This is a genomic window from Sulfuriferula sp. (assembly GCF_054605375.1).
Genome location: NZ_JBTSEG010000016.1, coordinates 1 through 57,671 on the forward strand (window position 1 = coordinate 1; position 57,671 = coordinate 57,671).

The 57,671-nt window shown below is 54.1% G+C and carries 52 protein-coding genes and 1 tRNA gene (1 of these 53 running past the window's edge); 37 read left to right on the top strand and 16 right to left on the bottom strand.

The window, feature by feature from the left end:
* Positions 1–272 precede the first annotated feature (272 nt).
* Positions 273–1,256: an integron integrase gene (locus tag ACYCZJ_RS10120; RefSeq protein ID WP_461554098.1), complete on the top strand. Its 984-nt coding sequence runs from the start codon at positions 273–275 to the stop codon at positions 1,254–1,256.
* Positions 1,257–1,282: 26 nt separating this feature from the next.
* A complete protein-coding gene (miaA, locus tag ACYCZJ_RS10125) occupies positions 1,283–2,191 on the top strand; it encodes a tRNA (adenosine(37)-N6)-dimethylallyltransferase MiaA (protein ID WP_461554157.1) in 909 nt (302 codons plus the stop codon).
* A gap of 12 nt (positions 2,192–2,203) precedes the next feature.
* On the opposite strand, the gene ACYCZJ_RS10130 is transcribed toward miaA, so the two are convergent.
* Entirely contained in the window at positions 2,204–6,088 is a 3,885-nt protein-coding gene (locus ACYCZJ_RS10130; RefSeq protein WP_461554099.1) for a DUF1631 family protein, read from the bottom strand.
* A gap of 99 nt (positions 6,089–6,187) precedes the next feature.
* Complete coding sequence (xseA, locus tag ACYCZJ_RS10135) at positions 6,188–7,531, bottom strand: exodeoxyribonuclease VII large subunit (protein WP_461554100.1); 1,344 nt, start codon at positions 7,529–7,531, stop codon at positions 6,188–6,190.
* Positions 7,532–7,925: 394 nt separating this feature from the next.
* Between xseA and ACYCZJ_RS10140 the strand changes: the two genes are divergently transcribed.
* The 11 genes from ACYCZJ_RS10140 (at position 7,926) to ACYCZJ_RS10190 (ending at position 16,869) form a co-directional block, all read left to right on the top strand.
* The gene (locus ACYCZJ_RS10140) at positions 7,926–8,531 is read left to right on the top strand and encodes a MotA/TolQ/ExbB proton channel family protein (RefSeq protein ID WP_461554101.1); all 606 of its coding nucleotides are present in this window, start codon (positions 7,926–7,928) and stop codon (positions 8,529–8,531) included.
* Positions 8,528–8,950, top strand: coding sequence for an ExbD/TolR family protein (locus ACYCZJ_RS10145; protein WP_461554102.1), 423 nt, complete (start codon positions 8,528–8,530; stop codon positions 8,948–8,950). Before ACYCZJ_RS10140 ends, ACYCZJ_RS10145 begins: the two co-directional genes overlap by 4 nt.
* Positions 8,951–8,995: 45 nt before the next feature.
* Positions 8,996–10,114: a hypothetical protein gene (locus tag ACYCZJ_RS10150; RefSeq protein WP_461554103.1), complete on the top strand. Its 1,119-nt coding sequence runs from the start codon at positions 8,996–8,998 to the stop codon at positions 10,112–10,114.
* Positions 10,108–11,112, top strand: coding sequence for a tetraacyldisaccharide 4'-kinase (gene lpxK / locus ACYCZJ_RS10155; RefSeq protein WP_461554104.1), 1,005 nt, complete (start codon positions 10,108–10,110; stop codon positions 11,110–11,112). The genes ACYCZJ_RS10150 and lpxK overlap by 7 nt, the downstream gene beginning before the upstream one ends.
* Positions 11,105–11,284 carry a Trm112 family protein gene (locus ACYCZJ_RS10160; protein WP_124706301.1) on the top strand — a complete coding sequence of 60 codons (180 nt, stop codon included), beginning with the start codon at positions 11,105–11,107 and terminating at the stop codon, positions 11,282–11,284. The genes lpxK and ACYCZJ_RS10160 overlap by 8 nt, the downstream gene beginning before the upstream one ends.
* Entirely contained in the window at positions 11,284–12,039 is a 756-nt protein-coding gene (kdsB, locus tag ACYCZJ_RS10165; protein ID WP_461554105.1) for a 3-deoxy-manno-octulosonate cytidylyltransferase, read from the top strand. Before ACYCZJ_RS10160 ends, kdsB begins: the two co-directional genes overlap by 1 nt.
* Positions 12,040–12,139: 100 nt before the next feature.
* Complete coding sequence (adk, locus tag ACYCZJ_RS10170) at positions 12,140–12,793, top strand: adenylate kinase (protein ID WP_461554106.1); 654 nt, start codon at positions 12,140–12,142, stop codon at positions 12,791–12,793.
* A gap of 6 nt (positions 12,794–12,799) precedes the next feature.
* Positions 12,800–13,174: a hypothetical protein gene (locus ACYCZJ_RS10175; RefSeq protein ID WP_461554107.1), complete on the top strand. Its 375-nt coding sequence runs from the start codon at positions 12,800–12,802 to the stop codon at positions 13,172–13,174.
* A 59-nt stretch (positions 13,175–13,233) separates the two neighbouring features.
* Positions 13,234–14,487, top strand: coding sequence for a 6-phosphofructokinase (locus tag ACYCZJ_RS10180; RefSeq protein ID WP_461554108.1), 1,254 nt, complete (start codon positions 13,234–13,236; stop codon positions 14,485–14,487).
* A gap of 34 nt (positions 14,488–14,521) precedes the next feature.
* Positions 14,522–14,740, top strand: coding sequence for a hypothetical protein (locus tag ACYCZJ_RS10185; RefSeq protein ID WP_461554109.1), 219 nt, complete (start codon positions 14,522–14,524; stop codon positions 14,738–14,740).
* An 80-nt stretch (positions 14,741–14,820) separates the two neighbouring features.
* The gene (locus ACYCZJ_RS10190) at positions 14,821–16,869 is read left to right on the top strand and encodes a sodium-translocating pyrophosphatase (protein ID WP_461554110.1); all 2,049 of its coding nucleotides are present in this window, start codon (positions 14,821–14,823) and stop codon (positions 16,867–16,869) included.
* Between the two features lie 208 nt (positions 16,870–17,077).
* On the opposite strand, the gene ACYCZJ_RS10195 is transcribed toward ACYCZJ_RS10190, so the two are convergent.
* Together ACYCZJ_RS10195 and ACYCZJ_RS10200 are read right to left on the bottom strand one after the other, a co-directional pair.
* Positions 17,078–17,908 carry a ferritin-like domain-containing protein gene (locus ACYCZJ_RS10195; RefSeq protein ID WP_461554111.1) on the bottom strand — a complete coding sequence of 277 codons (831 nt, stop codon included), beginning with the start codon at positions 17,906–17,908 and terminating at the stop codon, positions 17,078–17,080.
* 320 nt (positions 17,909–18,228) lie between these two features.
* Positions 18,229–18,304: transfer RNA gene (locus tag ACYCZJ_RS10200), tRNA-Thr, on the bottom strand.
* 134 nt (positions 18,305–18,438) lie between these two features.
* On the opposite strand from ACYCZJ_RS10200, the gene ACYCZJ_RS10205 reads away from it, so the two are divergent.
* A complete protein-coding gene (locus ACYCZJ_RS10205) occupies positions 18,439–21,732 on the top strand; it encodes a DEAD/DEAH box helicase (RefSeq protein WP_461554112.1) in 3,294 nt (1,097 codons plus the stop codon).
* Positions 21,733–21,744: 12 nt separating this feature from the next.
* Here ACYCZJ_RS10205 and ACYCZJ_RS10210 read toward each other — a convergent pair whose 3' ends face one another.
* Entirely contained in the window at positions 21,745–22,167 is a 423-nt protein-coding gene (locus ACYCZJ_RS10210) for a Fur family transcriptional regulator (RefSeq protein WP_461554158.1), read from the bottom strand.
* 190 nt (positions 22,168–22,357) lie between these two features.
* Between ACYCZJ_RS10210 and hisD the strand changes: the two genes are divergently transcribed.
* The 13 genes from hisD to ACYCZJ_RS10275 all read left to right on the top strand — a co-directional run bounded on the left by hisD (position 22,358) and on the right by ACYCZJ_RS10275 (position 31,571).
* Positions 22,358–23,659, top strand: a complete 1,302-nt coding sequence (gene hisD / locus ACYCZJ_RS10215) for a histidinol dehydrogenase (RefSeq protein ID WP_461554159.1) — start codon at positions 22,358–22,360, stop codon at positions 23,657–23,659.
* 4 nt (positions 23,660–23,663) lie between these two features.
* Positions 23,664–24,734: a histidinol-phosphate transaminase gene (gene hisC, locus ACYCZJ_RS10220; protein ID WP_461554113.1), complete on the top strand. Its 1,071-nt coding sequence runs from the start codon at positions 23,664–23,666 to the stop codon at positions 24,732–24,734.
* Positions 24,735–24,755: 21 nt separating this feature from the next.
* The gene (gene hisB, locus ACYCZJ_RS10225; RefSeq protein ID WP_461554114.1) at positions 24,756–25,343 is read left to right on the top strand and encodes an imidazoleglycerol-phosphate dehydratase HisB; all 588 of its coding nucleotides are present in this window, start codon (positions 24,756–24,758) and stop codon (positions 25,341–25,343) included.
* Between the two features lies 1 nt (position 25,344).
* Positions 25,345–26,034 (top strand): imidazole glycerol phosphate synthase subunit HisH, encoded by a 690-nt coding sequence (hisH, locus tag ACYCZJ_RS10230; RefSeq protein ID WP_461554115.1) that lies wholly within the window; start codon positions 25,345–25,347, stop codon positions 26,032–26,034.
* Positions 26,035–26,054: 20 nt separating this feature from the next.
* Positions 26,055–26,798, top strand: coding sequence for a 1-(5-phosphoribosyl)-5-[(5-phosphoribosylamino)methylideneamino]imidazole-4-carboxamide isomerase (gene hisA / locus ACYCZJ_RS10235; RefSeq protein ID WP_461554116.1), 744 nt, complete (start codon positions 26,055–26,057; stop codon positions 26,796–26,798).
* Positions 26,798–27,559 carry an imidazole glycerol phosphate synthase subunit HisF gene (gene hisF / locus ACYCZJ_RS10240; RefSeq protein ID WP_461554117.1) on the top strand — a complete coding sequence of 254 codons (762 nt, stop codon included), beginning with the start codon at positions 26,798–26,800 and terminating at the stop codon, positions 27,557–27,559. Before hisA ends, hisF begins: the two co-directional genes overlap by 1 nt.
* A 2-nt stretch (positions 27,560–27,561) precedes the next feature.
* A complete protein-coding gene (hisI, locus tag ACYCZJ_RS10245; protein ID WP_461554160.1) occupies positions 27,562–27,951 on the top strand; it encodes a phosphoribosyl-AMP cyclohydrolase in 390 nt (129 codons plus the stop codon).
* Positions 27,948–28,268, top strand: a complete 321-nt coding sequence (locus ACYCZJ_RS10250) for a phosphoribosyl-ATP diphosphatase (RefSeq protein WP_461554118.1) — start codon at positions 27,948–27,950, stop codon at positions 28,266–28,268. The genes hisI and ACYCZJ_RS10250 overlap by 4 nt, the downstream gene beginning before the upstream one ends.
* On the top strand, positions 28,265–28,603 hold the full coding sequence (locus ACYCZJ_RS10255) for a histidine triad nucleotide-binding protein (protein ID WP_461554119.1): 339 nt from the start codon (positions 28,265–28,267) through the stop codon (positions 28,601–28,603). Before ACYCZJ_RS10250 ends, ACYCZJ_RS10255 begins: the two co-directional genes overlap by 4 nt.
* A gap of 15 nt (positions 28,604–28,618) precedes the next feature.
* Positions 28,619–28,834: a Sec-independent protein translocase subunit TatA gene (gene tatA / locus ACYCZJ_RS10260; RefSeq protein WP_461554120.1), complete on the top strand. Its 216-nt coding sequence runs from the start codon at positions 28,619–28,621 to the stop codon at positions 28,832–28,834.
* 24 nt (positions 28,835–28,858) lie between these two features.
* Positions 28,859–29,290 carry a Sec-independent protein translocase protein TatB gene (gene tatB / locus ACYCZJ_RS10265; RefSeq protein WP_461554121.1) on the top strand — a complete coding sequence of 144 codons (432 nt, stop codon included), beginning with the start codon at positions 28,859–28,861 and terminating at the stop codon, positions 29,288–29,290.
* Complete coding sequence (gene tatC / locus ACYCZJ_RS10270; protein WP_461554122.1) at positions 29,287–30,111, top strand: twin-arginine translocase subunit TatC; 825 nt, start codon at positions 29,287–29,289, stop codon at positions 30,109–30,111. Before tatB ends, tatC begins: the two co-directional genes overlap by 4 nt.
* A gap of 257 nt (positions 30,112–30,368) precedes the next feature.
* Positions 30,369–31,571 carry an ammonium transporter gene (locus tag ACYCZJ_RS10275; RefSeq protein ID WP_461554123.1) on the top strand — a complete coding sequence of 401 codons (1,203 nt, stop codon included), beginning with the start codon at positions 30,369–30,371 and terminating at the stop codon, positions 31,569–31,571.
* A 65-nt stretch (positions 31,572–31,636) separates the two neighbouring features.
* On the opposite strand, the gene ACYCZJ_RS10280 is transcribed toward ACYCZJ_RS10275, so the two are convergent.
* A complete protein-coding gene (locus tag ACYCZJ_RS10280) occupies positions 31,637–32,458 on the bottom strand; it encodes a sulfurtransferase (RefSeq protein ID WP_461554124.1) in 822 nt (273 codons plus the stop codon).
* Between the two features lie 68 nt (positions 32,459–32,526).
* Between ACYCZJ_RS10280 and dnaE the strand changes: the two genes are divergently transcribed.
* Positions 32,527–35,973, top strand: a complete 3,447-nt coding sequence (gene dnaE / locus ACYCZJ_RS10285) for a DNA polymerase III subunit alpha (RefSeq protein WP_461554125.1) — start codon at positions 32,527–32,529, stop codon at positions 35,971–35,973.
* A 343-nt stretch (positions 35,974–36,316) separates the two neighbouring features.
* Here the strand turns inward: dnaE and ACYCZJ_RS10290 are convergent, their stop codons facing one another.
* The 4 genes from ACYCZJ_RS10290 to ACYCZJ_RS10305 form a co-directional block, all read right to left on the bottom strand.
* Positions 36,317–36,565 carry a hypothetical protein gene (locus ACYCZJ_RS10290; RefSeq protein ID WP_461554126.1) on the bottom strand — a complete coding sequence of 83 codons (249 nt, stop codon included), beginning with the start codon at positions 36,563–36,565 and terminating at the stop codon, positions 36,317–36,319.
* Positions 36,565–37,008: an HPP family protein gene (locus ACYCZJ_RS10295; RefSeq protein ID WP_461554127.1), complete on the bottom strand. Its 444-nt coding sequence runs from the start codon at positions 37,006–37,008 to the stop codon at positions 36,565–36,567. The genes ACYCZJ_RS10290 and ACYCZJ_RS10295 overlap by 1 nt, the downstream gene beginning before the upstream one ends.
* A gap of 86 nt (positions 37,009–37,094) precedes the next feature.
* Positions 37,095–37,742, bottom strand: a complete 648-nt coding sequence (gene maiA / locus ACYCZJ_RS10300; protein ID WP_461554128.1) for a maleylacetoacetate isomerase — start codon at positions 37,740–37,742, stop codon at positions 37,095–37,097.
* 102 nt (positions 37,743–37,844) lie between these two features.
* A complete protein-coding gene (locus tag ACYCZJ_RS10305) occupies positions 37,845–39,665 on the bottom strand; it encodes a chloride channel protein (protein ID WP_461554129.1) in 1,821 nt (606 codons plus the stop codon).
* A 184-nt stretch (positions 39,666–39,849) separates the two neighbouring features.
* On the opposite strand from ACYCZJ_RS10305, the gene ACYCZJ_RS10310 reads away from it, so the two are divergent.
* Positions 39,850–40,725, top strand: a complete 876-nt coding sequence (locus tag ACYCZJ_RS10310) for a LysR family transcriptional regulator (RefSeq protein ID WP_461554130.1) — start codon at positions 39,850–39,852, stop codon at positions 40,723–40,725.
* Positions 40,726–40,738: 13 nt separating this feature from the next.
* Here ACYCZJ_RS10310 and metG read toward each other — a convergent pair whose 3' ends face one another.
* From metG to acnA, 3 genes are read right to left on the bottom strand one after another with little or no spacing between them, the layout of a single operon-like run.
* On the bottom strand, positions 40,739–42,784 hold the full coding sequence (metG, locus tag ACYCZJ_RS10315; protein ID WP_461554131.1) for a methionine--tRNA ligase: 2,046 nt from the start codon (positions 42,782–42,784) through the stop codon (positions 40,739–40,741).
* Positions 42,785–42,843: 59 nt separating this feature from the next.
* Positions 42,844–43,215 (bottom strand): YidH family protein, encoded by a 372-nt coding sequence (locus ACYCZJ_RS10320; protein ID WP_461554132.1) that lies wholly within the window; start codon positions 43,213–43,215, stop codon positions 42,844–42,846.
* Positions 43,216–43,222: 7 nt separating this feature from the next.
* Positions 43,223–46,066, bottom strand: coding sequence for an aconitate hydratase AcnA (gene acnA / locus ACYCZJ_RS10325; protein WP_461554133.1), 2,844 nt, complete (start codon positions 46,064–46,066; stop codon positions 43,223–43,225).
* Between the two features lie 126 nt (positions 46,067–46,192).
* Here acnA and ACYCZJ_RS10330 point away from each other — a divergent pair, with 126 nt between their 5' ends.
* A complete protein-coding gene (locus ACYCZJ_RS10330) occupies positions 46,193–47,215 on the top strand; it encodes a crotonase/enoyl-CoA hydratase family protein (RefSeq protein ID WP_461554134.1) in 1,023 nt (340 codons plus the stop codon).
* A gap of 4 nt (positions 47,216–47,219) precedes the next feature.
* Here ACYCZJ_RS10330 and ACYCZJ_RS10335 read toward each other — a convergent pair whose 3' ends face one another.
* From ACYCZJ_RS10335 to ACYCZJ_RS10345, 3 genes are all read right to left on the bottom strand, one after another.
* Positions 47,220–49,367, bottom strand: a complete 2,148-nt coding sequence (locus ACYCZJ_RS10335; protein ID WP_461554135.1) for an ATP-binding protein — start codon at positions 49,365–49,367, stop codon at positions 47,220–47,222.
* Between the two features lie 12 nt (positions 49,368–49,379).
* Positions 49,380–49,811: a response regulator gene (locus tag ACYCZJ_RS10340; RefSeq protein WP_461554136.1), complete on the bottom strand. Its 432-nt coding sequence runs from the start codon at positions 49,809–49,811 to the stop codon at positions 49,380–49,382.
* An 89-nt stretch (positions 49,812–49,900) separates the two neighbouring features.
* Positions 49,901–50,995 carry an HD domain-containing phosphohydrolase gene (locus ACYCZJ_RS10345; protein WP_461554137.1) on the bottom strand — a complete coding sequence of 365 codons (1,095 nt, stop codon included), beginning with the start codon at positions 50,993–50,995 and terminating at the stop codon, positions 49,901–49,903.
* Between the two features lie 243 nt (positions 50,996–51,238).
* Here ACYCZJ_RS10345 and ACYCZJ_RS10350 point away from each other — a divergent pair, with 243 nt between their 5' ends.
* The 7 genes in view from ACYCZJ_RS10350 to ACYCZJ_RS10380 are tightly spaced (at most 4 nt apart) and all read left to right on the top strand, a layout consistent with a single transcriptional unit that may run on beyond the window.
* The gene (locus tag ACYCZJ_RS10350) at positions 51,239–52,438 is read left to right on the top strand and encodes a malic enzyme-like NAD(P)-binding protein (protein WP_461554138.1); all 1,200 of its coding nucleotides are present in this window, start codon (positions 51,239–51,241) and stop codon (positions 52,436–52,438) included.
* Between the two features lie 4 nt (positions 52,439–52,442).
* A complete protein-coding gene (gene sdhC / locus ACYCZJ_RS10355; protein WP_461554139.1) occupies positions 52,443–52,820 on the top strand; it encodes a succinate dehydrogenase, cytochrome b556 subunit in 378 nt (125 codons plus the stop codon).
* Positions 52,808–53,143: a succinate dehydrogenase, hydrophobic membrane anchor protein gene (gene sdhD, locus ACYCZJ_RS10360; RefSeq protein ID WP_461554140.1), complete on the top strand. Its 336-nt coding sequence runs from the start codon at positions 52,808–52,810 to the stop codon at positions 53,141–53,143. Before sdhC ends, sdhD begins: the two co-directional genes overlap by 13 nt.
* Complete coding sequence (sdhA, locus tag ACYCZJ_RS10365) at positions 53,143–54,903, top strand: succinate dehydrogenase flavoprotein subunit (RefSeq protein ID WP_461554161.1); 1,761 nt, start codon at positions 53,143–53,145, stop codon at positions 54,901–54,903. The genes sdhD and sdhA overlap by 1 nt, the downstream gene beginning before the upstream one ends.
* The gene (locus tag ACYCZJ_RS10370) at positions 54,903–55,601 is read left to right on the top strand and encodes a succinate dehydrogenase iron-sulfur subunit (protein WP_461554141.1); all 699 of its coding nucleotides are present in this window, start codon (positions 54,903–54,905) and stop codon (positions 55,599–55,601) included. Before sdhA ends, ACYCZJ_RS10370 begins: the two co-directional genes overlap by 1 nt.
* Positions 55,598–57,133, top strand: coding sequence for a citrate synthase (gene gltA / locus ACYCZJ_RS10375; protein ID WP_461554142.1), 1,536 nt, complete (start codon positions 55,598–55,600; stop codon positions 57,131–57,133). Before ACYCZJ_RS10370 ends, gltA begins: the two co-directional genes overlap by 4 nt.
* A gap of 4 nt (positions 57,134–57,137) precedes the next feature.
* A protein-coding gene (locus ACYCZJ_RS10380; RefSeq protein ID WP_461554143.1) for a 2-oxoglutarate dehydrogenase E1 component crosses the window boundary here: on the top strand, positions 57,138–57,671 show its 5' end (the start). It continues 2,211 nt past the right edge of the window; the window shows 534 of its 2,745 coding nt (coding positions 1–534); it begins with the start codon at positions 57,138–57,140; its stop codon lies beyond the right edge, outside the window.

The following is a 57,671-nucleotide window of genomic DNA, read 5'->3' on the forward strand; positions in this document are numbered from 1 at the left end:
TCGTCTCCTTGAGTGTGTCGGGGACATCCCCCGCGATCAAGGATCGGAGATTTTTACGTCAGGTGCAGCAGGTGTGCGGAGAGGGTCGGTGGGTTCGGGAGCCACCGCGATAGCGGTTTAGTTCAACGTAATATAGAAAACATATTCATGATATAGGAATGTCGCCTATATTCCACCGCCTTGTCAAGATCGGACATTGTTTTATTGCAATACATATTGTTGTATAACAATAGGACTGGATTTTACTTTTAGGGCGACCTAAAATTTCGCAGATGAAAGTTAATGTCGTTTCTCAAGAGTCCCCGAAACTGCTCGACCGGATGCGGGCCGAGATTCGGGTGCGCCATTACAGTATCCGCACCGAAGAGACTTATGTCGATTGGGCGCGGCGTTTTATTTTATTTAACAACAAGCGCCACCCGAAGGAATTGGGTGCAGCAGAGGTGCGGGATTTTTTAAGTCATCTCGCCGTGGATCGGAATGTGGCCGCTTCGACGCAAAATCAGGCCAAGTCGGCGTTGCTGTTTCTGTACCGCGACGTATTGCATATCCAGTTGCCCTGGCTGGATGAGGTGATTGCCGCCAAGATGTCCAAGCGCCTGCCGGTGGTTTTGACGCAAACGGAGACCCGTCACCTGCTGCATGCGATGTCCGGCACGATGGGTGTGGTGGCCAGCCTGCTGTATGGCACGGGGATGCGCCTGCTGGAGGGCTTGCGGCTGCGGGTGAAGGATGTGGAATTTACCCGTCGCGAAATCATTGTGCGCGAGGGCAAGGGTAACAAGGACCGGGTGACCGTATTGCCGGAAAACCTGATCTTGCCGTTGAAAGCGCACCTGGAAAAAGTAAAGGCTTTGCACGAGCGCGATCTGGAAGCGGGCTTTGGCGAAGTTTATCTGCCGAATGCGCTGGCACTGAAATACCCGAAGGCGGCCAAGGCCTGGGGCTGGCAGTTTGTGTTTCCCTCCACGGTACGCTCGACCGACCCGCGCTCGGGTATTGAGCGCCGCCACCATATGTATGAGGCAAGCGTGCAGCGGGCGGTGCGCGAAGCGGCAAAATTGGCGGGCATTCACAAGCCGGTGACCCCGCATGTGCTGCGCCATTCGTTCGCCACGCATCTGCTCCAGGCGGGCTATGACATCCGCACCGTGCAGGAACTGCTCGGCCACAAGGATGTACAGACCACGATGATCTACACGCATGTGCTGAACAAGGGCGGGCGCGGTGTGGCCAGCCCGCTGGATGCGCTGTGACAGCGCTGCCACCGGCGATTTTCCTGATGGGGCCGACCGCTTCCGGCAAAACCGGGCTGGCGGTGGAACTGGCGCAGCGATTGCCGGTAGAGATCATCAGCGTGGATTCGGCGCTGGTGTACCGCGATATGGACATCGGCACGGCCAAGCCGGATGCGGCCACGCTCGCAGCTGCACCACATCATTTGATCGATTTGATCGACCCGACCGGGGTGTATTCTGCTGCGCGTTTTCGCGACGATGCGCTGGCCTTGATGGCGGACATCACGGCGCGCGGACGGGTGCCGCTGCTGGTAGGCGGCACCATGCTGTATTTCAAGGCGCTGCGCGATGGGCTGACTCATCTACCACAGGCGGATGCGGCCTTGCGCGCAGTCATCGAGGCCGAAGCGGCGCTTCACGGTTGGCCCGCTCTGCATGCTGAGCTGGCACGACTTGATCCGGAAGCCGGGGCGCGCCTGCAGCCCACCGATACGCAGCGTATCCAGCGGGCACTGGAGGTGGTGCGGTTGACCGGCAGACCGATGTCGGATTATTGGCGTGCCGGGCGCGCGGCAGCATTGCCCTACAGTTTGTTATCGATTGCCCTGGTGCCCGCAGACCGCGCACAGTTGCATGAAAGGATTGCACAGCGTTTTGATGCCATGCTGGGCGCCGGGTTGGTGGATGAAGTGCGCCATTTACGTGAAAAATACCCGCTGACTGTGACCATGCCATCCATGCGCTGCGTAGGCTACCGGCAGGTGTGGGAATATCTGGAATCCGGATATGGCTGGGATGAGATGCGCGATCGCGGCGTTTTCGCCACCCGTCAATTGGCCAAACGTCAACTGACGTGGTTGCGCGGCATGCAGGACATCATCCGCGTTGAGCCCTGTGCTGATGATGTTGGTGAGCGCGTGTTATCGATGGTGGCTGATGCGTTCGGCAACTAGTGCAGACAAGGTTTAGGCCGGAAATAGCTGGCGTAAACGCAAGGGTTTTTCAATCCCGTAACCTTGTGCGTAATCGATACCGATTTCTCTGAGTTTGGCGAGAATGGCGCCGTTTTCCACATACTCGGCAATGGTGAGCAGGCCAAGCGAATGTCCCACTTCATGCATGGATTTGACCATGGCAAAATCAGCCGGGTCTTTCAGCATGTCGCGGACAAATGCCCCGTCTATTTTCAGGTAATTTACTTTCAGGTTCTTCAGATAGGCGAAGGAAGAGTAGCCGCTGCCGAAGTCATCCAGTGAGAACCGGCAGCCGTAGGCTTTGATTTTTTCGATGAAATCCTGCGCGGCATCGAGTCGTTCAATTGCCGCGCTTTCGGTGACTTCGAAAATGATTTTGTCTGTGGGGAGGTCGTTTTTGTCAAGTGCATCGCGGATGAAATCGAGTACGTTATCATTCACCAGCGACAACCCCGACAGATTGATCGAGAAACCATTCAGGGGGCCGAGCTGCGCGGCGTTTTCCCTGATCCATTGAAAGCTGTTGCGCAATACCCAAAGATCGATATCCGGACTGCGTTTCCAGCGTTCGGCGGCACGAATGAAGTCAAATGGTTGTATTCCCAGACTCTCGTCCAGGCCGAGCAGGATTTCATAGTGGGGTAATGCGCCATTCACGGAAACAACGGGATGAATTTTCTGACAACGCAAATACAGTAAATCTTCATCGAGCGCTTTGTCTATAATGCCGGCCCACTCGAACAGCGCCTGGTCGGACTTGATTTGCGAGCTGCTGGTTTCATAGCGCTGGGCCGTGTTTGATCCCATGGATTTGGCTGCAACACAAGCGGATCCCGCATTTCTCATCAGTGTGGAGGGGGAATCGATATCGGCGGTCAGTTCCGCAATGCCGGCGCTCACTCCCAGCACAAAGCTTTTATTCTGGCATGTAATGCGATGCTCCCTGATCCTGGAAATCATGTTTTGCGCGGCCACATAGGCATTATCCCGGGTGCGCCCCTTGAACATGACTGCGAATGTATCTTCGCCCAGGCGTGAAAACAGGTCACCGGGCTGGAGCTCATTGCTTAAAGACCCAACCATGATTAGCAACGATGCCTCGGCTTCGGTCTGATCACAGCTTTGGTAAATGGCCTTGAGCTGGTCGAACATCATCAGGCACAGGATATCCTGCCGGTTCTCCACGATGCCGGCAACGATGGCTTTCTCAAGCTGGTTCATCAGGCCCTTGCGATTCAGCAGGCCGGTTTCCGGATCGTGCGTTGCCTGATGATGGATCCGTTCGTAGGCACCGAGCATCACTTTGTGCGCAGTTCGCTCCATGAATGGGGTATCAAGCGAGGGTATTTTGGACGCCGATCCGTTTTTGATCGCCAGCGCAAGATCGTGCTGTTCAAATTGACGTTTTTTGGTGGCGGAGCGATTGGTAAAAACAAATCGGGTCTGTGAAATATTGGACCAGATCAGCTGGTGAGGTACCGAAATACCTTGGTGCGTTAAATTTAACCAGTCGCCTTTGCGTAACGAGTGTGTTTCAGGATTTTCCTGATGACGCTTGCCTGATGTGTCCGTCTGGTCCGGGTAGAACTGGAATTCGATCGGCATTTTCCGCTGCAGATGCATCAACAAACTTTGCGTGATTTCATCTACGGTGGTTTCATCGAACAAGGTGTCTTTCAATTTGTCTGAAACGTAGGTAGTGAGCGACAAGATTTTTTTCGCGTCGATTTCTGTGCCGGCGGTTTCAGGCACCAGTAATTCGAGCAGGTCTTCCAGCAGCGACAGCGCGCGCTGATGTTCCGCGCAGTCCGGCCCCTCGCGCAATGAAGTCAACTGAAGATAATGGCGCCAGCCCGTATCCAGCAAAGCCAGAATGATTTTAGGTATTTTTTTACCGCCGTAGAGCGAACATATCGCCTGTTCAACCTGATCCCGAACCTGGTAAATTTTTTCACCACCTTCGCTGATCAACTGGATCCTGCGCACATTTTTCTGCCTGATGTTTTCGACAGGTTTGAGCAGGTTTGTCAATATCGCGTTGACTTCATCGAATACGGCGGGACTGGTCTCGAAATTGTCCACCACCCGGTCAGCCAGTTGATGCATGAGATTGAGTAATTTAAGGTCAAAAATCTTCCCGGAATCATCGGCGGCCACATAGTAGCGCTCGAACAGATTTACCGTATGACGGGCAGGGTGCGCATCGGATTCCAGGAATTTATTATCCAGCAACGCCAGCCGTAACAGCGGCATTTCGAGTTTCTTGAGCAGGTTGCGAATATCGGAACCTTGCGTGTCTTCTGTCAGCGGTTGGCTGAGGAGCGAATCAAAAAGCTGGATGGCCTGAAAATTTTTATCGCGGTGATTGGCGCTGTCGTCGAGCTGGGGGAACTCGGTGCTTAACCGATGCCTGATGGAAATATGGTCATCCTGCCCTGTGCCGGCGACTTGACTGAAGCGAACGTTATCCAGCACTTCAAGAATTCTTTTCAGGTTATTGCCATCCTCAACAAAATTGGTGCCAGCGGAGGGTTGTGTACCTGATTGAAGGCCGTATTCATGGATGTTTTGTGCTGCGTTAAACAGGCTGTTCATTGCAGGTATCAGGCTGTTTGACCGTGAGGCGGGTATATTCGCGTATCCCGGATGTCCGCCGACGGCAGAAGGATCGATCGGTACCTTGAATTCCGATTGGTGGTTGCCCAGGTATTGCAGCAGGCTATCCAGCTTGTAGTCCTGCTGTTCATTGCTGGAAGCATCAGGAGGTGAATATCGAGATTGCATTCCACTGCCGGGGTCGGATACCGGCGGCTGCTCATGATTGGATGGAATAGCGGGGTCCTCGACCTGCCGGGCGGACCGGCGGCCCGGTTCCGTATTGTTTTTTCGATTTCTGCTTAAAGGGATGAATGCAACGGTTTCGTTCAGGTTCTGATAAAACTCATCGAAAAACAGGGACAGTGATTCACCAAATGTTTTATATAGCGTGGCACGGGGTGCATTGCTCAGCTTGATACCCGTTATGGCTTTTCGGAAAGTCTGAAAAATAAAATAGGGTCCATACGGATTGCCGTGTTCGGTCGTTGCACCTGTTGCCAGAACTTGATAACGGATTTCGAAGTTTTCGATGGCGAACTGATGTTCAAACCTGAGTTCATTGATTATCTGCGACAGATTCAGCCAGTCTTCGAATTCGCCAATATCAACTAGGGATAGCGAGTGGCTTTCGGGCGGATCAGATGAAGCCGGATTTTGATCAAAAATCTGCTTGAGATAGGACGCACGCAAAAACGGCTGCTCGATTTCTGCCCGGCGCTCGGTCAGTAATGGATAAAGGGTGCGGATGAAGCGGCTCTCCATGTAATCCTTGGTCATGTTGGCAGTCTGAATGAGACTGCGATCCACATGGGCATAGAAATGCTGGATTACCTGGTTGATGAAAACGATAAAGTGTTCATGGCAGCGTGCTTTGGCTGTGTCAGCCTCCTGTTGGGAATGGATTGAGGCGGTATTTGTATTCTGCAGGGGAGATGTGGTGTTTGTTTGCGCTACGTGAACAAGATATCTGAAGGTGTCCGCTGAAAAATTTTCTATGGCGATACCCAGCGTGTTTTTGGTGGTGCGTACGACTTGGCCCATCAGTCGATGCATGTCCATGCCGGGAAAATCAGGGCGGAACTCTATAATGACAGGCTGATCCTGCAATTCTGCAACTGAAGCGGAATATGCCTTCGGGCCGGTCAGGGTGATCAGGATTCCCTTGTTGCAAAAATCGTTGATTTCACATTGAAATATCCCACCCGCACTGTTTTTAATAACGGCGGGTTGCAGTACCCAGAATCGCTTGTATTGGCGTCTTTCAGCAGATCGATTCATATATTCCGTACCGAGGATTAAATAGCCCGTGGCTTAAATTAACTTTTTTTTAGTACACAGTCACTGAATTTTCATTTTTTATTCGCGCGGGCGGGTATTTTATGATCCGGATTTATCAATAACTTTTACATTGGTGCTGCCACGCGCAAGCCGGACACTCAGTAATTCGCCAATGTGGATCTGGTCGTTGCCACTCACAATGCCGCCTTGAGCGTTCTGCACAATGGCATAGCCACGGCTAAGCACGGCTTCAGGATTGAGGTGAGCCAAATGACTGGCAAGACGACCGGCATGTTGACGGGTTTGGGCGAGATGCAAGTGCATGGCACGTACCAAACCGGTTGCATGGGCCGTAAGGGAAATTTGCCGGCTGGCGAAATCGGGAGCGGCCTGGTGCAGTTGCCGGACAAGATTGCGATGTTGCCAGTTGAGCCGTTCCAGGACGGCGAGGGTGGCATGATGCAAACGTTGTCCGAGATTGCCCAGGGCTGTTTGGTGTGCCTCCAGTCTTCGCGCCGGATCGATGAGCCGGCGTGAGAGGTAATCCAGCTGCTGGTGATGGGTATTCAGCCTGCGCTGCGCCATGCGCAGCAGTTGGACGTGCATTGACTGCAACTTGCGGCTCAGCTCGATACGGTCAGGGCTGGCCAATTCCGCTGCTGCCGTGGGGGTAGGGGCACGCAGGTCGGCGGCGAAATCGGCGATGGTGAAATCTGTTTCGTGGCCGATACCGCACACAATGGGGATGGGGCTGGCGATAATGGTGCGCGCTACGATTTCTTCGTTAAATGGCCACATGTCTTCAATGCTGCCGCCGCCCCGGCACAAAATCAGTACATCGCATTCGGCCCGGCGATAAGCGTTTTGCAGTGCAGTGACGATCTGTATCTTGGCCTCGACGCCCTGTACTGTTGCCGGATATAACACCACCGGCAAACCTGGCATACGCCGTTTGAGCGTTGTGAGCACATCGTGCAATGCTGCTGCCTGGAGTGAGGTGACAATGCCGATGCGTTGTGGAAACCTGGGCAGCACCCGTTTGCGCGCCGAATCAAACAGACCTTCCTGTGCCAGCCTGGTTTTAAGTTGTTCGAATGCCTCGAACAATGCGCCCATGCCGGCACGGCGCAATGTATCCACCTGCAGCTGAAACTCACCACGCGCTTCATATAGTGTCGGGGTCGCACGTACTTCAACCTGCATCCCGTTCTCGGGTTGCCAGTCAATAAATTGATTGCGTCCGCGAAACATCACGCAGCGCACCTGGGCGCTGGCATCTTTGAGTGAAAAATACCAGTGCCCCGAGACTGCTCGCGTGAGGTTGGAAATTTCACCTGCCACCCAGGTCAGCGGTAAGGTTTGTTCCAGCATTTCACGTGCCAGACGATTGAGCGCGCTGACACTAAGCGGCGGAACGAGTGGCGATAAAGGGAGGGCGATCATGTTTTTGTCAAGAAGTTCTTCCACAGTCACAGAAATTTAACATGAGGTTTGGCCTTAGGAGATTGATGCAATACGCATTTTTATTAAGTCAATGTTTTTAAATGAAAATATTTCGATTAAAAATACATCGCTGTATAAAATTTCTTTATCTGCTGGCTACTTAGGGCCGACCTGAACATGTTACCCACAAAGTTATCCACAGCTTTTGTGGGCAACTTGAAAAAATGCTTGTGGCTAGGTAAGTTAGCATTCTCATTACAGCCGTATTATGAACAATATGCGCTAAACAAGTAAAACATGAAATGCCAGGTTTGCAACATTATGCGACGACCCTTGCCGAAATGGGCTCGCCAAGCTAAAGTGACGGACGTTTTCGATATCCGGGAGTTCATGCGTGTTAGCCATTATTGAAGCAGCCGGTTGGCCGATCTGGCCGCTGATTTTAGCCTCTGTGCTGACGCTTGCCATTGTCATCGAGCGTTTCATTTCCTTGCGTCATAAAGAAGTTGCACCGCGCGGCCTGCTCGAGGGTGTAATGCAGGAGTACCGCAAACATGGTGTGACAGCGGAAATGCTGGAACGATTGTCCATGGGTTCGCATTTGGCGCAAATTTTAGGCGCGGGCCTGCGCAACGCAAAAGCTCCGCGTGAAGTCATGAAAGAATCCATTGAAGAAGCCGGTCGCGGAGCAGCCCACGATCTGGAGCGTTTTCTTACTGCCCTGGGCACCATTGCTTCGATTGCGCCGTTGCTGGGCCTGCTCGGCACCGTGATCGGCATGGTGGAAATTTTTGGTGCGCAAACGCCGTCAGGCGGCAATCCGGCCGTGCTGGCACATGGTATCTCGGTCGCGTTATATAACACGGCCTTCGGATTGATTGTTGCCATACCCAGCATGATTTTCTACCGCTTTTTTCGCACCCGTGTCGAAGCACTGGTGATCGAGATGGAGCAGCAGGCCATCAAGCTGGTGGAAATGGTGCATGGTGATCGGACATGAATTTTCAGCGCGGTCAGCATCGGGATGAACCGGAAATCAATTTGATTCCGATGATTGATGTGCTGCTGGTGATTTTGATTTTTTTGATGGTGACCACCACCTACGCAAAATTTTCGGAGCTGCAAATCAATCTGCCGCAGGCAGCGGGTGAGCCGACCAAGGAAAAGCCTGCTCAAATCAATGTGGCCGTGGATGCTGCGGGAAATTACCAGATCAACGATAGCACCGTGAATTTTTCCAACATCGCGACTTTGTCCGCTGCCCTTAAAAAAGCGGCAGGCGATGCAAATGCGCCAGTAATTGTGATCAATGCCGATGCGAAAGCCAACTATCAATCGGTGATCAACGTGATGGAAGCCGCGCGTGAAGCGGGTATGGTGCGCGTCACCTTCGCTACGCAACGAGGCCAGAACCATTAATTACTCTGGCTGGTCAAGTCAGCCAGTCGATGTTTTTCAATGCGCATGAATCATCCCTCAGCCAAATCCTGGAGAGACCCATTTGGTAGTCATCGGCTTGGCCTGTGGCTGGCCGATCGGCACGACCGCAAAAACGCGCTGATGCATCGTGTCGCCGCACGCTGGGGCTGGTTAAAACCGATGGGTGAGCGCGGCAAAGTGGTTTGGATCATGGCGGGACCGGGACGCGATAGCGTACGTCTCGCAGTAGAGCTATTGCGGGCCATTCGGGCGCGGCGTCTGGACATTCGTCTGGTGCTGACTTATGAGCATGAATATCCGGAATTCCTGGCGTTTCTGGATGATTGCGACAAGACCGGATGGGGCTATGCACCGTGTGATCATCCTGCGGCAATTGCGCGGGTATTCGAGCGTTTCGAGCCATTCGGGGTGATCTTGGTGGGTACGATGCCACGCCCGAATTTGCTGGCAAAACTGGCTGGCAGAGCCCACCTGCTGGGAATCGACCCCCCTGCTGCAATCGATCTTGCCTATGAACGCATTTACGCGAGCAATGAGGCGGCGGCAATCCAGGAAAACCTGGCGCCCATCGCCGATATGAAGGCCATTCTGGCCGAGGCTCAAGTCGATCCCAATTTTAAATCACTGGTCAATGGCAATGCCGATCGCCATTTGTGGTGGTTGCATGGCGCCAGCCCCGGCGCAGCCGATGAACTGGCACAGGCGTTGTTCCGGCAAGCCCCTCAGGATGTGTTGTTTGTCAGTGGCGAGCGCCCGCAAGCCGAGGTGATTTCCATGAGCGGCTGGAACCGCGAACCGCCCGCAGATGGCAGTGTGCTATGGGTAGATGATCACAAGTGGTTGCCGGGGATTGCAGCCGCGGTCACGGCGGCTCATCTGGCGCGATTTGATGCGACGGTATTGTGGCAGGCAATGGCAGGAGGGGCGGCATTATCGCGTGCCCCGGGAATGGAACTGCCCAAAGCCGCATTGGCACAAGCTGTCACGGAAACGACGGATGTCCCCGCGCTATGGTTGGGCTACCGGGCTGCCCCGATTGCCGCCCGTAACCAGGCTGACGCCGCGCGACGCCTGTTCTGGCAGGAACGGCGACAGGCAGAAGCTGTAAGCCGGGAGCTGGTGGAACGGGTATTCGAATGGTGAGTCGCTGGATCACGCGGCAGTGGCAGGGCACCACGCTCTGGCACGCGTTGCTGATCCCGTTGAGTTGGGTATTCGGTTTGGTGTCAGGTCTACGCAGAGCGCTTTATCGGCGTGGCTTGCTGCGTGTCAAAATACTGCCTGTACCGGTGATTGTGATCGGCAACATCAGTGCCGGCGGTACCGGAAAGACCCCGTTGGTTGCCTGGCTGGCGCAGGAGTTGATTGCGCGCGGCTGGCATCCCGGCGTGATCAGTCGCGGCTATGGCGGGAGTACCCATATTCCCCAGCAGGTAGGGATAAGCAGTGATGCAGCGCATGTAGGCGATGAACCGGTTTTTCTGGCTGGATTGCTCGGTTGCCCGGTATGGGTGGGACGCGACCGCCCAGCAGTGGGACGCGCCTTGCTGATTGCCCATCCTCAAGTGAATGTACTGATTTCCGACGATGGCTTGCAGCATTATCGACTGGCGCGCGATGTGGAAATCGCCGTGGTGGATGGGGTGCAGGGATTTGGCAATGGCCGCTTGCAACCAGCCGGTCCGCTGCGTGAACCAGTAAGCCGGTTAAGTAATGTGGATGCCATTGTGGTCAACCAGCCCGTGACGGCGCTGCTGGATTTGCCCGTAACGCTACCCGTTTATTCGATGCACATGCAGGGTGAAAATTTTGTGAACCTCGCAGATCCATCACGAACTGCGTGCGCTGCTGATCTGGCCGGACAAGCAATCCATGCCATTGCCGGCATTGGCCGTCCGCAGCGGTTTTTCGAGCAGATCGCAGCCTTGGGTATCAGCGCGCAGAATCATGCTTTCCCTGATCATTATGTCTATCGAGCCAGCGATCTGGCCTATCCGGGCCAGATACTGATGACCAGTAAAGATGCGGTAAAATGTAGCGCATTCGCAACTCAAAATATGTGGGCGCTGCCGGTGCAGGCGTCCATACAACCCGATCTGATCGGGTTTGTGCTGACCAAACTAGGAAAACGCCATGGATAGCAAACTGCTGGATATTCTTGTCTGCCCCCTGTGCAAGGGTCCGCTGGTGTATAAAAAAAACGAGCAGGAACTGATCTGCAAGCCCGATCGCCTGGCTTTCCCGATCCGTGACGATATTCCAGTGATGCTGGAAGGCGAGGCACGCAGACTGGCGGAAACCGAAGAAGTCTGATGTCGGATTTTATCGTCGTCATTCCCGCACGTTATGCCTCTACGCGCTTGCCCGCCAAGTCCCTGGCCGATATTGCGGGTAAGCCGATGGTGGTGCGGGTGGCGGAACGGGCGCAACTGAGTGGTGCGAGCGCAGTATGGGTGGCGGCAGACGATGAGCGCATCATCACAGCGGTTAAGGAACACGGCTATCAGGCCTTGCTGACCGCGACTCATCATGCGTCCGGCACGGATCGTCTGGCGGAAGTGATGGACATGCTGTCCCTGGATGATGACACCATCGTCGTCAACGTACAGGGTGATGAGCCATTGATTGATCCGGTGCTGATTCATGCCGTGGCGCGCGAGTTGCGGTTGCACCCGGAGGCGGTGATGGCCACTGCCTGCCATGCGATTCATGATTACGCGACATTGACTAATCCCAACGTGGTCAAGCTGGTCATGGACGCTGAAGGCTACGCGCTGTATTTCAGCCGTGCGCCGATTCCGTGGCCGCGCGATGCTTTTGCGGCGGGACAAAGCTTGCCGGACGGCCTGCCAGTGTTTCGCCATATCGGGCTGTATGCCTATCGGGCTGGTTTTTTGCGCCAATATGCCGGGCTTGCCCCGGCGCCCATAGAACGCTTTGAATCGCTCGAACAATTACGTGTATTGTGGCATGGTTATAAAATCAGCGTGGCGGTGAGCGAATTACCTGCGCAGCCCGGCGTAGATACCGCTGAAGACCTCGCAATGGTGCGCCAGCTATGGGTTTGAAACTGCTTTTATGTTTGAATAAAAAAAATTGACTGTTCAAAACAGCCTTGCATCCCATAACCTCTTGGGCTGTCATACCAAAAATACCATGGAGTAATCAATGAGACTGATTCTGTTAGGCGGCCCCGGCGCGGGCAAAGGCACACAAGCTAATTACATCAAGGAACGCTACGGCATCCCGCAGATATCCACAGGCGACATGCTGCGTGCGGCCATTGCTGCCGGCACCGAGATGGGTAAAGCTGCCAAAGCCGTGATGGACGCAGGCCAACTGGTCTCGGACGATATCATCATCGGCTTGGTGAAAGACCGCATCAAGCAGGATGATTGCGCCAAGGGATTCCTGTTTGACGGGTTTCCCCGCACTATTCCCCAGGCCGAAGCCATGAAGGCTGCTGGTGTACCGATTGATTACGTGGTCGAGATCGATGTGCCCGACGAAGAAATCGTCAAGCGCATGTCGGGCCGTCGTGTCCACCCGGCTTCAGGACGCACCTATCATGTGGTGTTCAATCCGCCCAAAGTCGCCGGCAAGGATGATGCAACCGGTGAAGACCTGATCCAGCGCGACGACGATACCGAAGAAACCGTGAAAAAACGTCTGGACGTTTACCATGCGCAGACCGAACCGCTGGTGGCCTACTATTCCAAATGGGCGGCAAATGGTGAAGCTGGGGCGCCGAAATACGTGAAGGTGACAGGTACCGGCAAAGTGGAAGGAATACGTGATTCCATTTTCCAGGCATTGGGTTAATCATCCATGGGAAACACGGTTGCGGATTTCAGCGATACCGAACGCAGCATCGTCGAGAGTGCGGTCAAGGAGCGTTACGGGCACGATGTAGCGGTCGATATCGCTGACACCGAGCTGCGCATGTATCCGGAAGACCGCGAACTGACTACCTGCCCCTGCCTGTTCTGGAAACAGCGTGATTGCAGTTTCGTGATCGCCAAGGTGGGCGAAGGACGCTTCCGCAGCATGTTTTTCTATCGAGTGCATCAAATGTTCGGCACCGGGCGCGAGGAATATGATGACCTCGGCGATTGTGTGCTGGTATTGCTGAGAGTGCAGGCCGACCACGAAAAAGAACAGGCCGGTGTAACTTCAGGAAAAACCGCTAAAGACATCAGTTAAAACCATACGCCAGCAGAGCAATCCGCTGGCGTTTTTATTTTTGGATGGAGAAAATATAAATGGCAAAAAAAAATGCCTTCTATGCGCAGTCGGGTGGTGTCACTGCGGTCATCAACGCATCAGCCTGTGGTGTGATCCAGACCGCACGCAAGCACAAGGACAAGATCGGCAAAGTCTATGCAGGCCGCAACGGCATTATCGGCGCGTTGACCGAAGACCTGATCGATACCAGCAAGGAAACCGATGCGGCGATTGCCGCGTTGCGTTCCACTCCATCCGGCGCGTTCGGTTCATGCCGCTTCAAGCTGAAAAGCCTGGAAGCCAACAAGCGCGAATATGCGCGCCTGATCGAAGTGTTCAAGGCGCACAACATCGGTTACTTTTTCTACAATGGCGGCGGCGATTCCGCCGACACCTGCTTCAAGGTCTCGCAGTTGTCGGAGGCCATGGGTTATCCGATCCAGGCCATCCACGTGCCCAAGACGGTAGACAATGATTTGCCCATTACCGACTGCTGCCCGGGTTTCGGCTCGGTAGCCAAGTACATTGCAGTGTCCACGCTGGAAGCTTCGTATGATGTGCGCTCCATGGCCAAGACTTCGACCAAGGTATTCGTGATCGAGGTGATGGGTCGCCACGCCGGCTGGATTGCGGCAGCGGGCGGCCTGGTGGCTGACCAGGGTATTCCTGTAGTCATCCTGTTCCCGGAAATTGAATTCGACCAGAAAAAATTCCTCGCTGCCGTGAAGAAAAAAGTCGAGGAATTCGGCTACTGTACGATCGTGGTATCAGAGGGTTGTCACTATCCGGATGGTAAATTTCTTGCAGAGCAGGGTACGCGCGATGCCTTCGGCCATGCCCAGTTGGGCGGCGCTGCACCGGTGGTGGCAAACATGATCAAGGAAGCCCACGGTTACAAATTCCACTGGGCGGTGGCGGATTACCTGCAACGCTCGGCGCGTCACATTGCTTCCAAGACCGATGTGAAGCAGGCTTACGAGCTGGGTAAAAAGGCCGTCGAACTGGCCATCAAGGGACATAATTCGGTGATGCCCACGGTGGATCGCATCTCCGATTCGCCCTACAAATACAAGATCGGCATGGCGCCCTTGTCCAAGGTCGCCAACGTCGAGAAATTCATGCCGCGCGACTTCATCAGCAAGGATGGCTACGGCATTACCGAAAAATGCCGTCGTTACCTGGCACCGCTGATTCAGGGCGAGGACTATCCAAAATACGAGAACGGCTTGCCGCAATATGTGACATTGAAGAATGTGGCAGTGGCGAAAAAATTGAAGCCGTTTTCAATTTGATACGTGTTCACCACTGAACCTTAAACAACCCGCCATGACCCTAGACCGCGCACGCCAGTTGCTTGCTGTCCAGGCCGATTTTGGCGGATTCTACAACGGTAATTCCGCCAAGCTGATCCTCTCGGAAGTGCAGCGTGAGCATGGGCAGGAAGCGGTCGATCAATTCATACAGGAGTTGAATCTCACCGAAATTTTCGGCTTCGAGCCGGGGATGCGTTTTGAGGGTGGTCTTGCCATTGGCAAGCCGTACTGAATAAAAAAAAATAGTTACAAGGCAATGAGCCGGCCGCAACAGGCTCCGATTCGCACAAGTAATCCAAGGAGGGATGAAGTATGTCGGATGGTCTAGTATTGGCGCTCGCTTGCGCTGTTTTTGCCATCATCTATGGCCTGGTTTCAATCAAATGGGTGTTGGCCAAGCCTACTGGCAATGAGCGCATGCGCGAAATTGCCGCGGCGATTCAGGAAGGCGCACAAGCCTATCTCAATCGTCAGTACCGCACCATAGGCATGGTGGGAGTCGTGCTGTTCATCCTTATATTTGTCTTCATCGGCAAGCTTACTGCGGCGGGTTTTGCGCTCGGCGCCATCCTGTCTGCTGCGGCAGGCTACATCGGCATGAATATCTCGGTACGTGCCAACGTGCGTACTGCCGAAGCTGCGCGCGAAGGGCTCAACCCGGCGCTGAAAGTAGCCTTCCGTAGCGGCGCCATTACCGGCATGCTGGTCGTCGGTCTGGGTTTGTTGGGCGTGGCGGGCTTTTATGCTTTCCTGGCAGCCACCACGCCGGTTGGTGAGGTCGTCAATATTTCTCCGCTGATCGGCCTGGGCTTCGGCGGCTCGCTGATTTCCATTTTTGCGCGGCTGGGTGGCGGTATTTTCACCAAGGGTGCAGACGTGGGTGCAGACCTGGTCGGCAAGGTTGAAGCCGGCATCCCGGAAGATGATCCGCGGAATCCGGCCGTCATCGCTGATAACGTGGGTGACAACGTGGGCGACTGTGCGGGGATGGCAGCCGACCTGTTCGAGACCTACGCGGTGACCATCATCGCCACCATGCTGCTGGGCGGCCTGGTGCTGCATACCGCGGGTACCGGTGCGATGATCTATCCGCTGGTATTGGGCGGCGTGTCCATCGTCGCCTCGGTGATCGGCACGTTTTTCGTCAATGCACGGGAAGGCGGAAAAATCATGAACGCCCTCTACCGCGGCCTGATCGTGTCGGGCGTGCTGGCGGCCGTGGCGTTCTACCCGGTCACGCAATGGCTGATGGCCGACAATGGCAGCTACAGCGTGATGAGTCTGTATCTGTGCGGTCTGGTCGGGCTCGGGTTGACGGCTGCGATGGTGCTGATTACCGAGTACTACACCGCTACTGAATATGCACCGGTACGCCATATCGCCCAGGCTTCCACCACGGGTCACGGCACCAATGTGATCGCCGGGCTGGGCGTGTCGATGCGCTCTACCGCTGCACCCGTTATGGCTGTGTGTGTGGCCATTCTCGTATCCTATCAATTGGCGGGTTTATATGGCATCGCTATTGCCGCTACCGGCATGCTGTCCATGACCGGCATCATCGTGGCGCTCGATGCCTACGGACCGGTCACCGATAACGCAGGCGGTATCGCGGAAATGGCTAATTTACCTGATAGCGTGCGCGCGATCACCGATCCGCTGGATGCCGTGGGCAACACCACCAAAGCGGTCACCAAGGGCTATGCGATCGGTTCTGCCGGCCTGGCGGCGCTGGTGCTGTTTGCCGACTACACCCATACCCTGCAACACGCCGGCAAACTGGTGGACTTTTCCCTGTCCGACCCGGCGGTGATCATCGGCTTGTTCATCGGCGGCATGGTGCCGTATCTGTTCGGTGCCATGGGGATGGAAGCGGTAGGCCGTGCTGCCGGCAGCGTGGTGGTAGAAGTGCGCCGTCAGTTCAAGGAAATCCCCGGCATCATGGCGGGTACTGCCAAACCGGATTATTCCAAAGCTGTTGACATGCTGACCCGTGCCGCGATCAAGGAAATGATGATTCCCTCGCTGTTGCCTGTTCTGGTGCCGATCGTGGTCGCCTTGGGCATGACCGCATTAATGGGTCCGGGTGCCGGCACCAAGGCGCTGGGCGGCGTGCTGATGGGCTCCATCGTCACCGGTATATTCGTGGCCATTTCGATGACCACCGGCGGCGGTGCCTGGGATAACGCCAAGAAATACATCGAAGAGGGTAATTTCGGCGGCAAGGGATCTGAAGCCCACAAGGCCGCGGTGACTGGCGATACCGTGGGTGATCCCTACAAGGACACAGCAGGGCCTGCTATCAACCCGCTGATCAAGATCATCAATATTGTGGCACTGCTGATTGTGCCACTGCTGCATTAACAGCATCACGTTCTGTTTGTGCCATGCAGTTACGGCGCATTGAAAGAAGGCCAGACGAAAGTCTGGCCTTCTTTATTTGGAGCAAAGCAGGCAGTTGGACTCCTTACACAGAAATGGCGTTTAGATTCACCGCGGCATTACCTGAATAGCGTGTAAGGCACAGGCCTGGGCCGGCTAAATGAAGTGACATTAGAAATGAATCGCAGAATCATCGTCCCAGCTCGGCCAGCTCAATCTCGCTGAAACCTGCTGCGCGCCGTGCTTCAAGGTTGAATGGCCCACGCATGACCGGTGCCTTATATTCGGTGGCGAGGCGGGTGTAAGTGGTGATTGGATCGAGGCCGCGCTGCTCGCACAGCCAGCCATACCAGCGGTTACCGATACCGACATGACCAATTTCATCTTGCAAAATGATATCGAGAATGGCGGCGGCAGCCGTGTCTCCAACCTGTACAAGTTTGGCGCGGACGGCAGGTGAAGCATCCAGCCCGCGTGCCTCCAACGTGCGTGGCACCAGAGCGATGCGCGCCAGAACATCGCCCTGCGTTTTAGCGGCCATCTCCCATAAGCTGTTATGCGCGGGGAAATCTCCGTAGCCATAGCCCTGGCTTTGCAAATGCTCGCTCAGTAGCGTGAAATGCAGCGCTTCCTCTTTTGCCACTTGTAGCCAGTCAGCATAATACGCAGGCGGCATATCGGCGAACCGCCAAATCGCATCCAGCGCCAGATTGATGGCATTGAACTCGATGTGTGCCAATGCATGGATCAATATCGCCCGGCCCTCGGTGGTCATCATTGAACGGCGCTTAACCAGGCGTGGCATTACCTGTTCCGGCTTCGCCGGCTGACCGGGTAGAGAGGATTGTGGCGACAATGCCGCATGCGCATCCAGCCTGAGGTTGCCGGTTGACCATGCCTGTGCAAGCAGCGCTACCCCCTTGAGCTTGCGGGCAACTACCGGTTCCGCCAGCCAGAACAGCGCTGCCTGGCGCAACTCTTCCGGTTGAAAATCGGATGCATCTTTGTAATGTTTATCCATAATTAAAAAGCGGTGAATAATTGTATTGATGCCGTTGCAGGCTTCCGTCATGTTTGATGTAGGTTCAATATGCCCCGGGGTGCTTACATTTATGGCAGCAAAGTAATCCAACTGAAACTTGATTCTATCAAGGTAAAACGTGTGGTGTTTTTTTGCCAAACATGCCAACGGTAGTTTTACCTGGATTGACTGACAATCCGGCAGCTGCCTTATTTGCTTTGCCGCCAGGCAGCCTGAGTGTGGATGCGAACAAGAAAGTTCTTGATTTGACGGTATAAATGAATGAAGCCCGATTACTCTGACTTCATTCATTTTTCTGATGGTGCCGATGACCGGAATCGAACTGGTGACCTTCGCATTACGAATGCGCTGCTCTACCAACTGAGCTACATCGGCACAAGGCGTGGATTATAGAGAATGGCCGGGTATACGGCAATCTTGTTGCATGGAATTTCTCGGGAATCGATTCCCTAGTTGAACTATAGGGGCAAGACGGGGGATAATCGCGCCTTTCGCCCATAGATAAATCCATGACGTTATCCGAACAAGATTTGCGCGACCATTTTTCCGAGACGTGGCTGGCTCGTGGGCGCGATCTGGTCTGGCAGGAACGTGTGCTGGATATGGAGTGCAGTGGCGATAAGCGTTACATGTCGGCACGAGTACAAGGTTCGCGCACATTGCCTTATCCGGTGACTATCCGGGTCAATCACAGTCCGAAAGGCTGGTATCCGGTTGGGCATTGCGGGTGCCCGGTAGGTTACAACTGTAAACATGTCGCGGCCGTGCTGATTGCGGCATTGGGTGACGGTACGCAATCGGTGGATGGGGTGCCTGCGGGTTTGGATATATGGTTGCAGCGGCTCGGACAGGCAGCGCAGGCCGCCGGACCGGATGGCCAATTTGCGCCGGAGGTGCAGGATCGCCTGCTGTATGTCATTGAAGCCCTGGCAGATGGGCGGCTGGTGGTGCGGTTGCTGAAGGCGCGCTTGTTACAGAAGGGCGGCTATGGTTCGGCCAAGCCGTGGACTGGATTCAAATCGCTCTACAATCCCAATCCCCCGCAATTTGTTTCACCCGTTGACTGGGATGCGGTTGAATTACTGCGAACGCTGGAACGTGGATTGGACGCCGAACCGAGTTTTTATCTGAGCGGCCATCGCGGTGCCATTGCGTTACGTCAGTTGCTATTGACCGGACGCGCGTTCTGGCAGTCAGCGGAAACGGAGCCGCTGCGTTATCAGGGAGCGCGCCCGGCAACTGCGGTCTGGGTGGATGCGACGGATGGTGACCAACGCCTGACGCTGCAACCGCAACCGCCAGCCAGGGTGCTGGCGCTGGCCCCCCCTTGGTGGCTCGACGTGGCCGCGCATGAATGCGGTGAACTGGATACCGGCCTGACGGACGCAGTCGCTGAGACAATCGCCAGTTCGCCTGCGGTACCTATGCAGGTAATGGAGGCCGTCACCCGGCGTCTGGCGCAGATCCCCGCAACCTTGCCTGTGCCCGCGCGCTTGCACACCCGCAATATTGACAGCGTCATCCCGACCACCATACTCAGGCTTACCAGCCAGCAAATGGATGGCCCCCCGCTGGTGCATTATGGGTGGCAGCGCCCGGGCCAGACAGTGCATGTGGATTTGGCGCGGCTGGAGTTCGATTATCAGGGGAGTCGCGTCAATATCCATACAGAAGGTGACAGTGTGAATCGCCGTATCGGTGATGAGTTGCTCGCCATTCAGCGTCATCATGTGACTGAACGTGCTGCGTTGCAGCAGCTCGAAGCATTGGATTTTTTTCCAGCCAAACGCCTTGATCTGCCCGGGGCCAGCAAGCTCGGCGACGCCTTTACTTTGGAAGATGAGGATGGCTGGGCAGATTTTGCCATGCAGCATTTGCCCGGGTTGGTCGAGTCCGGCTGGCGGGTGGAGACTACAGCGGAGTTTCGTTGGGATATTGCCGAGGCAGAGGATGAATGGCATGCGGAACTGGATGAAACCTCGGGCACTGACTGGTTTGGTCTTGAGTTGGGCATCACTGTAGCGGGCGAGCGCATCAGCCTGCTGCCTATCCTGGCGGGGCTGGTTCGTGATTTAAGTGACGATGCGCATGCTGCATTATTGCGCGGTGAAGCGCCGGCAACCGGGCATTATCTGGCAGCACTGCCATCGGGTAAAAAAATTGCGCTGCCGGCGGAGCGTGTGCGCGGTCTGCTGGCGGTGCTGGTAGAGTTGTTTGACGGCGACGCGCTGGACAGCTCAGGGCGCCTGGAAATGAATGCGGTACATGCAGCACGGCTAGCTGACATTGATTCAGCCGCGCGGCTGCGCTGGCTCAGTGGCGACAAACTGCTGGAGCTGGGACGCAAGCTGCGCGAGTTTTCCGGCGTAATCCCGGTGGCGCCGCCAGCGGGTTTGCAAGCCGAGTTGCGCCCGTATCAACAGGAGGGTCTGAATTGGTTGCAGTTCCTGCGTGAATACAATCTGGGCGGTGTCCTGGGCGATGACATGGGCTTGGGTAAAACGTTGCAGGCGCTGGCGCACATCCTGATCGAAAAAGAAGCAGGCCGGGCGGATCGCCCCAGTCTGGTTGTGGCGCCCACCAGCCTGATGTTCAACTGGCGTCGCGAGGCCAACCGGTTTGCGCCCGATTTGCGCGTCCTGGTTTTGCATGGACCGGATCGTGCAACGCATTTCGACAATATCAATGATTATGATTTGGTGCTGACCACCTATGCGTTATTGCCACGCGATAGTGGCGCCCTGGCCGAATGCCAGTTTCATTTGCTGATTCTGGATGAGGCGCATTTCATCAAAAATCCAAAATCCCAGGCTACCCAGGTTGTGCATAAACTGGCAGCACGCCATCGTCTGGCGCTTACCGGCACGCCGATGGAAAACAATCTGGGCGAATTGTGGTCACTGTTTCACTTTTTGGTTCCGGGATTGCTGGGCAATGAGGCTCAATTCAAACGCGTATTCCGCAACCCGATCGAAAAATATCACGATACCCTGTGCCGGGATGCCCTGGCACGTCGCATCTCGCCTTTCTTGCTGCGCAGAACAAAGGCCGAGGTGGCGCAGGATTTACCTGCCAAAACCGATATTCCACGTACTTGCGAGCTGAGTGGCGCTCAGCGTGATTTGTATGAAACCATCCGTGCGACCATGCAGGATAAGGTTCGTAACGCGATTGCCGAACAAGGCTTCAAGAAGAGCCAGATTGTGATTCTTGATGCGCTGTTGAAGTTGCGCCAGGTCTGTTGCGATCCGCGTTTGCTGGCATTGCCGGCCGCGCGCAAGGTGAAGGAGTCAGCCAAGCTGGAATTGCTCATGGCGCTATTGCCGGAGATGCTTGCCGAAGGCCGCCGTATTCTGCTGTTTTCACAATTCACCAGCATGTTGAGCTTGATTGAACAGGAACTGGATGAGCGCGAAATCGATTTCGTCAAACTAACCGGGCAAACACGTGACCGCGAGACACCCGTGAATCGCTTTCAGGCGGGGGAGGTACCGTTGTTCCTGATCAGCCTCAAGGCCGGAGGAACGGGCCTTAATCTGACGGCTGCCGATACCGTGATCCATTATGATCCGTGGTGGAATCCGGCTGTGGAAGACCAGGCCACAGGCCGTGCTCATCGTATTGGCCAGCTTAATCCGGTGTTTGTCTACAAGTTGTATACCGAGGGCACTGTAGAGGAAAAAATCCTTGCGTTGCAGGAACGTAAACGCAGTATGGTGGCAGGCGTGCTGGGAGACAACGAACACGCAGCCAACACGCTGACAGCGGAGGACTTGCGGGTGATGTTTGAACCGCTGGACTAGCAGTCTCTGTTTTTACGCGGCAGCACCAGGCCGGATGCGGACAATAATGTCCACACCCTCAGTGACGACGCCTTCGGGCAATTGCGGCAGTCCGCAAATGGTGACACCGTTTGCGTCAATATCGGTCAGTTCGCCGCTGGATACATTATAGAAATGATGATGCAACTGGGTATTGGGATCGTAAAAAACCTTGTTCGGATCCACGATGACTTCACGGATCAGTTTTTTTTCCAGAAACAGGTTGAGCGTATTGTAGACCGTGGCTTTGGAGGTTTCTGAATGGCGATCGTTGACGATCGCCATGATCTGGTCTGCAGACAGATGTTGCTGGCGTGAGAATAATGCAAAAGCAATCTCGATGCGCTGATGCGTGGGATTGATATCATGGCCGCGCAGTAAATCTGCCATATTGTCGCGACTGTATTGTTGCACCATCATGTCCATAGCTTCCGTTTGCCTTGTAATATCCGACGAGTGATGATTGCAATACTAATCCAAAGTCTGGACTCTGTCTAATTGTGGACGACCTCGTAATAAATAGCGCTGAATTCGGCGTCTTTGCCGGTATAATATTCACCATATTTGCGTAAAGCTGACTGCTGTTTATAGATTGCCCCAAACCATGCTGACTATCCAACGGCTAACAACTCGTTCGCCGCAGTTTCAATCCGAACTTGACCATTTGCTTGCCTTTGAAAGTGGCCAGGACGCAGCCATCGAACGTACGGTAGAGGATATCCTGCTGCATGTGCGTCGCGATGGTGATAGCGCCGTCCTTGAATATACCAAACGCTTCGATCGGCTGGATGTTGCCACGATGTCGCAACTGGAATTGCCGGTCGCGAGCTTGCAAGCCGCCCTCGACAAGCTGCCTAATGCGCAGCGTGAAGCGCTGGAAGCGGCTGCCGCCCGCATCCGTGCATATCATGAGCATCAAGTGATGCAGTCATGGACCTACACCGAACCTGACGGTACCGTGCTGGGTCAACAAGTCACCGCGCTGGATCGTGTTGGCTTGTATGTGCCGGGTGGAAAAGCAGCGTATCCGTCATCGGTGCTGATGAATGCCATACCCGCCAAGGTAGCGGGTGTGGAGGAACTCATCATGGTGGTGCCTACCCCGGACGGCGTTCAAAATGAACTGGTGTTGGCGGCGGCGGCAGTGGCGGGCGTCTCGCGTGTCTTCACCATCGGTGGCGCGCAAGCCGTGGCAGCATTGGCCTATGGTACGGCCAGTATCCCCCAGGTGGATAAAATTGTCGGTCCCGGTAATGCTTACGTGGCCGCTGCCAAGCGCCGTGTATTCGGTACTGTGGGTATCGACATGGTGGCCGGGCCATCGGAAATTCTGGTGATTTGTGATGGCAAGACCAATCCGGACTGGATTGCGATGGATTTGTTCTCGCAAGCCGAACACGATGAATTGGCGCAATCCATTTTGCTGTGTCCCGATCCAGCCTACATTGATGCTGTGATCGCCAGTATCGGGAAACTCCTGCCTGACATGCCGCGCCGCGCAGTCATTGAAGCGTCTCTCGGCGGCCGCGGCATATTAATCGAGGTACGCGACCTGGATGAAGCCGTTGCTATCGCCAACCACATTGCTCCCGAACATCTGGAATTGTCAGTAGACCAGCCTGAAAAATGGGCGGCCAAAATTAAACATGCCGGCGCGATCTTCATGGGGCGGACTACCTGTGAAGCACTGGGGGATTATTGTGCCGGACCCAACCACGTATTACCCACTTCGCGCACCGCGAGGTTTTCCAGCCCGCTGGGTGTCTACGATTTCCAGAAGCGCACCAGTCTGATCCAGGTATCCGAACAGGGTGCCCGGACGCTGGGTAAAATTGCCGCCACATTGGCCTATGGCGAGGGTTTGCAGGCGCATGCCCGCTCTGCCGAATATCGCATTTCCACGGATTAATTTTATGAGTCGTTTTTGGAGCCAGGTGGTGCACGGGCTGACACCTTATGTGCCGGGCGAGCAGCCCAAACTGGGCAATCTGGTCAAATTGAATACCAATGAGAATCCGTATGGCCCGGGTCTGCGGGTGCTGGAGGCGCTACGTGCGGAGGCCGCGGACAGTTTGCGTCTGTACCCGGATCCGAATAGCGAGCGCCTCAGGCAGATTATTGCCGAATATCATGACCTCGAACTTGCCAATGTATTTGTCGGGAACGGTTCGGATGAAATATTGGCACACGCGTTTCATGCATTGCTCAAGCACGATTTGCCGATTCTGTTTCCGGACATTACCTACAGTTTTTATCCGGTATATTGCGGTCTGTACGGCATCGAATACTGCGAAGTGCCACTTACTGAGAGTTTTGAAATCAGCGTGGATGATTATCTGCGGCCGAATGGCGGCATTGTTTTTCCGAACCCGAACGCGCCTACCGGATGTGCGTTGCCATTGAGAGAGATTGAACGGTTATTACTGGCTAACCCCGATTCAGTGGTTGTGGTCGATGAAGCTTATGTGGATTTCGGCGCGGAGTCTGCGATTAGTCTGGTTAAGCGTTTTCCACAACTTCTGGTTATTCATACATTGTCAAAATCGCGTTCGCTCGCCGGGTTGCGTGTGGGATACGCGGTGGGTGATGCCGGGTTGATCGAGGCGCTTGAGCGAGTCAAGGACAGCTTCAATTCCTATCCACTGGGTCGACCCGCGCAGGCGGGTGCCGCTGCCGCGATGCAGGACCGCGCCAACTTTGAATCGACTTGCCGCAAGATCATCGGCACACGCGACAAGTTGGTTGCAGGTTTGCAATTGGCCGGATTTGAAGTGCTGCCTTCTGCAGCGAATTTTGTCCTGACCCGCCACCCGCAGTATGATGGTAAGGAGTTGACGGCGAAATTACGCGAACGCGGTATTATTGTGCGTCATTTCCGCAAGCCGGAACGCATTGCATCATTCATGCGGATTACCATAGGAACCGATGTGCAATGTGCGGCGTTGATGGATGCATTGACAGACATACTGCGTCAGTCCGTTTAATTTTGAGCATTCAAAAATATCATGCGTACAGCCCAAGTTACTCGTAATACTCTGGAAACCCAGATCAGCGTGACACTCAATCTGGATGGTAGTGGTAATGGCCGTTTCCAGACCGGCGTGCCCTTCCTTGACCATATGCTCGATCAAATCGCCCGTCATGGCGTGATGGATATCGAAGTCAAAGCCGTGGGCGATTTGCACATTGATGCGCATCATACTGTTGAAGATATCGGCATTACCTTGGGACAGGCGTTCGCCAAGGCCATCGGCGACAAGAAAGGGGTGCGTCGCTACGGCCATGCCTACGTGCCGCTGGACGAAGCGTTATCGCGCGTGGTGCTGGATTTGTCCGGGCGCCCCGGGCTGGAATATCACGTGAAATATACGCGTGCCGTTATCGGCGGTTTCGATGTAGACCTGATTCACGAGTTTTTCCAGGGCTTCATCAACCATGCCGGGGTGACGCTGCACATTGACAATCTGCGCGGTGTCAATGCGCACCATCAGGCCGAAACCATTTTCAAGGCATTTGGCCGCGCCGTGCGCATGGCGGTGGAAGCCGATCTGCGCATGGGAGGGGTGATGCCTTCCACCAAAGGCAGTCTCTGACATGGGTGCCGATATCGCCGTAATCGATTACGGCATGGGTAATCTGCGCTCGGTGTCCAAGGCGCTCGAGCATGTGGCGCCTGCCGTACAGGTGGTGGTGACCAATGACCCGGAGACGATACTGTCTGCCGGACGCGTCGTATTTCCGGGTCAGGGTGCCGCGCCCGACTGCATGCGGGAAATTCTGGCGCGCGGTCTCAAGGATGTCATTGTGGAAGCGGCAAGGACCAAACCTTTTCTGGGTATATGTATGGGATTGCAGGTGCTGTTTGAGCATAGCGAGGAGGGTGATACGCCTTGCCTTGGCGTCCTTCCGGGGCGTGTGCTGCGCTTTCCGGACGAGGCCATGCATGACAGCGCAGGTAATCGGCTAAAAGTGCCCCATATGGGCTGGAATGAAGTGCATCAGGCAGTCCCGCATCCGATGTGGGGCGGCATTGCCGAGAGTGAGCGTTTTTATTTTGTACACAGCTATTATGTTGAAGCCGGGAATCCGGATATGGTTTCGGCGTTTACGCTGTATCCATTTCCGTTCACCAGTGCGGTAGCGGCCAACAATATTTTTGCAGTGCAATTTCACCCGGAAAAAAGCCAGGCAGCAGGGCTCGCTTTACTAGGTAATTTCGTGACATGGGATGGCAACATTGCTGCCAATCAATGCGATACTTTTAATACCCACTGTTCCTTATAGACATTACAAGTACCAATGCCATGTTGATTATTCCTGCAATTGACTTGAAAGACGGACACTGCGTGCGTCTTAAACAGGGCCTCATGGAAGAGGCTACCGTATTTTCGGAAGACCCTGCGGAAATGGCGCGGCATTGGCTGGCACAAGGTGCACGCCGCCTGCATCTGGTCGACTTGAATGGTGCCTTTGCAGGTAAGCCAGTCAATGAAGGCGCGATTAAAGCCATCGTGGATGCGGTAGGCGAGGATGTGCCGGTACAACTGGGCGGCGGCATCCGTGACCTGGATACCATTGCACGTTATCTGGATGACGGTATCCGCTATGTCATCATCGGCACGGCAGCAGTGAAAACACCTGGTTTTCTGCACGATGCCTGTAACGCTTTTCCAGGTCATATCATCGTTGGGCTGGATGCCAAGGAAGGTAAAGTAGCGGTGGATGGCTGGTCAAAAATGACGCATCACGATGTGATTGATCTGGCGAAAAAATTCCAGGATTACGGTGTAGAAGGCGTGATCTATACAGATATTGGCCGGGATGGCATGCTCTCCGGGGTCAATATCGAGGCAACGGTAAAACTGGCACAGGCCTTGACCATTCCCGTGATTGCCAGTGGCGGCATTACCAATCTGGACGACGTTCGCTATCTGTGCGCAGCTGAAAAAGAAGGCATCATGGGCGCAATCACCGGCCGTGCCATCTATGAGGGAACGCTGGATTTCGCTGCTGCGCAGAAACTCTCCGACGAATTGTCAGAAGCATAATGGGGCTCGCCAAGCGTATTATTCCCTGTCTCGACGTGACCGCTGGCCGGGTGGTCAAGGGCGTCAATTTCGTTGGCCTGCGCGACGCTGGTGATCCGGTGGAAATTGCCCGTCGCTATGATCGCGAAGGTGCAGATGAACTGACTTTTCTTGATATTACCGCCAGTTCCGATCAGCGTGATTTGATATTGCACATTATCGAGGCTGTGGCGGCAGAGGTATTCATCCCGTTGACGGTCGGCGGAGGCGTGCGCGAAGTTAGCGACGTGCGACGTCTGCTCAATGCGGGTGCTGACAAAGTCAGTATCAATACTACCGCCGTTATCCACCCCCAGATAGTAGCCGACGCAGCTGCTCACTTCGGGTCGCAATGCATTGTGGTAGCGATAGATGCGAAGGCTGGCAGCGATGGAAAATGGGAGGTTTACACCCATGGCGGACGCCGCGCTACGGGCCTGGATGCGGTGGAATGGGCGCAAAAAATGCAGGATTTGGGCGCCGGCGAAATCCTTTTAACCAGTATGGATCGGGATGGAACCCGGAGCGGGTTTAACTTGCCGCTGACGCGCGCAGTGTCAGATGCAGTGAAGATACCGGTCATTGCCAGTGGCGGCGTGGGCAATTTGCAACATTTGGCGGATGGCGTGATCCAAGGCCATGCTGACGCAGTGCTGGCGGCCAGTATTTTTCATTTTGGCGAATATACTGTGAATGAAGCCAAGTTGCACATGATGCAAAATGGGATTGAGGTCAGATTGTGAGCGTGTCGGACAATTGGTTGAACAAGGTGAACTGGACAGCAGATGGTTTGGTGCCCGCGATTGCACAGGATGCCGGTGATGGCGCAGTTTTAATGGTTGCGTGGATGAACCGGGAGGCTTTGAAGCGTACTGTGGAAACCAGTGAGGCGGTATATTGGTCGCGTTCACGTAAAAAGCTATGGCACAAAGGAGAAGAATCTGGTCACGTCCAGAAGGTAAAAGAAATTCGCCTGGATTGCGACCAGGATGTGATTTTGCTCAGGGTTGAACAAGTGGGCGGGATTGCCTGTCACACAGGACGGCATGACTGTTTTTTCCAGAAGTTTGAAAATGGTCAATGGGTGACCACGGAACCGGTGCTGAAGGATCCTGCGGAGATCTATCACAAGTGAGCGATATTCTCGAACGCCTTGGTGCGACGCTGGAAGCCCGAAAAGCAAGTGCTGCGGACTCATCGTATGTCGCCAGCCTGTATGCCAAGGGCCTGGATGCGATGTTGAAGAAAATCGCTGAAGAAGCAGCCGAGACCATCATGGCCGCCAAGGATGGTGACCCGAAAAAGATCGTATATGAAACAGCGGACTTGTGGTTTCATACTTTGATTTTATTGGCTAGTCAGGGTCTTGGCCCACAGGATGTTCTTGATGAATTGGCACGGCGTGAAGGTGTATCCGGGCACATCGAAAAATCGGCGCGGAGCAAACAATGACGGACTGTATTTTCTGTAAAATTGCGGCGGGTGAACTACCCAGCAAAAAAGTCTTTGAAAATGACGAGTTGCTTGTTTTTCATGATATATACCCGGCGGCGCCTGTACACTTGCTGATTATCCCAAAGTTGCATATCGCTTCATTGGTGGAATGCGAAGCGCAACATGAGGGGCTGCTTGGCCGCATGTTGTTGCTGGCCCCTGAGCTGGCTCGCAAGCATGGGCTGAATGACGGATTTCGTACTACGATCAATACAGGACGTGGTGGCGGGCAGGAGGTATTCCATCTGCACGTACACGTATTTGGCGGTGGTAAGATGCCGCACTTATCTTAAACAAGGAGACTAATCATGGGCAGCTTCAGCATTTGGCATTGGCTAATCGTTCTGGCTATTGTGCTGGTGGTATTCGGCACCAAGAAACTGCGCAATATTGGTGGCGATGTGGGTGGCGCGGTAAAGAGCTTCAAGGAGGCTATGAAGGAAGGCGAACAGAACAAAGTTGACAGCCCCGCCAGTCATGGTCAGACAATTGAGGGCGAAGTTAAAGAAAAAACCAAAGTCTGAGCGTAATTTTGCGCAGGTTGAATTATGTTTGATATTGGATTCTCCGAGCTGGCAGCGATCGGTGTGGTTGCACTGATTGTGATTGGCCCAGAGCGATTGCCCAAGGTTGCGCGCACTGCCGGGCATTTGCTTGGACGTTTGCAGCGCTATGTATCGACCATTAAATCCGACATCAGCCGTGAAATGGAGCTGGATGAATTAAAAAAAGCCGGCGAGCAATTCAAGCAGAGTCTGGAGCAAACGGAAAATAAGATCAGCACAGAAATAGCCGATGCGGAAAAAGCCATTAAAGGAATCGTCCCTACAGAAGCCGAAACTTCCAACGCTGTAGCGCATGATCCGGCCGTAGCGGAGACTCCTTTTATTGATTCACCTCAAGCTGAACTGGAATTGGAACCCGTCAGTTCACCGCAGCCTGGCCACAGCATGACCGACACCAATAAATCCAAAGTATGAGCAACACCACTTCGCAGGAAACATTCATCTCCCATCTGATCGAGTTGCGCGACCGCCTGTTGCGCTCGATTATTGCTGTGATTCTGGTATTTCTTGCCTTGTTTCACTGGGCAAACAAGCTTTATACGCTACTGGCTGAGCCGCTATTGCACGCCTTGCCCAAGGGGGGGCAGCTCATTGCCACCGAGGTAACTGCACCGTTTCTGGTGCCCGTCAAAGTAACCTTGATGGCGGCTTTCCTGATCGCTTTGCCCTACGTGCTGTACCAGATATGGGCGTTTATTGCGCCAGGTTTGTATTCGCACGAAAAGCGTCTGGGCGTGCCGCTCATTGTCGCCAGCGTGGTGCTGTTTTTCTGCGGTATGGCGTTCGCTTATTTTCTGGTCTTTCCGGTGGTGTTTGGTTTTATAACCGGCGTTGCGCCCGTTGGGGTGGCGGTGATGACGGATATCAGTAAATACCTTGATTTTGTGATGACCATGTTCCTGGCTTTTGGCATGACTTTCGAAGTGCCGGTCGTGGTCGTAATACTGGTCAAAATTGGTGTCGTGAACGTTGCCAAGTTACGCGAAATTCGGCCTTACGTGATTGTGGGCGCATTTGTCGTTGGCGCGATTCTGACACCGCCAGACGTCATTTCACAAACCATGCTTGCCGTGCCATTGTGGTTGTTGTACGAGTTGGGCATCATTGCGGCCAGTTTTATTTCCAAAACAAAACCAGTCGAGTCCGAGATTTATCATCCTCTTTCCGAAGAGGAAATGGATCGCGAACTGGATGGGATCGATTTGGATCCGGACGCCAAGCGTCGCGAAAAATAATTTCTAACGCTGGGTTGCTTACTCGGTTTCCCCGCCTATTCCCCTATTCTATTGCTGTTCGTAAAGTTCCTGGCAGGCCCAAGCTGCTTGGAAATCGGAATGCACTTAAATTGTGCAATTAATTTATTAATGCACATTATTAGTGCTCATTATTGTTATATTTTTTAATATAAATACTCATCTATTTGTTATTAAAAGAATAAATATTTTGGTTCAAAAATTGCTTTAGAAGTTCGGATTTATATTTTGGAGGCGATATGGAAAATTTAAAAAATTCCAGCGACGTACTGTTTATCCTGCTGGGAGCCATTATGGTTCTGGCAATGCATGCCGGCTTTGCTTTTCTCGAACTGGGAACAGTGCGCAAAAAAAATCAGGTAAACGCACTGGTAAAAATACTGACTGATTTTTGTATATCCACGATGGCCTATTTTTTTATTGGCTACAGCATTGCCTACGGCGTGACTTTTTTTAGTGGTGCTGAAGTGCTGGCAGCCAAAAGCGGCTACGAACTGGTTAAATTCTTTTTCCTGCTGACTTTTGCGGCGGCGATTCCGGCGATTGTTTCAGGCGGTATTGCGGAACGTGCCAAATTTATTCCGCAACTTGCGGCAACATTTGCGCTTGTTGGTTTTGTTTACCCGTTTTTCGAGGGCATCGCCTGGAATAATCATTATGGTTTTCAGAATTGGTTGAAAACCAGTTTTGGCGCCAATTTTCATGATTTTGCAGGTTCTGTGGTGGTGCATGCAGTAGGGGGCTGGATTGCCCTGGTAGCCGTGCTGCTGCTGGGTGCTCGGCATGGACGTTATCGTAAGAATGGCGAGATCGCTGCGCATCCACCTTCCAGTATTCCTTTTCTGGCGCTGGGTGCCTGGATTCTGATAGTGGGCTGGTTCGGATTTAATGTAATGTCAGCACAAACCATAGACAAGATTACCGGATTGGTTGCAGTGAATTCGCTCATGGCCATGGTCGGTGGCACGCTGGCTGCGCTGGTTTTTGGGCGTAATGACCCGGGCTTTATCCATAATGGTCCCCTGGCAGGTCTGGTAGCCATTTGTGCCGGGTCGGACGTGATGCATCCTTTGGGAGCGCTGGCAACGGGTGCCATCGCCGGTGGATTGTTTGTGTGGATGTTCACCATTACCCAGAATAAATGGAAGATAGATGATGTACTGGGGGTGTGGCCATTGCATGGTTTATGCGGCACATGGGGAGGCTTGGCTGCCGGAATATTCGGAATGAAGGCACTGGGCGGACTCGGTGGTGTTTCTTTCATGTCCCAGCTGTTGGGTACCCTGCTGGGTATCGCCGTTGCTTTGATCGGTGGTTTTATAGTTTATGGTTTGCTGAAAGTGTTTGTGGGGATACGTCTCAGCCAGGAGGATGAATTCAATGGCGCGGACCTGGCCGTGCACAAGATTTCTGCGACCGCAGAACGCGAAACAAGCTGGTGATCAATTAACTAGCGGCCTGCCGGCCGCCATTTCGCATCTGTGCTGCAAGGTGCAGAGATACTCAGTCAGGCGACAGCTTGCTTATGCGCGCAGTGAGGGCACGATACACCCATCACATAGTCTGCGGTGAGCTGCTCTTCCGGCGTCAGTATGCTGCGGCAGGCAAAGCACATATTGGTTTGCGTTGGTTTGAGTTCGCCATTGAGCGCGACGCGTTTGTCGAACACGAAACACTCGCCGTCGTAGTGTGCTGCGCCGCATTCCTCGAAATATTTGAGTATGCCGCCTTCCAGCTGATACACCTGATTGAAACCCAGGCCAGCCATGAATGGGGCCGCTTTTTCGCAGCGGATACCGCCGGTGCAAAAGGTAACGATGGGCATGTCGCGATAGTTCTTGAGTTGCTCAGTCGCCGCTGCAAAATCACCAAAACTATGTAGTTTGAGATTCACGGCATTTTTAAATGTGCCAACCTGGTATTCAAAATCGTTGCGGGTATCCACGATGATGAATTCGCGGCCTTCGTCATACCATTGTTTCAGTTCGCTGGCTGGAAGCTGCGGTGCAGGGTGACTGGTCCGGTCGAAATCGGGCTGATGGAAAGTGATGATTTCTTTTTTCAGCTTGACCAGCATGCGGTTAAACGGCATCTCGTCTGACATGCTGCGTTTGATGGCGATATCGGCAAAGCGCGCATCCGTGGTGAGCCAGTCAATAAAGGCTTCCAATTCCGCTGCAGCGCCGGCCAGGAACATATTGATGCCCTCAGGCGTGAGCAGCACGGTACCCTTGAGCCCGCGCGTTCGTTCACGAAAGGTCTCGCGCAGAGAGGGGAGGTCTTCCAGTGGCACAAAACGGTAAGCAGCGATGTTAAGAATGGCTGGCATGATTCGGAGATTCAACAGCTTATAAACAGACGGTATTATACCCTGCCGCAACCGGGTAAAATCAGCGGATGCCTGATCCCCAATTTATCCATCTCCGCCTGCATTCCGAATATTCCATCAGCGACGGCATTGTGCGCATCGACGACGCGGTACAGCGTGCTGTAGCGGATGCCATGCCAGCACTGGCCTTGACCGATCTATCCAATTTATTCGGGATGGTGAAGTTTTATCAATCCGCACGCAGCCAAGGGGTCAAACCCATTCTGGGTTGCGACGTGTGGATCAGCAATGATGCCGATCGCGACCGGCCCAGCCGATTTTTGCTGCTGGCGCAAAACCGGGACGGTTTTCGATGCTTGTCTGAATTGTTAACCCGCGCCTACCGGGAAAACATGTACCGCGGCCGTGCGGAACTGCGCCAGGCATGGTTTGGTGAAAGCGGTACCATCGGGCTGATTGCCCTGTCCGGCGCGCAACTGGGTGATGTTGGGCAGGCGCTGCTGGCCGGCAATAATGATACCGCGCAAGCAGCAGCGAGCCGCTGGGCGGCGTTGTTTCCGGATCGTTATTATCTGGAAATCCAGCGCAGCGGCCACGCAGAAGCTGAAAACTGTTTGCAGGCCACATTGCCGCTGGCACTGACGCTGGATTTGCCGGTAGTGGCCACCCATCCAGTTCAGTTCCCCACTCGCGAGGACTTCAAGGCGCACGAGGCACGCGTGTGTATTGCCGAAGGCGCATTATTGGCCGACCGTCGCCGTCCGCGCTTATTTACCGAAGAACAGTATTTTAAAACCCGGGCGGAAATGGCAATACTATTCGCCGATATTCCTGAAGCGCTGGTCAACAGCGTGGAAATCGCCAAACGCTGCTCGCTGAGTATGGAACTCGGCAAAAGCATGCTGCCGCAATTCCCTACGCCGGCTGGCATGACGCTGGACGAGCACCTGAGGGAACGTTCCCAGCAAGGCCTGGCCGAACGTATGACGGTGTTGTACCCGGATGCGGGTGAACGCAACCAGCGTTATCCTGAATATCAGGAGCGCCTGGAATTCGAACTTGGAACCATTATCCAGATGGGTTTTCCGGGTTATTTCCTGATTGTGGCGGATTTCATCAACTGGGCTAAACATAACGGCGTACCGGTGGGGCCGGGGCGTGGTTCCGGTGCGGGTTCCCTGGTTGCGTATGTGCTCAGCATTACCGATATTGACCCTATCCCGTACGACTTGCTGTTTGAGCGTTTCCTGAACCCTGAGCGTGTGTCGATGCCCGACTTCGACGTGGATTTCTGTCAGGATGGGCGCGAACGCGTCATCAACTACGTCAAGGACAAGTATGGGCGTGAGGCCGTATCGCAGATCGTGACCTTTGGTACCCTCGGTTCCAAATCAGTGATCCGCGACGTCGGGCGTGTGCTCGACATGCCGTATCTACTGTGCGACCAGCTCTCCAAACTGGTGCCCATCGAGGGGGTCAAGCCGGTTTCGTTGCAAAAAGCGCTGGAAACCGAGCCGCAGCTCAAGGACCGTTACGACAACGAAGAAGATGTGCGCGAGTTGTTCGACTTGGCGCAGAAGCTCGAAGATCTGACCCGCAACGTCGGCATGCATGCAGGCGGGGTATTGATCGCGCCGGGCAAGCTTACCGATTTTTGCCCGCTCTACATTGCCGAAGGCTCGGATTCTGCGGTATCGCAATTCGACAAGGATGACGTCGAGAAAGCGGGTCTGGTGAAATTCGACTTCCTGGGCCTGCGCACCTTGACCATTCTTGATTGGGCGATGCGTTATGTGGCTGCATTGTCGCCCGATGGCAAAGCACCATTCAGCCTGGAAACCCTGCCATTGAATGATCGGCGCAGCTACGCGCTGTTGAAGGCTTGCAATACCACAGCGGTATTCCAGCTCGAATCGCGCGGCATGAAAGACCTGATCCGGCGCCTGCAGCCGGATTGTTTCGAGGATGTAGTGGCACTGGTGGCGTTGTTTCGTCCCGGCCCGCTGGAATCGGGCATGGTGGATGACTTCATCAACCGCAAGCATGGCAAGGCACGGGTGGACTATATGCACCCGACATTGGAAGATACCCTCAAGCCCACTTATGGCGTCATTGTTTATCAAGAACAGGTGATGCAGATCGCCCAGGTCATGGGCGGCTATACGCTGGGGTCCGCCGATTTGCTGCGTCGAGCCATGGGCAAGAAAAAAGCCGAAGAGATGGCCGAGCACCGCGATATTTTCGTCAACGGTGCGGTAGCCAAAGGAATTGACGCCAAACAGGCTACTTACATTTTCGATCTGATGGAGAAGTTCGCCGGCTATGGCTTCAATAAATCCCACTCGGCTGCTTATGCACTGGTGGCTTATCACACCGCCTATTTGAAGGCGCATTATCCGGCGGCATTCATGGCGGCGACTTTGTCGGCAGATATGGACGCCACCGACAAGGTAAAGAATTTTTACGAAGATACCCTGACCAATGGTCTGGAAGTCTTGCCGCCGGATATCAATCTGTCCGGCTACCGCTTTGCTCCGGAGAACGCCAAGCAGATTCGCTACGGTCTGGGTGCCATCAAAGGCACCGGCGAGGCAGCGATCAGTGCCATTGTGGCAGATCGCGAAAAAGATGGCCCATTTAAAGACCTGTTTGATCTTGTGCGGCGCGTGGATAAACGCAGTGTCAACCGCCGCACGCTGGAATCACTGATTCGGGCGGGAGCGTTCGACAGCATAAACGATCATCGCGCGGCGTTGCTGGCTTCGGTCGGTATGGCGCTGGAACTGGCTGAGCAGGCAGCGGCTGATATCAATCAGGTTAGCCTGTTTGGCGATCTTGACAGCCATCCTGACAACCAGCCTGGCCTGGCTGATGTGCCCCGCTGGCATGAGAAAGAAAAGTTGTTGCAGGAAAAAACTGCGCTGGGATTTTATTTCAGCGGCCATCCGTTCGATGCCTATGCACCGGAACTGGCCGGGCTGGTCAAGTTGCGCCTTAAGGATGTTGTACCCGGCCCTAATCCGGTATTGCTGGTGGGGATTATCTCTGCGTTGCGCACACAGATGACACGGCGCGGAAAAATGGCTTTTGTACAGTTGGACGACGGAAGCGCAGTACTTGAAGTTCCGGTTTTCAATGAGGTATTCGAACGCCATCGGGAGTGGCTCAAAGAAGACCGTCTGTTGCTGGTGGAAGGCAAAGTGTCCAAGGATGATTACTCTGGTGGCGTACGGATCATGGTGGACAAGTTATACGACCTCACTACAGCTCGTACCCGATATGCAAAATCGCTCAAACTTGCCATGAACGGGCAATCCAGCGCCAATCGACTATTGGATATCCTGCAACCTTACCGTATCGATGAGGGTGGCTGTCCGGTAAGGATTGAATATCATAACGGGGACGCCCGATGTGAACTTGCGCTGGGGGACAAGTGGCGGGTCGCACTGCACGATGGTTTGCTGGAAGGGCTGAATGGCTGGTTAAGCAGGGAGAATGTTTTAGTCGAATTCTGAGTTGGTTTCTTCTTGTTTAAAACGGGTGGCTAGTTCACTCGTTTTTTATTTATTCAATAAATCAAATGGATAAGGTCTAATGATGCGTGTGGCTGCTGAATATTTCAAAAAATAATTGACAAGAAAGTAATTATATTAGAAAATACTTATAACGCTGATCTTCAGCTCTTTCCCAAGAGCTCAGTGTTGTCTCCTCCTCCTCCTTAATAAGAGGATTTCGCCCGGCAGCGATTACGCGCCGGGCATTTTTTTGCCTGGAATTCCTGAATAATTGATCGGTACTGCGGGGCAATATCTGGGGCCATCCTTTGCTCAGGCCCTGCTGTGCCGGCTCGGTTTACCGTCAGGCAATCTGAGTTTCGCCTGGGTGGGCATGCTTGATCGCAAGGTTGTATATATGCAATAAATCCTCTTCATTTACATCAATGTAGGATTGTATTTCGGAAAGAGCGTAAACCAGATCACTGTGGCGGATCAGATATTTTTCCGGTAGATGAAGATGGGATTCCACTTCTGCCGCATGCGCCGCCTGTTTGGCGCGAAATAAATGGTTAAAGATTACCGCCACGACGACCAGGATGGCGGCATTCATCAAGACCGGGAACAAAATACATACTCCAATCCCAAGGCATGCACAGCCGGCCCACCCGTGACAGCAAAAAATGCGGTGGCACCACCCGGTGGGTGGATGCAGTGCAAATAATACATGCAGATAATGGCAAGTCCCACGGCTAGTGGTGCGGCGGCTGCTGTATAAGGTATGAACAATGCGCAAGCAATGCCGACCACGGCGGAGATCATGTGACCACCGAGCACAGCATAAGGCGCTGAGAAGGCGCTGTGGGGCACCGCAAAAAGCAGTACTGCGCTGGCGCCCATCGAAGCGACCAAAAGAATGGCATGGTGTCCGGGTGCAAGCTGACTTATCAGCAGGGTCAAAGCAATCCCAATGGTACCCCCCAAGCCTGAAATCCATTTTTCACGGTGGCCGGGCAAGGGGAGCTGATACAGGGAGGTGCTGCTGAATTTCTTCATGATACGTTTCATTAAGGGCCGGATTTCTCTTGAAGAGGAGTTGACGCTACTCGGGGATGGCCCATTAGCGGCAAAAAATGCGCGAATCAGGCCGGTTGCGGTGCATCCGGCTGATTCTCGGGGACTGCCTGGATAAAAGCAGGCTGGCTCATGCAATGGTGATAGATCGCCTGGATGCGTGGATAAGATGAAACATCACTCCCGGCGCGCGCCGCACTCCAGACTTGTGGAATCAGGCAGCAATCGGCGAGCGTGGGTGCAGGGCCGAAACAGTAGAGTGAACTGCCGTGCGCTTCAAGCAAGCGCTCCACGACTGTAAAACCTTGCTCTACCCAGTGACGGTACCAGGTATTTTTCTGCGCTTCGGTCACGCCGAGCGTATTTTTCAGATACAGCTGCACCCGCAGGTTGTTGACGGGGTGGATATCACAAGCAATCACATGGGCCAGTTCGAGCACCCTGGCGCGTTGAAGCGGATCTGCCGGAATCAGTCTTGGCTGCGGATAGCTGTTATCGAGATAATCAAGTATGGCCAATGATTGCCCCAGATTAAATTCATCATGAATCAGAGCCGGAACGCCACCCGAAGGATTACATTCGAGAAATGACAATTGGTGTTGCTCACCGGCACGCAGATTGACCGCTTTATATTCATAAGCGACACCCTTGAGAGCAAGTGCGATCCGCACCCGGAATGCAGTTGAACTGCTGAAAAAACTGAATAATTGCATCATATTTACTCCTGTCATGTGTCTCGGAATTGGAAATACCCGATCTGCTGTCGCGATGGGTGTTGTGTTGTCCGGAAAGCTGGCAATAATTTGATATGTCGCTGCTTAATGCCCCTTGTGATATTGCTCGAGCAAACGATGACGGTAAGCTTTGAGTAAATCGCTGCGAGTAAGCATACCCACCAGTTTTCCGGATTCGTTGATTACCGGCAGTCGGCCTACATCCCATGCGGACATCAGCTCGATGGCGACGGCCAGGCTGGCTGCTGCGCGTATCGTCAAAGGTTTGCGTTGAACCAGTTGCGAGAGCGTTGAGTGCGGAAGGTGACTGCCTTGGTAAAGATCTTTGCGAGTGAGCACGCCGACCAGTTTTTTCTCTTCGTTCACGACCGGATAGCCGTGATGCAGGGTGTCCGATGTGCCTTCTGCTAGCCATGTCTGTATTTTTTTCAGTGTATCAGTGGAAAGGAGGGTGACAACGGATTGATGCATATAATCGGCGACACGCATCTGCATGAAAACATCCGCACTGTAATCAACGGGTACGTTTACGCCACGCCGTGTGATCTTTTCAGTCATGATGGTTTGCTTCATCAACATGCTGGATATCAGATAGGCGGCGCTGCAACCGATCAATAACGGTAGCAGTCCCGCCATCTGCCAGGTGGCTTCCAATGCGAATACGATGGACATGAACAGTGCACGCGAAGCACCCGCAAAAATGGCTGCCATGCCGACCAGCGCAGCTAGCCGTGGATCCAGTGCCAAGCCGGGCAGGACGGCAGCAAAGATGTGGCCCAGAGACGCGCCCAGGCATGCGCCGACGGTCATCAGCGGCGCCAAGGTGCCGCCAGAAGTACCGCTGCCCAGCGATACCATCCATGACACTAACTTGGCCGCGCCAAGCATCCATAGTGTGGGACCGACCAGATTCCCGCTCAATGCATCGCTGATGTTGTCATAGCCAACACCCAGGCTACGCGGTGCGATGTACCCTATCAGCCCCACGACCACTGCCCCCAGTGCTGGCCACCACATCCAGTGCAGCGGCAGATGCTCAAAAGCATCTTCAACCGCATATACCCCACGCGTTACGCCAACTGATACCACACCTACAATGGCCCCCAGCAGTATGCAAGCAACCAGTGTTGGCACTGTTGGCCACGCCAGAGCGGGCATCGAAAAGAAAGGTGCAAAGCCGGTGAATAGGGCGCGTACGATGGCGGCGGTTCCGCAGGCTATTACTACGGGCAGCAAGGAGCGGGTGCGGAATTCGAATAACAGCAACTCGATGGCTAACAGCACGGCCGCCAGCGGTGTGCCGAATGTAGCCGCCATACCGGCTGCCGCACCCGCGGCCAATAAGGTTTTGCGCTCGTCCGCCGTAACTCGCACCCACTGACCTACCACTGAACCCAGCGCTCCGCCCGTCGCAATAATGGGTCCTTCGGCACCGAAAGGTCCGCCGGTACCGATGGAAATAGCTGCAGACAGTGGTTTCAGGAACAAAATTCGAGCAGGTATGCGACTACGATTGGTGAGTATTTGCTCCATCGCCTCCGGGATGCCGTGCCCGCGAATGGCCTGCGAACCATAGCGTGCCATGAGTCCGACAATCAGCGCCCCCACCACCGGTACCCCCACTACCCACAGACCCAAATGGTTGTTCGCCGGGTTGGCAGGATGCCAGCTCAGTTCACCGTAAAAAACCAGGTGGGTAATGAAACCAATCAGTGATATCAATCCCCGCGCTATGACAGCCGCAATAATGCTAATGCCAAAAGCCAGCGTACAGATAAAAAACATGCGCCGATCCATACCTGTGGCATGACCGGAAACATGGGCTACATCGAGTAATGGAGCTAGCGAGGGGGTGACGGGCAAGCCTTCGGTTGTGGACGCTATCCACTTGGTATGTTTGCGCATGACTCTCTCCTTGAAGGTGTAGTGCTTTCCTTCAGACGGTGGTGGGATAGTCCGCACACATCTCGGTTACGTACATTCTGGGGAATGTGTTGGTTAAAGCAATTCGAAAACCCAGCAGTCTAGAGTGCTTTTATTTATAAGAAAAACGAAATATTATGGGGCTTTATATCGGAGTTATCGATAGATGGATATTGAGCAGGCGCGGACGTTTCTTCAAGTGGTGGCTATTGGCAATTTCCAGGGGGCAGCGGAAAAGCTCCACGTTACCCAGTCCACGGTGAGTGCACGCATCCAGAATCTGGAGAGAAAACTGGGCGCAAAATTATTCACCCGAGGCAAGCAGGGTGCAAGCCTGACTGGCGCAGGGCAACGCTTTGTGCGCCATGCCCAGACATTGGTACGCACCGCAGATATTGCCAGACAGGATGTGGGGTTGCCGGAAGGTTATTCCGGTGGGCTGACAGTGAGCGGGCGAATCGCGCTATGGGAAAATTTTTTGCCGTGTTGGGTGGCATGGATGCGGGAAGTCGCGCCTTCCATTTCGCTGCGTCTTGAAATCGGGTTTGAGCAGGGGATTATGCATGGATTGGTACAGAACACACTGGATATTGGCTTGATGTATACCCCTGAATCGCGTCCGGGTTTGGGCCAGGAGCGGCTGTTTGATGAAACGCTGATCCTGGTGACCACCGATGGAATGCGTCCCTGGCCGGACCCGGGTTATATCCATGTGGATTGGGGCACCGAGTTTTTTCATCAGTTCTCCGTCCATTTCCCGGACCACCCGGCGCCGGCGCTCAGCGCCAATATTGGCTGGATTGGGATCCAGCAACTTTTAATGGCCGGTGGCTCGGCGTATTTACCGGTGCGTATGGTGCGAACACTCCTGGCCGAAAAACGTTTGCATCGCGTATCGAATTCGCCTCATTTTTCGGTGACGGCGCACATGGTGTACCCGCTATCGCGCAATGACGGCTTTCTTCAACAGGCGCTGGAGGGATTAAGGCGTTTGGGGCGCGATGAACGACGCATATCGATCGGCAAGGATGTTGTCAACTGATAGCTCCAAGACCTTATTTCACGCGCATACCTGGCACGGCGCCTTCATCCGGGGACAGGATATACAAACCGGGGGTTTCGCCCGAAGCAGCCAGAACCATCCCCTCCGAGATGCCGAATTTCATCTTGCGTGGGGCCAGATTGGCGACCATCACGGTCATGCGCCCAATGAGTTTTTCCGGATCGTAGGCAGATTTGATGCCGGCAAAAACATTGCGTGTTTTGCCTTCGCCAATATTCAGGGTCAGACGTATCAATTTGTCCGCACCTTCCACATGTTCGGCGTTGACGATTTTCGCAACCCGCAAATCAATCTTGGCGAAATCATCCACCGTAATGGTGTCAGCTATGGGAGCAATGACATGGCTTTGAGCTTCAGCGTGACGCGCCGGAGAATGCGTATCCTTACTGACTTCCAGGCTTTGCTGGTTGGCAGTTACCAGGGCATCAATCTGTTTTTGTTCAACCCGCGTCATCAAATGCTGGTACGAGTTGATACGGTGGCCGGTGAGCAGCGTACCGGCATCCGCCCAAGTCAATGCGGCGATATTGAGGAAGGCTTCCACTTCGCTAGAGAGCTTGGGCAACACAGGCTTGAGATACAAGGTGAGCAGACGGAACAGGTTGATACTGACCGAGCAGACTTCATGCAATAGCAGTTCGCTACCTTCCTGTTTGGCCAGTTCCCAGGGTTTGTTGTCGTTGACATACTGATTGACAAGATCGGTCAGGCGCATGATTTCGCGTAGTGCTTTGCTGTAATCGCGCGTCTCATAGCATTCGCCGATGAGCGTGTCAGCGCGTTGAACTTCATTGAGCAATTCAGAAGCAGGCAAGCTACTTGCCAGCTTTCCGTCAAAACGCTTGGTGATAAAACCAGCAGTACGACTGGCGATGTTGACGTATTTACCCACCAGATCGCTGTTTACCCGGGCGATGAAGTCAGTCAGATTGAGATCCAGGTCTTCCATGCTGCCGTTGATCTTGGCGGCGTAATAATAGCGCAGCCATTCCGGGTTCATGCCGCTGGACAGGTAACTTTCAGCCGTGATGAAGGTGCCGCGCGACTTGGACATCTTGGCACCGTTGACGGTAAGAAACCCATGCGCAAATACGCCACTGGGCGTCCGGTAACCAGCGTTCTTTAACATGGCGGGCCAGAACAGCGCATGGAAATAAAGAATATCCTTGCCGATGAAGTGATACAGCTCGGTGCTGCTATCCTTTCCCCACCAGGCATCGAAGTCCAGATATTTAGCGGTGGCGAGTTTTTTGAAGCTGGCCATATAGCCGATGGGCGCGTCCAGCCAGACATAAAAATACTTGCCTGGCGCATCGGGAATCTCGAAACCGAAATAGGGTGCATCACGCGAAATGTCCCAGTTTTGGAGTCCTGCCGTAAACCACTCGTCCAGTTTGTTGGCAGCCTCTTGCTGGAGCGCGCCGGAGCGCGTCCATTCGCGCAAAAACGCTTCGCACGCACCGAGCCTGAAAAAATGATGTTCGGATTCACGCCGTACCGGCGTGCTGCCGGACACAGCAGAGACCGGGTTGACCAGATCAGTGGGGGAATAAGTCGCACCGCATACTTCGCAGCCGTCACCATACTGATCCTGCGCGCCACATTTTGGGCATTGACCCTTGATGAAACGATCCGGCAGGAACATTTCCCGCACCGGATCATAGTATTGTTCGATGGTTTTTTTCTCGATCAACCCGGCTTCGCGTAGCTTCAGATAAACCGTGCTGGACAATTCACGATTTTCCTCCGAGTTGGTCGAATGATAGCTGTCGAAACCGACGTGGAAACCGGTGAAATCGCGCAAGTGCTCATCGTGCACGCGTGCGATCAATTGCTCCGGCGTGATGCCTTCCTTCTCGGCGCGCAGCATGATGGGCGTGCCGTGGGTGTCGTCGGCGCACACGTAATAGCATTCATGCCCGTGCATTTTCTGGAAGCGCACCCAGATATCGGTCTGGATGTATTCCACCAGATGGCCGAGGTGGATGGCGCCATTGGCGTAGGGCAGGGCGGAGGTGACGAGAATTTTGCGGGTCATGGGAGTCAATTTTTATTGAGACAATAGAGAGCTTATTGTTGAACGGTTATACGCGAAATTTATTTGAGTCCCATGGTCAAATAAGCTGACAGCACAATGCCGAGTACGGCAAGCAGCAGCGTGGAAAGCGCCGCCATGTTGACCCAGTAGCCGTGCGGAATTTCCACCGGTTTGAGAGTGCGTAGCACACGCCGGTACTGGATTACGGCCAGCACAGCCATCAGGCTGCCGAGCAGGATGAAACCCAGGCCCACCCAGAACGAGACACCGCGTTGCAGTTGCTGCGAAGCATGCGGCGCAAGCATATGCAGGAATAGACCAAAGCGCTCCACCACAAACCCGAATGCCATCAGCGTAAGGCAAGTGCGATTCCACGCCAGAAGGGTGCGCTCTGCGGCGAAAAACACGCGTGGGTCGTTGAGATCGGACACGGGGTTTCTAGCCAGCCAGTAATTGCGTCAGCACGAAGGGCAGAATACCACCGCTCTGGTAGTAGTCCACTTCGATCGGCGTATCGATGCGCAGTTTTACTGTTGTCGTATCGGTGGATCCATCTGCGCGGTGGATTGCCAGTATCACATCCTGCTGAGGCAAGATGCCGTTTTCCAGTCCGAGCAGATCGAAAGTTTCGCTGCCATCCAGTTTCAGCGTATCTGCGCCCATACCCTCCTTGAACTGACATGGCAGCACGCCCATCCCCACCAGATTGGCGCGATGGATACGTTCGAAGCTCTTGGCGACCACGGCTTTCACGCCCAGCAGGCGTGTGCCTTTGGCCGCCCAATCGCGGCTGGAACCGGTGCCGTATTCTTCACCAGCAAAGATCATCAGCGGCGTGCCGGCTGTTTTATATTGCATGGCTGCATCGTAGATCGCCATTTCAGTGCCGTCTGGCTGGTGTTTGGTTACACCGCCTTCACTGCCTGGCAACATCAGATTTTTGATACGAACGTTGGCGAAAGTGCCGCGCATCATGACCTCATGGTTGCCGCGGCGGGCACCATAGCTGTTGAAGTCGGTGCGCTCAATACCATGCGCCAGCAGAAATTTACCAGCGGGGGAGCTGGGTTTGATCGAGCCTGCCGGGCTGATGTGGTCGGTGGTGACGGAGTCGCCAAACACCGCCAGCGCGCGCGCGCCCAGGATCACGCCGCTGTCGCCTGCGGCACCGTCAAAAAACGGCGGCTGCTGGATGTAAGTGGAATCATGCTCCCATTCATAAACTGCGCCGGTTGGTGCGGGCACGGCTGCCCATAACGGGTTTTCGGAGTTGAAATCCGCGTAAAGCTTGCGGTAGGTATCCGGGTTGGTCGCGGTGCCCATCACTGCGGAAATTTCGTCGAGAGACGGCCAAATGTCCTTGAGATATACTGGCGCGCCGTCGCTGCCGGTTCCGAGAGGTTCCTTGGACAGGTCCTTGTTCATGGTGCCGGCAATGGCATAGGCAACCACCAGTGGTGGGCTCATCAGAAAATTGGCCTTCACGTTCTGATGCACGCGCGCTTCGAAATTGCGATTGCCGGAGAGCACAGAAGCAGCAATCAGATCGTTATCGGTAATGGCGGTTTCGATAGCGGCGGGCAGGGGGCCGGAGTTACCGATGCAGGTGGTGCAGCCGTAGCCTACCAGCTTGAATCCCATGTCTCCCAGCGCATCCATCAGGCCGGCGGCCTGCAGATATTCGGTTACCACGCGTGAACCGGGACCAAGCGATGTCTTGACGTGGGGTGATACGGTCAGACCTTTTTCCAGTGCCTTCTTCGCCAGCAGCCCGGCGGCCAGCATGACGCTGGGGTTGGAGGTATTGGTACATGAGGTGATTGCAGCAATGACCACATCGCCATGTCCGAGTGAGCCGCCTTGCGCCGCTGTGTAGATCGCATTGCTGGCAAGATGGTCGGGCGTCGGGCGGTTGTCTACCATCTCGCGTTCGATTACTACTGCCGGATCGGTGCCGCCCGCAGGCAAGGCATCCGCGTTTTGCACGCCGCCGCCTGATATGTCCGTACCGGCTGGCGCGGGTGTAAGGGCAACACGTTGCGTCAGTTCGGTAGTCGTCTTGCCATAGCCACCTTCGGCAACCGGTTTGACGAACAGCCCGGCAAAGCTGTTTTTGACATGATTCAGTTCAATCCGGTCCTGCGGACGGCGTGGCCCGGCTACACTGGGTACCACGCTAGCCAGGTCAATTTCAAGTACTTGGGAATAGTCGCAATCGCCCGTATCCGGAATCCCGAACAAGCCCTGTGCCTGGAAATAATTACGGATTGTAGCGACGTGTTCCGCACTGCGCCCGGTGGCGGCGTAATAAGCACAGGTGGCCTCATCCACCGGGAAGAAACCCATGGTTGCGCCATATTCCGGTGCCATATTGGCAATCGTGGCGCGATCGGGTAGCGACAATGCAGCGGCTCCCATACCGAAAAATTCGACAAACTTGCCCACGACCTTGGCTTTGCGCAGCATTTCGGTGACTGTCAGCACCACATCGGTAGCGGTCACGCCTTCACGAATCCGGCCGGTGAGATTTACACCCACAACGTCTGGTGTAAGGAAATAAACGGGTTGTCCGAGCATTCCAGCTTCGGCCTCAATGCCGCCCACACCCCAGGCGGCGATACCCAGACCGTTGATCATGGTGGTATGCGAGTCGGTGCCCACCAGGGTATCCGGGTAATGTATGCCATCCTTTTCCATAACGCCGCGCGCCAGGTATTCCAGGTTGACCTGATGCACGATACCAATGCCGGGTGGCACGACCTTGAAGGTATCGAATGCCTGCATGCCCCATTTCAAAAACTGGTAACGCTCGCGGTTGCGGATGAATTCCAGTTGCATGTTCTTTTGCAGTGCGTCGGGCTGGTTGAATACGTCCACCTGAACGGAATGGTCAACCACCATATCCACAGGCACCAGCGGTTCGATCATTTTCGGGTCTCTGCCAGCCTTCGCTGTAGCCGAGCGCATCGCTGCCAGGTCAGCCAGGAGTGGCACGCCGGTGAAATCCTGCAACAGAATACGCGCGACTACAAAGGGAATTTCCTCGGTGCGCGGACCATTGGGCTGCCAGTTGGCGAGTTGGCGGATGTGCTGTTCGGTAATTTTTTTACCATCACAATGGCGCAGCACCGCTTCCAGCACAATGCGGATGGATACCGGCAAACGCGAGATTTTCCCTATCCCGGCAGCCTCCAGTGCGGGGAGCGAGTAAAACTTCCCCATGCTGCCATTACCGAGCGGGAATTCGGAGAGCGTGTCGAACAACTGGTGAGGTGCGTGCATGGTAAAAAAGCCCGGAATCCAAATGTCATGATTTTACCGTACTTTGCGAAACGAAAAAGTCGTGCTGACGAAAACTGCATGGAATAAGCCTCAATACCGATTGATACACATCGCGGTGCAAGACTTTTGTACGATGAGCATTGCAAATATTTTTTTGTTTATACGGGTTTATTTACGCCGAAATATTTTTGTGATACGACTGGCAGTGCGCATGTGCGCCGGCGGACAGATCCATCCCAACTCCAGGAGAAAATGATGAATGCAGTAGTGGAATTCCAGCAATACGATAATACTAATTTTGAGCAGGTACGTACCCGTTTTGATGAGGAATACGGTATTGCCTGGTCATTTATGCGACCCGAACCCAGGCCGTGTTTCACCAAGACAACACTACAGAACTTGCTTGAACACCATACCTATCATGAAAATCTGAAAGGTCCCACCGTTTCGAATGGCAATTTTCAGCAGACAAACTACCTGGTTTTGGCATCGGACTTACCGGGCGTATTTAACCTGGGTGGTGATCTGGCCGCGTTCGGTGACGCAATCAGGACTCAAACGCGTCAAGAACTATTGAGCTATGCCAGATTGTGTATCGACAACGTTTGGACGCTCTATAACATGCAGGCCCCGATCACGACGATTTCCCTGGTTCAGGGACAGGCGATGGGAGGAGGATTTGAAGGTGCGCTTTCGACGCATATCATGATTGCGGAAAAAAGCGCTCGTATGGGCCTGCCGGAAGTGTTATTCAATCTTTTTCCCGGCATGGGTGCATTGAGCTTTCTGTCGCGCAAGATCGGGATGCGAGCAGCCGAAGCCATGGTGCGCTCAGGTAAGGTCTACACAGGAGAAGAACTGTACGAGATGGGCGTGGCAGACGTGCTGGCGGAAGATGGACAGGGTGAAAAAGCCCTGTACGACTGGGTACGTAAAAATCACCGTTCGCTGAATTCTTTCCAGGCTATTCAACGTGCCAAGCAACGTGTCAATCCACTCACGATAGAAGAATTGTACGAAATCACCGAGATTTGGGTTGATGCGGCGCTACGCTTGAGTGAACGTGATCTCAAGATCATGGAACGTCTGGTACGGGCGCAGAACCGTAAAGCGGCGGATCCGGTCATGGAGCAGGCGATGACCGCATGAGGTCTCAGCGCGTGGCTGTCTGTCGTCGGCTGAGATAATCTTCGATGGCAGTCCGCGCGGCTATATAGTCTGTTCTTAACAGGCCAACCATCGCGACACCGCGAAAGCGCAGTTCGCCCGGGTCTGCCTGATCTATGGTTTCCGCGCGACTGAAGACGCCTCGGGCGCCGATGCTCAGGCTATTGCCCTTAAGCGCGTGACAATGGTCGCGTAGTACACCGTATTGTTTGTGTTTGATTGCATGTTCAATTTTGTCCAGCAATTCGCCTGAATCGCGCAGGTAATTGCGTAACAGGCGTTGTACAAACAAGGTATCTCCTGCACCCAGAATTTCCAGCTCGCTGAGTGTGGCGGCATCCAGCACCGGATTCGTTTGTGTGCTGACTTGAGCTGAATGGCGAGTCATACCCCCCATGACGGTATTCAGCCAGTTTTCCGCAGTTGTGGCGGGCATACCCAGCAGATTTGCAATGGTGTTAAATAATGTCGATGCATCCACCGGTTTGTTCAGGAATGCATCAAATCCGGCTTCCCTGCCTGCCTGGCGCGCGCCAGGCGTCGCATCCGCGGTAAGTAGTATAAAACGGGTGTGGGTATCGTCCGGGTGCGTGAAGCGGTAAAGCTTCAAGGCATCCGTTCCGCTCATGCCAGCCATATTGAGGTCGGCGATGACCAGGTCGAAACTCGCCTGCTCAAGCTGGTCGAGTAATTCTTCACCATTCGTGGTCAGAGAAGTCTGGTGGCCAGCCAGTTCCAGCAAGCGCAGCAATATTTTCTGGTTGGTCGCATCATCCTCGCTGATCAGGATGCGCAACGAACTGCCAAGACTGGCATCCCGTGTAGCGTGTACCTGGACGGTTTGGGTATCGTCGGGCTCGGTCTGTAGCGTTTTTTCCAGCGCGATGTCAAACCAGAAACGGCTGCCCATATTTTCCGCGCTTTCGAATGAGAGTCGTCCACCCATGGCTTCCACCAGATGCTTGGTGATCGTCAGCCCCAACCCGCTGCCGCCAAACCGGCGGGTGGTAGAAATATCTGCCTGGGTGAAACTTTCAAAGATTTTCCCTTGTGCGCTGGTGGGAATGCCTACACCTGTATCAGCGACTTCAAAGCGCAGCTTACAGTGAAGCTCGTTTTCTTCGAGCATGGTGACGGCTACGCTGACACCACCCTGTTCGGTGAATTTGATGGCGTTACCTACCAGATTGGCGAGCACTTGTTGCAGACGGTGGGGATCACCGTGTAGCGCGTCCACCGCGGTTTCAATATGGGTATCCAGACGGATGTGCTTGGCTTCCGCTTGGGATTGAAAAATCTTCACCGTTTCTTCCAGCAGTTTATTAACGGAAAAGCCGGTGTGATCGAGAGTCAGTTTGTCATCTTCGATTTTGGCGAAATCCAGTACATTATTCAGCAGGGATACAAGTAGCCTGGAAGAACTGTCGAGCGTGTCAAGTAGATCCCGTTGTTCGCTATTAAGCGGGGTGGCTTTAAACAGGGTGCCGATGCCGATAATGCCATTGAGCGGCGTGCGAATCTCGTGGCTCATGTTGGCCACAAAACGGGTTTTCGCGGCATTGGCTTCTTCGGCTTTTTTCTTGGCCTCGTTCATGCGTCCAATCAGGGCGGCAACATAAATTGGCAAGACGACCAACATCACCATTACGCTATAGCTAATGGGCGGGTGGTTTTTCCAGTACGGGGTGACCAGAATAACAGCGCCGAGGCCCGCAATACTCAATATCTGGGAGTGAAACAGATATTTTTTTCCGTAGCGAAATCCGTTGCCAAATATGACCCATAAATAAACACCCACCAGCAGCACACCGACTTCACCGGTAAAGGCGATCAGTAACGTGACAGTGCCTATGTCCACCCAGGCCCCCACCAGGCGGCGTATGGCAGAGGGTTTGCAATTGTATAGAATGGATACGATCAGTGCCGCAGAAAGTACCAGGAAGGAGCTGAGAACGATAAACGAGATAGTCTCGTTGCGGCTAAGTGTGGCCTGGGTGAAGTAGTAATACAGTAACAGGTAGGCAAAAACGGCTATTCCCATACCCAGCCGTACCAGCGACTGTTCCAGTTCGACCCTGTCGCAATGGACAAGGTGATCGGTGGTCCGGATTTTGATTTTTTCCAGTATGGTCATTGTCTGCCAACTTTACTGTGTTGTGTATTGCCGCCTGCCATTCTCGAGCAAGGTCCGGGCTATTTTCGACAACTGGGATGCGCGCGCGGGTTTGGTCAGGCAGGCTGTGACACCTGCCGCCAGCAATTGTCGATGAATATTGTCGTCTTTTAGCGCCGTTACCACAATTATCGGACACATGAGCCCGGTTCTTGAATTGCGTAAGGTATTGATGAAATGGATCCCGTCCATTTGATACATCCGGTAATCGGTCACAATCAGGTCTACCTGTTTTTGACCCAGCCAGTTGAGAGCGGTCTTGGGGTCGGTCATGGATACGATGCGTAAATCCATGGCGAGGGATTTCATTATGGCAGTATGAATTGCCACCACCATAGGCTGGTCATCAATGATGAGCACGGTCTGGCGATAGCTAGGGGCACTGCGTATATTGCGGACTGACATGGGGCTAAAAAGTTCGAAAGAACATAAATTCGGGGAGGTAAAGGATACCAGCATCATGGCGCAGATTTATATAGCCTGACACACGAAACTTAGTCCGGATCGGCAAATTCCAGTTGTATTTTTTGTACGGCTGCACCCAGTGTAAGCATGATTTTCACCAGTTCGGGATCGAAATGCCGGCCGCTTTGGGTGAGAATATACTGCATGGCTGATTCAATGCTCCAGGCGGCCTTGTAGGGTCGTACCGAAGTGAGGGCATCCAGCACATCGGCGATTGCCACGATGCGTGCGGAGAGAGGTATCTCCTGACCGGAAATACCATAGGGATAACCCGATCCGTCATAGCGTTCATGATGAGCCAGGGCAATTTCCCCACCCAGCCGCAAGTATTTGGATGGGCTGTTTTCGAGAATGTCGTGACCAATTACCGGATGCTGACGCATGATGGCGCGCTCTTCTTCCGAAAGCGGCCCATTCTTGCGCAGGATGCTGTCCGGTATGCCGATTTTTCCAATGTCATGCAGTGGTGCGGCAAGTTCGATGAGTTCAGCCTCTTCTTCAGATAACCCGAAAGCTTCCGCCAGTATGCGGCTATAGCGCGACATGCGTAGCAAATGCCTGGCCGTATCGGTATCGCGATATTCGCCGGCACGGGCAAGACGCATCAAGGTTTCCTTTTCGCGGCGGTGGATTTCTTCAGTGGCCTGGACCACCCTGGTTTCCAGCAAACGGCTATGGTCTTCCAGCGCGAGCTGTTGCTGGCGTAATGTCAGCAGATTCCGGCAGCGGGACAGGCACTCGCGCATATCCACAGGTTTGGTCAGGAAATCGGTCATCCCGGCGTCCAGCGCGGCATAACGCGTTTCCATATCCTGCTTGATGGTAATCATGATGACCGGGACAAGCTGGTAACCGGGTAACAGCCGCAAGCGCTTGATGAACTCGACGCCATTCATGTCTGGCATTAAATAATCCGCCAATACCAGATCGGCGGGCTGGGTGACTGCCCAGGCCAATGCTGCCGAGGGTGACGTTTCTTCATGTACGGTAATGCCGGGACCAATACCGCGTACCACCTGGGCGAGGATGGTACGGCTGGTCGCCTGATCATCCAGGATCAGGACGGTGCCTGTTGCGGGCAAATCGAAATTGGTCATAATGCCGTCTTGGTGGAGATTCGACATGGGGATGCCATTCATATTAATGTTATCGGCAAGGCTGGTTGAAGCTTTATTCCATCTGGCGGTTTTACTTGCTGTCACATACATAACGATTGGCGGTCTCGGAAATTATTATGTAACCATATGATTTTTATAAAAAACACATGATCTCAAGCGCGGCGAGTATAATCCACGCAGTCTGCTCATAGTAAGCATAGATTGTTTGCTTCATTTTAACCACTGCACAATCAAGCATCCCGGAATCTCATGTCCTCACTTAAACAACAAGCGCTCGATTACCATCAATTTCCCAAACCCGGCAAACTTTCCGTTGAACCCTCCAAGCCCTGCGCGACCCAGCATGAGCTCTCGCTAGCCTATAGTCCCGGGGTAGCTGAACCGGTCCGCGAGATCGGCGCTGACCCTGAATTGGCCTATCGTTATACCAACAAAGGTAATCTGGTCGCGGTGATTACCGACGGTACGGCGATTCTGGGGTTGGGCAATCTGGGACCGTTGGCCGCCAAGCCGGTAATGGAAGGTAAGGGGGTGCTGTTCAAGCGTTTTGCCGGAATTGACGTATTCGATATTGAAATCAATGCGCCCAGCGTACAGGCATTTATTGATACCGTGGTGAATATTGCACCTACTTTCGGTGGTATCAATCTGGAAGACATCGCGGCGCCGCATTGTTTCGAGATCGAGCGGGCCTTATCCGAGCGGCTCGATATTCCGGTTTTCCATGATGACCAGCACGGTACGGCGGTGATCATCTGTGCCGGCCTGATCAACGCATTGCATGTACAGGGGAAAAAGCTGGCGGACGCAAGGATCGTTTGTCTGGGTGCCGGTGCGGCAGGTAACGCATCCTTGCGTTTGTTATTGGCCATGGGTGCGGACAAATCCAAATTGCTGGTAGTGGATAAGGTGGGTGTGTTGCATACAGGCATGACTGATTTGCCGCCACATCATGCTTTCTTTGCCGCAGATACGGATGCAAGGACACTGGCCGATGCGATGCAGGGCGCGGATGCCTTTATCGGTGTGTCAGCAGCCAATCTGGTAAGCCCGGCAATGATCAAGAGCATGGCGGACAAGCCGGTGGTATTTGCGCTGGCTAACCCGGACCCCGAGATTACCCCCGAGGCAGCTCATGCGGCGCGCGACGATCTCATTATGGCGACAGGGCGTTCTGATTACCCGAATCAGGTAAACAATATATTGGGTTTCCCATTCATTTTCCGCGGGGCGCTCGATGCCCGTGCCAAACGTATCACTCAAAAAATGTTGATTGCTGCAGTACAGGCGCTGATGGATTTGACGCGCGAGCCGGTACCGGCCGATGTACTGGCCATTTATGGGTTGACCGAATTGTCATTCGGACGCGACTATATCCTGCCCAAGCCATTCGATGCGCGATTGATTGAGCGTATCCCGCCCGCTGTCGTGAAAGCGGCAAAGGAGTAAAGCGGTGCGGCATCCGTCCCGGCCGGTTTACCTCAATCTGAGGAAAATTCACCTGCCTTTGCCGGGGTGGGTATCTATCCTGCAGCGCATGAGTGGCGCTGTTTTGTTTCTTGTCACGCCGCTGCTGCTGTACTTGCTGCAAGCTTCATTCGACATCGACGGCTACACACAATTGCGCGCATGGCTCCTCTTGCCGGTGGTCAAAGCACTGTTGACGCTATTGTTGTGGGGCTATTTGCAGCACCTGCTGGGCGGATTGCGCTTTTTGCTGCTGGATATCCATGTCGGCACAGACCTGGTGACAGCACGCAAACTGTCTGCAGTCACGCTATTGGCAAGCGGCTTGTTGACCCTGATGATTGCGGTCAAATGGTTATGGTAGGCGGTGCGTTGTCCATGTGGCTGGTGCAGCGAATAAGCGCCTTGCTGTTGGCGGTCTATTCGCTCTTTTTTCCGGTGTGGATTGCGCTGCATTGGCCGCTTGATTTTTCTGCCTGGCGCGGATTATTCATGCCTTTGCCTATACGGATAATGACATTGCTATTTGTGGCAGCGCTGGCGTTACATGCATGGGTGGGAATGCGCGATATTTTTATGGATTATGTACATTCATTTGGTTTACGTCTGGCTTTACATAGCGCAGCCTTGCTCTGGCTGGTAGTTTGCGTGATATGGGCAGGGGCTATTTTGTGGCGCTTGCCGTGATGCCGGCCAAGCGCAAATTCGATGCAGTCATCATTGGCGGGGGCGGAGCCGGGCTACGTGCTGCATTGCAATTATCCGGTTCCGGCTTGCAGGTGGCAGTGGTCTCGAAGGTATTCCCGACACGTTCGCATACCGTATCAGCGCAGGGCGGCATTACCGCCGCGCTGGGCAATGTCACCCCGGATAACTGGCACTGGCACATGTATGACACAGTCAAAGGCTCGGATTACCTGGGTGATCAGGACGCCATCGAATACATGTGCCGCCATGCTGCCGATGCGGTGATCGAACTGGAACACATGGGGCTGCCATTCTCGCGGCTGGATAATGGCCGTATCTACCAGCGGCCATTCGGTGGCCAGTCCATGAATTATGGGGGAGAGCAGGCTACGCGAACCTGCGCCGCCGCTGATCGCACCGGCCATGCATTGCTGCATACCCTGCACCAGCAGAATCTGAAGGCACGCACCCATTTCTTCGATGAATATTTTGCGCTTGATTTGTTGCGGGATGCCGGCGGTTATGTACTGGGCGTGACAACGCTGTGTATTGAAACCGGTGTCCCGCTGGTAATCGAGGCGCGTGCGACTTTGCTGGCAACGGGCGGGGCGGGTCGAGTTTTTCGCTACTCCACCAACGCTCATATCAATACCGGCGATGGACTGGGTATGGTATTGCGTGCAGGCCTTGCGCTACAGGATATGGAATTCTGGCAGTTCCACCCCACCGGCTTGCCCGGTTCAGGCAGCCTGATTTCAGAGGGGGTGCGTGGAGAAGGTGGCTATCTGGTCAATAACCAGGGCGAGCGTTTTATGGAACGTTATGCGCCGCATGCCAAAGACCTTGCCGGACGCGATGTGGTCGCACGTGCGGTTGCCCTGGAAATTCATGCCGGGCGTGGCTGCGGGCCGCAAGGCGATACCATACACCTCAAGCTCGACCATCTCGGCGCGGCGCTGATCAAAGACAAGCTTCCCGGCATTCGCGAACTGGCGATGCGTTTTGCCGGGGTCGATCCGATTGATGAACCTATTCCGATAGTGCCGACGGCACACTACATGATGGGTGGAATCCCCACCAATCTGCATGGTCAGGTGGTGATGCCGGCGCGTTTCGGCCCCGAAGAGCCGGTGCCCGGACTGTATGCCGTGGGTGAATGCGCCTGCGTTTCAGTGCATGGTGCCAATCGCCTGGGCGGTAACTCGCTGCTGGATCTGGTCGTGTTCGGCCGTGCCGCCGGCAACCACATCATCGAAACCCTGCGCGAAAACCCATTTCCGCGGCTGTTGCCGGAATCTGCTGCCGAAGTCGCTTTGGCACGTCTGGCGCGTTGGGATAAAACCGGCGCGGGCGAAAATGTAGCTGATCTGCGCCTGGCACTGCAAACATTGATGCAAAAACATTGCGGTGTATTCCGCACTGAAGCCTTGATTCGCGAAGGTATCGCAGCCCTGGATATACTGGAGACCAGGCTGGATAAGGCTTGTATTGCCGATCATGGGCAGATATTCAATACCGCCCGTATCGAGGCATTGGAGTTGGAGAATCTGTTTGGCGTAGCTCGCGCGACGCTGGTTTCCGCACTGACGCGGACTGAGAGCAGGGGTGCGCATGCGCGTGAGGATTACCCTCAACGCGATGACGATCACTGGCTTAAGCACACCTTGTACAGTCGTGAAAACGATCAGATCGATACCAAGCCGGTGCGCTTGAAACCGCTCACCGTGGAGCCGTTTTTACCCAGGGAGCGAAGCTACTGATGCGTTTCTCCATTTACCGTTACGATCCAGAGCAGGAAGCCAAGCCACGCATGCAGGCCTACGATCTGGATATCGAGCCGGCCGGTAACATGCTGCTGGATGCGCTGCTGCTGATCAAGGATACGCTGGACGGCACACTTACCTTGCGTCGTTCCTGCCGTGAAGGGGTATGTGGCTCGGATGGCATGAACATCAACGGCAGCAACGGTCTCGCCTGTATTACACCATTGCTTGATCTGAAGCAGCCGGTGGAAGTACGCCCGTTGCCGGGTTTGCCGGTGATACGTGACCTGGTGGTGGATATGACGCCACTCAATCAGCAGTATCGCTCGATCGAGCCCTGGCTCAAGAATGCCGATCCCGCGCCGGAAATCGAGCGGCTGCAAACCCCGCAACAGCGCGAGCAACTGGATGGTTTGGTAGAGTGCATCCAGTGCGGCTGCTGTTCTTCAGCATGCCCGTCGTTCTGGTGGAACCCGGACAAGTTTGTCGGACCAGCCGGGTTGCTGGCGGCTTATCGTTTCATTGCGGATAGCCGCGATCAGGATGGCAACCAGCGCCTGGACAATCTGCAAGACCCTTATCGCCTGTTTCGCTGTCATGGCATCATGAATTGTGTATCAGTGTGTCCAAAAGGGCTGAATCCTACGGCTGCAATTGGTAAAATGAAAACGCTGCTGGTCAAACGCGGCGCATGAGCGAGTTAAATCGACTGCACTGGCGTGCCCGACGCGGTATGCTTGAACTGGACATCCTGCTACTGGATTTTCTGGAACACACTTATCCTGCACTTTCATCCAGCATGCAGCATGCTTTCGGCACGCTTCTTGATCTGGACGATGGCGAGTTGTGGAACATGATCCAGACTAAACAGCCTGCGGGTTATCCCCTGCAAGCAGAAATTATTGAATGGTTGCAGAAAGGGAAGCAAAAAATGAAGGCTCCGACCAAAGTTACCCTCACTTTTGATAACGGTGCCAAACCCATCGAATTACCTGTGCTGGCCGGGAATTTGGGTCCGCGCGTGATTGATATCCGCAGTCTGGGAAAATCCGGTTACTTTACCTATGACCCGGGTTTTCAGGCGACAGCAAGCTGCAGTTCCAGCATCACCTACATTGATGGCGACAAGGGCTTGCTTTATTACCGTGGCTATCCAATCGAGCAATTGGCGCAGTATTCGGATTTCATAGAAGTGGCTTACCTGCTGCAATACGGGGAGTTGCCGAATGAGGCGCAGAAGCTACATTTTGATACCACCATGCGTCAGCACAGTATGCTGCACGATCAGATCAGCAATGTGTTCCGTGGTTTTCAACGTAATGCGCATCCCATGGCTGTGATGGTTGGGGTCGTGGGTGCATTGTCTGCGTTTTATCATGATTCACTGGATATCAGCGACCAGCGTCACCGCGAGATATCGGCTTTCCGCTTGCTGGCTAAAGTCCCTACCATTGCTGCCTGGAGCTACAAATACAACATAGGCCAGCCTTTCATGTATCCGCAAAACAAGCTCGGTTATGTGGAGAATTTCATGTACATGATGTTCGCTACACCGTGTGAGCCGTACTCTGCGAATCCGGTTCTGACGCGTGCGCTGGAACGTATCATGATTCTGCATGCCGACCATGAACAGAACGCCTCAACTTCGACAGTGCGACTGGCGGGTTCCTCCGGAGCGAATCCGTTTGCCTGTATCTCGGCAGGGATTGCTTCGCTGTGGGGACCTGCACATGGTGGTGCCAACGAGGCTGCATTGTCCATGCTGGAGGAAATTGGCGATGTTTCCCGTATTGGTGCTTATATCGAACGTGCCAAGGATAAAAGTAATTCATTCCGTCTAATGGGATTTGGTCATCGGATCTACAAAAATATGGACCCGCGGGCGGCCGTGATGCGTGATACATGTCATGAAGTGCTGAACGAACTTGGCCTCAATGATGACCCCTTGTTCAAGATTGCACTGAAACTGGAACAGATTGCACTGGAGGATGAATATTTCGTTGCCAAGAAACTTTATCCGAATGTGGATTTCTATTCCGGCATTGTATTGCGGGCGCTTGGTATTCCTACCAACATGTTTACTGCCATGTTTGCGTTGGCGCGTACCGCTGGCTGGGTGGCGCAATGGAATGAAATGATAGGCGACCCGGAAAACAAGATCGGGCGACCGCGTCAACTCTACGTAGGTGATGTGCGGCGCGATTATGTAGCGATGGATAAACGGTAGTCACATGGAACCGTGGCAGGAGCATGGTGTTCTGTTTTCCGGCAATGCGCCTTTGCTGGAGGCATTGTTCGATGCCTATCTGGCGGATCCGGACAGTATTCCGGCGCACTGGCGAGCCTGGTTCGATGCGCTACCGCCTGTCTCTGGTGCGAACCTGACCACGCCTACGCAATCCTCCAATACACCATGCGACTCACGTCAGGTGAGTGTATTGCAACTGATCAATGCATATCGCTTTCTCGGCGTGCGCCGTGCCGATCTGGATCCGCTCAAGCGGTTTTCCCTGCCGGAGGTCCCGGAACTTGATCCGTCACATTACGGCCTGACGCCGGAAGATAATAACAGGCTGTTTGATACGGGGTCGCTGGTAGCGCCTGCACAGGCTGCGCTGAGTGATATTTTGCGTATCTTGCGCCGCACCTATTGCGGTACGCTGGCGGCAGAATACATGTATCTGTCCGACAATACCCGCAAACGCTGGCTGCAGGCGCGGCTGGAGGGTTGTCTGGCCACCCCGCAGCTCGATACATCACAAAAA

What these genes read in the sequence shown, in the direction of transcription:
- tatA (WP_461554120.1), top strand. Translation starts at nt 28,619, where the DNA reads ATGGGCAGCTTCAGCATTTGGCATTGGCTAATCGTTCTGGCTATTGTG.
- sdhA (WP_461554161.1), top strand. Translation starts at nt 53,143, where the DNA reads ATGCCGGCCAAGCGCAAATTCGATGCAGTCATCATTGGCGGGGGCGGA.
- acnA (WP_461554133.1), bottom strand. Translation starts at nt 46,066, where the DNA reads ATGCACGCACCTCACCAGTTGTTCGACACGCTCTCCGAATTCCCGCTC.
- ACYCZJ_RS10335 (WP_461554135.1), bottom strand. Translation starts at nt 49,367, where the DNA reads ATGACCATACTGGAAAAAATCAAAATCCGGACCACCGATCACCTTGTC.
- metG (WP_461554131.1), bottom strand. Translation starts at nt 42,784, where the DNA reads ATGACCCGCAAAATTCTCGTCACCTCCGCCCTGCCCTACGCCAATGGC.
- maiA (WP_461554128.1), bottom strand. Translation starts at nt 37,742, where the DNA reads ATGATGCAATTATTCAGTTTTTTCAGCAGTTCAACTGCATTCCGGGTG.
- hisB (WP_461554114.1), top strand. Translation starts at nt 24,756, where the DNA reads ATGCGTACAGCCCAAGTTACTCGTAATACTCTGGAAACCCAGATCAGC.
- sdhD (WP_461554140.1), top strand. Translation starts at nt 52,808, where the DNA reads ATGGTTATGGTAGGCGGTGCGTTGTCCATGTGGCTGGTGCAGCGAATA.
- ACYCZJ_RS10205 (WP_461554112.1), top strand. Translation starts at nt 18,439, where the DNA reads ATGACGTTATCCGAACAAGATTTGCGCGACCATTTTTCCGAGACGTGG.
- ACYCZJ_RS10305 (WP_461554129.1), bottom strand. Translation starts at nt 39,665, where the DNA reads ATGCGCAAACATACCAAGTGGATAGCGTCCACAACCGAAGGCTTGCCC.
- kdsB (WP_461554105.1), top strand. Translation starts at nt 11,284, where the DNA reads ATGTCGGATTTTATCGTCGTCATTCCCGCACGTTATGCCTCTACGCGC.
- ACYCZJ_RS10310 (WP_461554130.1), top strand. Translation starts at nt 39,850, where the DNA reads ATGGATATTGAGCAGGCGCGGACGTTTCTTCAAGTGGTGGCTATTGGC.
- ACYCZJ_RS10150 (WP_461554103.1), top strand. Translation starts at nt 8,996, where the DNA reads ATGAATCATCCCTCAGCCAAATCCTGGAGAGACCCATTTGGTAGTCAT.
- adk (WP_461554106.1), top strand. Translation starts at nt 12,140, where the DNA reads ATGAGACTGATTCTGTTAGGCGGCCCCGGCGCGGGCAAAGGCACACAA.
- ACYCZJ_RS10345 (WP_461554137.1), bottom strand. Translation starts at nt 50,995, where the DNA reads ATGTCGAATCTCCACCAAGACGGCATTATGACCAATTTCGATTTGCCC.
- lpxK (WP_461554104.1), top strand. Translation starts at nt 10,108, where the DNA reads ATGGTGAGTCGCTGGATCACGCGGCAGTGGCAGGGCACCACGCTCTGG.
- hisF (WP_461554117.1), top strand. Translation starts at nt 26,798, where the DNA reads ATGGGGCTCGCCAAGCGTATTATTCCCTGTCTCGACGTGACCGCTGGC.
- ACYCZJ_RS10275 (WP_461554123.1), top strand. Translation starts at nt 30,369, where the DNA reads ATGGAAAATTTAAAAAATTCCAGCGACGTACTGTTTATCCTGCTGGGA.
- ACYCZJ_RS10120 (WP_461554098.1), top strand. Translation starts at nt 273, where the DNA reads ATGAAAGTTAATGTCGTTTCTCAAGAGTCCCCGAAACTGCTCGACCGG.
- ACYCZJ_RS10370 (WP_461554141.1), top strand. Translation starts at nt 54,903, where the DNA reads ATGCGTTTCTCCATTTACCGTTACGATCCAGAGCAGGAAGCCAAGCCA.
- ACYCZJ_RS10180 (WP_461554108.1), top strand. Translation starts at nt 13,234, where the DNA reads ATGGCAAAAAAAAATGCCTTCTATGCGCAGTCGGGTGGTGTCACTGCG.
- ACYCZJ_RS10185 (WP_461554109.1), top strand. Translation starts at nt 14,522, where the DNA reads ATGACCCTAGACCGCGCACGCCAGTTGCTTGCTGTCCAGGCCGATTTT.
- ACYCZJ_RS10350 (WP_461554138.1), top strand. Translation starts at nt 51,239, where the DNA reads ATGTCCTCACTTAAACAACAAGCGCTCGATTACCATCAATTTCCCAAA.
- ACYCZJ_RS10190 (WP_461554110.1), top strand. Translation starts at nt 14,821, where the DNA reads ATGTCGGATGGTCTAGTATTGGCGCTCGCTTGCGCTGTTTTTGCCATC.
- hisH (WP_461554115.1), top strand. Translation starts at nt 25,345, where the DNA reads ATGGGTGCCGATATCGCCGTAATCGATTACGGCATGGGTAATCTGCGC.
- ACYCZJ_RS10145 (WP_461554102.1), top strand. Translation starts at nt 8,528, where the DNA reads ATGAATTTTCAGCGCGGTCAGCATCGGGATGAACCGGAAATCAATTTG.
- ACYCZJ_RS10210 (WP_461554158.1), bottom strand. Translation starts at nt 22,167, where the DNA reads ATGGTGCAACAATACAGTCGCGACAATATGGCAGATTTACTGCGCGGC.
- ACYCZJ_RS10280 (WP_461554124.1), bottom strand. Translation starts at nt 32,458, where the DNA reads ATGCCAGCCATTCTTAACATCGCTGCTTACCGTTTTGTGCCACTGGAA.
- ACYCZJ_RS10160 (WP_124706301.1), top strand. Translation starts at nt 11,105, where the DNA reads ATGGATAGCAAACTGCTGGATATTCTTGTCTGCCCCCTGTGCAAGGGT.
- ACYCZJ_RS10130 (WP_461554099.1), bottom strand. Translation starts at nt 6,088, where the DNA reads ATGAATCGATCTGCTGAAAGACGCCAATACAAGCGATTCTGGGTACTG.
- xseA (WP_461554100.1), bottom strand. Translation starts at nt 7,531, where the DNA reads ATGATCGCCCTCCCTTTATCGCCACTCGTTCCGCCGCTTAGTGTCAGC.
- ACYCZJ_RS10295 (WP_461554127.1), bottom strand. Translation starts at nt 37,008, where the DNA reads ATGAAGAAATTCAGCAGCACCTCCCTGTATCAGCTCCCCTTGCCCGGC.
- gltA (WP_461554142.1), top strand. Translation starts at nt 55,598, where the DNA reads ATGAGCGAGTTAAATCGACTGCACTGGCGTGCCCGACGCGGTATGCTT.
- hisC (WP_461554113.1), top strand. Translation starts at nt 23,664, where the DNA reads ATGAGTCGTTTTTGGAGCCAGGTGGTGCACGGGCTGACACCTTATGTG.
- miaA (WP_461554157.1), top strand. Translation starts at nt 1,283, where the DNA reads ATGGGGCCGACCGCTTCCGGCAAAACCGGGCTGGCGGTGGAACTGGCG.
- ACYCZJ_RS10290 (WP_461554126.1), bottom strand. Translation starts at nt 36,565, where the DNA reads ATGAATGCCGCCATCCTGGTCGTCGTGGCGGTAATCTTTAACCATTTA.
- tatB (WP_461554121.1), top strand. Translation starts at nt 28,859, where the DNA reads ATGTTTGATATTGGATTCTCCGAGCTGGCAGCGATCGGTGTGGTTGCA.
- dnaE (WP_461554125.1), top strand. Translation starts at nt 32,527, where the DNA reads ATGCCTGATCCCCAATTTATCCATCTCCGCCTGCATTCCGAATATTCC.
- ACYCZJ_RS10255 (WP_461554119.1), top strand. Translation starts at nt 28,265, where the DNA reads ATGACGGACTGTATTTTCTGTAAAATTGCGGCGGGTGAACTACCCAGC.
- tatC (WP_461554122.1), top strand. Translation starts at nt 29,287, where the DNA reads ATGAGCAACACCACTTCGCAGGAAACATTCATCTCCCATCTGATCGAG.
- ACYCZJ_RS10175 (WP_461554107.1), top strand. Translation starts at nt 12,800, where the DNA reads ATGGGAAACACGGTTGCGGATTTCAGCGATACCGAACGCAGCATCGTC.
- ACYCZJ_RS10340 (WP_461554136.1), bottom strand. Translation starts at nt 49,811, where the DNA reads ATGTCAGTCCGCAATATACGCAGTGCCCCTAGCTATCGCCAGACCGTG.
- hisA (WP_461554116.1), top strand. Translation starts at nt 26,055, where the DNA reads ATGTTGATTATTCCTGCAATTGACTTGAAAGACGGACACTGCGTGCGT.
- ACYCZJ_RS10195 (WP_461554111.1), bottom strand. Translation starts at nt 17,908, where the DNA reads ATGGATAAACATTACAAAGATGCATCCGATTTTCAACCGGAAGAGTTG.